Source organism: Gammaproteobacteria bacterium (assembly GCA_028819075.1).
In the GTDB taxonomy this organism is placed as follows: Bacteria; Gemmatimonadota; Gemmatimonadetes; order Longimicrobiales; family Gaopeijiaceae; genus BD2-11.
In genome coordinates, this window is record JAPPMM010000031.1 from 1 (window position 1) to 57,671 (window position 57,671).

A 57,671-nucleotide genomic window follows, 5' to 3' on the forward strand; every position below is an offset into this window, starting at 1 on the left:
CAGATCGTGCAGTCCATCGAACGAGAGGAATCGAACGATGGCACGCACGAGAAAATGCCGCCGGAGCTACGGCGCCGGCGAGTGGGGCCGGAACAGGGTCCGGATCTTCCCGGACCCGAAGACCGGCAACTTCCAGATTGAGTGGCGCGAGAACGGGCGAAGGCTCACCCGGTCGCTCGGACACCGCGACTGGGCGAGGGCGAAACGGCAGGCGGACGAATTCGCCGCCGGGTTCGCCGGACCCGAGATCGGGGGCAAGGCGGAAGCCGAGCCCGAGCCGCTCACGCTGGAGAAGCTCTTTGACATCTACGGTGAGGAGGTCACGCCCACCAAGGGCGAGTGCTCCCGGCAATACGACCGGGGTGCATTGGCGATGTTCCTCCGGTTCTTCGGGAAGGACCGGAAGCCCGCAACGCTTTCCCAGCGCGACTGGGACCGGTTCATCCGGGCGAGGCGGGCGGGCAGGGTCGGACCGAGCGGGAGACCCGTTTCCAACAGGACGGTCGAACGAGACCTGCGGTTCCTGCTCGCGGTCCTCAACTGGGCCGCACGGTCGCGGAACGAGGCGGGAAGGCTTCTCCTCGACTCCAACCCTCTGAAGGGCTTGAGGGTGCCCAGGGAGAAGAACCCAACCCGGGTGATTCTCTCTCAAGCGGAGTACGAGGCGCTGCTCCGGGTGTCCGCCCAGATCGATTGGCGCTTTCGCGTGGCGCTCGTGCTCGCGCACGAAACGGGCCACCGAATCGGCGCAATCCGCCACCTGAGGTGGTGCGACATCGACACGGGAGCCGGGGTGATTTGGTGGCGTGCGGAGCACGATAAGACAGGGTTCGAGCATCGGACACCCGTGACCGACGAGGCGCTAAGAGTGCTGGAAGAGGCGCGGAAGGCGAACCCCGGGAACGGCGACGCTCCCGTGCTGCCCGCGCGCAGGGACTCCGCGGGGAGCGTGAGCCACGCGGCGGCGCGCGACTGGTGGAAAAAGGCCGAAGCGCTCGCCGGGCTGGAGCGCATGCGCGGCAGGGGCTGGCATTCGCTGAGGCGCAAGTTCGCCTCGGACCTGATGGACCAGCCGCTGAAGGTGCTCTGCGAACTGGGAGGCTGGAGGACGGCACAGACGGTGCTCCAGTGTTACCAGAGACCCGACGAGGACCGGCTCAAGAAGGCGCTCGCGGCGCGGCGGATCCACCCTTCCGCCAGTTAGCGGGAGTCAATCGGCGGGACCCGGGCCGCCAAATCGTGTAACTTCAACCGGGGCAAGCGGAATCAATTCCGAAACGTTCTGCCAAAATGGCAGACGGGAGGATGATCTGAACAGGGAGCCCGGCGGGCCCGACCTGCTGATCCGCAACGTTCACGTCGCCACCATGGCGGACACGGGCGAGGCGTACGGCGTGGTGCGCGATGGCCTGGTGGCGGTCGCCGGTGGGCGGATCACCTGGGTCGGGGCCGCGCGCGGGGCCCCCCGCGAGTTGGCTGCGGACACCTCCCGCACCCTGGATGGACGAGGTGGCTGGCTCACCCCCGGGCTCATCGACTGCCATACCCACCTCGTCTTCGCGGGAACGCGCGCGGACGAGTTCGAGATGCGCCTGCGGGGCATGAGCTACAAGGAGATCGCGCTGGCCGGCGGCGGCATCCGCTCCACCGTGGCGGCGACCCGCGCAGCTACGGAAGAGCAGCTATGCGATGCATCCTCCTGGAGACTTGAAACTCTTGCAGCGCATGGTGTTACCACGGTTGAGATAAAGTCCGGTTACGGGCTGGATGTCGACACCGAACTGAGGATGCTGCGGGCCGCCCGCACCCTGGGTGAACGCCTCGATGTACGCGTGTCCCGCACCCTCCTCGCCGCGCACGCGCTCCCGTCCGAATACCAGGATCGCCGCGACGCCTACCTCGACCTGGTGTGCGGGACGATGATTCCCCGCGCGGCCGCCGATCGGCTCGCCCACGCCGTGGACGCGTTCTGCGAGGGCATCGGGTTCACCGTGGCGGAGTGCGCGCGCGTCTTCGATGCGGCGGCGGCCCACGGGCTCCCGGTGCGTCTGCACGCCGACCAGCTCTCGCCGTTCGGGGGGGCCGAACTCGCCGCCCGCTACCGCGCCCGCTCGGCCGACCACCTGGAGTACGCGACGGAGGCGGGGTGCCGCGCAATGGCTGCCGCCGGGACCACCGCGGTCCTCCTCCCGGGGGCGTATTACACTCTGGGCGAGTCCCGCCGGCCGCCCGTGGATGCAATGCGGCGTCACAGCGTGCCGATCGCGGTCGCGACCGACCTCAACCCCGGTTCGTCCCCCGTCACATCGCCTTTGCTCGCGATGAACATGGCCTGCGTCCTCTTCGGCCTGACGCCCGAGGAAGCGCTCGCCGGGATGACGCGCCAGGCCGCGCCGGTGCTGGGCCTGCAGGGGGAGGTGGGCGTAGTATCGCCGGGCGCGTGCGCGGATCTGGCGCTCTGGGACGTGGACCATCCCTCGGAGCTGAGCTACTGGATCGGCGCCAACCCCTGCCGGGCCGTGGTCCGGGGCGGCGAGGTGTTCCACGGCGACTTGCTCCACGGTACCCGATGAATCCGACGCTCTCGAACGAGGAACGCGCGGTCCTGGACGGCGAGCGCGGCCCCGCTCCGAAGTTGGCGATGCGCATCGTGGTGCGAATGGCGCGCATCCTCGGGGCGCGTGAGCTGGTGCCCGTGGCCTCCGCCCACATCGACGGCTGCCTCTACCACGGCGACGGGGGCGTCGAATTCGCCGAGCAGCTCGTTGCCCTGGGCGGGAAGGTGGCCGTGCCCACCACGCTGAACGTCGGTGCCCTCGACCTGCTCAACCCGCGCCGGGTGCGCTCCGCCGGCCATCGCCGGGAGATGGCGCTCCGGCAGATGCGGGCCTACGAGGCCCTGGGCTGCCGCCCCACCTGGACCTGCGCGCCCTACCAGGCGGGACATCGACCCGAGGGCGGACAGGACGTCGCCTGGGGCGAGAGCAACGCCGTGGTCTTCGCCAACTCGGTGCTCGGCGCGCGCACCAACCGCTATGGCGACTTCATGGACATCTGCTGCGCGCTGGCGGGCCGCGCGCCCCGCACCGGCCTGCACCTGGAGGAGAACCGGCGGGCCACCGTCGTGGTGGACACCGGCGCGATCAACCCGGCGCTCAAGGAGCGCGACGTGTTCTACCCGGTGCTGGGCACCTGGCTCGGCGCCACCGTCGACGAACGGGTCGCGGTCGTGACCGGACTGCCCGAGACGGCGACCGAGGACCAGCTGAAAGCCATGGGGGCGGCTTCCGCGTCATCCGGCGCGGTCGGGCTCTTCCACGTGGAGGGCGTCACCCCGGAGGCCCCGAACCTCGCAGCGGCGCTCGGTGGCCGGGCGCCCGAGGCCGTCCTCACGCCCGACGCGCGCGAACTGCGGCGGGTGCGGGACGCGCTCAGCACCACCGGCACGGCGCAACTCGACGCCGTCGCGCTCGGCAGCCCGCACTTCTCCCGCGACGAGTTCTCGCTTCTCGAGGCGCTGCTTCCCCGCGAGCCCTTCAGGATTCCCTTCTACGTCTGCACGGGAAGGGCGGAGTACGAGCGGCTGGAAACCAGCGGACGCCTGCGTCGATTCGAGGAGGCCGGGGTCGAGATCGTGGCCGACACCTGCGTCGTGGTCGCGCCCATCCTGCCCGCCCGTGGCAGCGTGCTGATGACGAACTCCGGCAAGTTCGCGCACTACACCCCCGCCACCACTGGCTACGATGTGGTCTACGGGAGCCTGGAAGACTGCGTGCGCTCCGCCGCAACCGGGCGCGTCACCCGCGACGAGGGCCTGTGGAGCTGAGCGGCGCGCCCGTGCACGCGGGCGAGGGCAGGGGCCCGCTGCTTGTGCTCCGGCGTCCCCTCAGCTTCTGGGGAGGCGTGGATCCCGAGACGGGGCGCGTGTCCGACCCCCGGCATCCGCAATACGGCGAACCGTTGGGTGGCCGCATCCTGGTCATGGAGCGCGCGATCGGCTCCAGCTCCTCCAGCGCCATCATGCTTGAGCTGCTGCGCAACGATGTCGCCCCGGCCGCCATCGTCCTCGGCTCCACCGACGCGATCCTGGTGCTGGGGGTCCTGGTCGCCGAGGAACTCGGCTACCCGAGCATCCCGCTCGTTGATGTGGGCAGGGATGGCTTCAAGCGGATCCGGGACGGCAAGGGAGGACATGGGCAGGTGCGAGCGCTAGCGCGGACGGCCATCCTGAGGGTGGCCTAGTCTTAGCCAAGCTAGACTAGACTAATCAAGGGCGGGACCGGTGGGGCTCCCGGTGCTACGGCAGCCCGTACCTCTCCAGGTATTGCAGGTCGAACTCGTCCATGCGCACCACGTAGACCACGCCTTCGCCGAACGCCACCACGCGGCGCTCCATCGGCAGTTCAATGGTCGCCGTGCGCGTCCCGGAGCCGTCGAAGAGATCGTATGCGGGGGCATTGCCCGCCGCGGTATGGCGGCGCACCCAGGCGCGGCCCGCCGGGTCGACGGGGATGCGCTGGAAGAACGCCGGCTTGCTGTCGGGCCACTGGTAGCTGTCCAGGTCGTCGTTGCCCGGGGCCCCGCCGCGGCCCGCGCGTATGTTCATCACGCCGTTGACCCCGGTGGCCTGGATGGTCATGCCGCCGCCCGTCTCGGCCTGGGCGTCGCGCCACTCCTCCATCTCGGCCCTTCCGATGCCCACCGGCGAATACGCGTACGCCGGCCCGCGCGTGACCTCGCCGTCAGGCGCGAACCACTCCACCCAGAACTCCCCGGATCCGGGGACCGAGCGGGCGGTCACCACCCGGCCATCCGCCGCCACGCCCCACGCGTCGGCGGGCGACAGCGGAATCGGCGAGATCGACACGTTCTGGTTGCCCGCTCCGCCCGAGGTGCGGCGGGTGCGGTCGGTCAGCTTGACGCTCGCCAGCGTGTCAACCGCCTCCGTCTCCAGGTCGTAGCGGAGAACCTGCGAGGAGTCGGCCACCTCTCCCCCCGCGCTCATCCCGAAGCCCTGGAAGTAGATGCCTCCGCTCGCGTCCACGCCCTGCGGAATCGCGAGCATGATCGGCGCCCCCATCCGGAACGCACCCAGCATGTAGGGCCGCGTGTCGCCGAAGCTCAGGTCCGCGCCCATCTCGGTCAGGCGCCCGTTGCCGAGGTCCACCAGGAGGGACCTGTCGCCCGGCAGCGGCCAAACCGCGTCCGGCTGGCGGTATTCCGCGGGTCCCTCGCCCACTTGGCCGACGGTGACGGTGGTCCCGGCCTCCATATCGACCATCAGCAGCGTCTGCCCCAGCGGATCCGCCACCAGCACCCGACCGTCCGGCAGCTCGCGCACGGTCTGGATCACGGCGAACTCGTGTTCGAGCGCCGCCTGTGCCGGACCGAGGCCGGTGCGATCTTCTTCGGTGCCCGCGCTGCCACAGGCCGCGGCGGCGATCAGCGCAAGGGCTGCGCCGACTCCCCGCAGCGCGAGCCGGGTCGGATATCGGAAACGGATGCGTTCGGCCTTGTCGTTCATGGTCTCGAAGTACCTCCGTGAGCAGGTCGGGAGAACGCGGTCGGGCTCGCCCGCAACAGGGTGCCACGAGTCGGTGCCGGCGTCTGGAAGCCGACGCAGCCCGCAGTCGGCTCGTCCATGGGACTCGAACCGTGTCCGCGTGGTTGCACGGGCCGGGACCAAGATGAGCAGTGGCCGTGGACTCGTCCACCCGAGGCGAGGCGCGTGATCCATCGGATGCCATGTGCCTTACATCCGGGGACCCGATGACTTCGCGGAAATGCGCTGCCTGATCCCCGCGCGCGCTCAGGGGTAGACGAAGCCGGCAGGTTGCGGCCAGCTTTGCGGCACCGGGTGTCTCCATGTTCGGGGATTCCGCCCGGGGCCGGTCCCCTCGTCGCGGTGGCGGGGGAGCGCGACCCCAACGGCATCCCGTCCCTTTCACGCCGCGACGAAGAGGCTACGACTCACCCATGAGGCGCATCGCACGGTTTGCGTGGGTCCTGCTTCGTCTGCTGCCGTTCCTGATCGCGTTCCTGCGCGACCGCCGGCGCTGGATCGTGGTCGGGCGCCCCGCGCGCCGAGGGCCGGGACACCACGAGCGCCGCGCCGCCCGCCTGGTCGGGACCATCGCTGCCCTCGGACCCGCCTTCATCAAGCTGGGGCAGATGTTCGCCTCGCGCGCCGACATCCTTCCCGAGCCCTATCTCACCGCCGTGGGCACGCTCCGCGACCAGGTGCCGCCCGCTTCCCCGGACGCGATCGTGGGCGTGATCGAGAAAGAGCTCGGCGCGAGGCTCCCGGACCTCTTCGAGAGCTTCGACCGCGAACCCATCGCCGCGGCCAGCCTAGGACAGGTGCACCGGGCCCGGCTCGACGGACGCGACGTGGCGGTAAAGGTCCTCCGTCCGCGCGTGGAGCAGCGGGTCGCGCTGGACGTGGATACCGCGTTCCGGATCGTCTTCTGGCTGAACGTCCTGTTTCCCAACCATCACATGCGGGCGCTGGCCAACGTGATCCGCGAATTCTCGGTGAAGGTGCGGGAGGAGATGGATCTGCGGGTGGAAGCCGAGAACACCCGGCGCTTCCGGCGCGCCTTCGCCCGGGACCGCGCCGTCAGGGCGCCGCGCGTCTTCGACGACATGACCACCCGGCACGTGATGGTGATGCAGTACATGGAGGGCATCCGCATCGATCGCCTGGGAGACCGCGTGCGCCGGGGACGCCCTTCGGCGAGCCTGCTCATGGAAAGGCTGTCCTCCGTATACCTGCGCATGATGATGATGGACGGCTTCCTGCACGCCGATCCTCATCCGGGGAACCTGCTGGTGGCGGAGGACGGATCGCTCGTGGTGCTCGACTGGGGCGCCGTCATCGAGGTGCCGCGCTGGACCCGCCAGAGCCTGCTCGGCCTTTCGATGGCCGTGGTGCGGGAGGACATCGACGGCGCCATCGGCGCCATGTACCGGCTGGGGATGATCGGCCCGGAGGTGTCGCGCGGGGAGATCCGCGAGGCGGCGGCGGAGATCGTGCGGGTGGTGGAGGGAGCGCGCAAGGACGGACAGGCCGGCCGACGGCGCGTTCAGGAGAGCGTGCGCGAGGTGCTGGACACCTTCTACACCTGGCCCCTCATGCTCCCGCGCGAGCTCGTCTACCTGTTCCGCACGCTGGTGCTGCTCGAGGGCATCGGAGCCGCCTACGACGCGCGCTTCGACTCCTTCGCCGTCTTCCGCAGGGTGGTGGGCGCGCACCGGGGCGAGATCCTGCGCACCGCGGGCCGGGAACCGGTCGCCATCGCGAAGGACGTGTGGTCCGAGACCAGCGGGCTGGTGCGTTCCGCGCGCGCGCTGCTGGTGCGGGCCGAGCGCGAGAACCTGCGGGTGCGGGTACATCCGCGCGACATCCAGGGCATCGAACGCTCCCTCACGCTGCTGGGCCGACGGCTGCTGCTGTCGATCTTCGCCGCCTCCACCGCCATCATCTCCGCCATCATCTACATCTCGCTCGACAACGTCTGGGTGCTGGCCGCCGGGCTGCTTGCCGCGCTGGTGCTGTTCCTGGTCGTGCTGGTGGTCCCCGCGCACCTGCTTGACAACCCGTTGCGCCACGCGCGCGGGCTGGGGTCGCGTCGATGGCAGCCGTAGCGGGCCGGGCGCAAGCCCCGGAGCGCGAGATGGCGCGCTCGCTCGCTGAGGGGTGCGGCGCGGGTGAGCGGGCGGCGCTGGCGCGGGCCATTTCGGTGGTGGAGGACCGCCGCCCGGGCTTCCGCGAACTGCTGGCACAGGTGACCGGGCACGGCCGCCGGGCCCACCGGACGGGGATCACCGGGCCGCCCGGGGCGGGGAAGTCGACCCTGGCGGCGGCGCTCGCCCGGGTTTGGCGCGACGCGCGCGAGGAGGTGGCGATCGTGGCGGTGGATCCCACTTCGCCCTACTCAGGGGGCGCGCTGCTGGGAGACCGCGTGCGCATGGCGCCGCTCCGGCTCGACCGGGGCGTCTTCATCCGCTCGATGGCGACGCGCGGGGCGGGCGGCGGCCTGGCCGAGGCGGTGCACGACGTGATCGACCTCATGGAGGGGAGCGGATTCGGCCGCATCCTTCTGGAAACGGTGGGGGTCGGCCAGACCGAGCTGGGGGTGGCGGAAGCGGCCGACACCGTGGTGGTGGTGCTCACGCCCGAATCGGGCGACGAAGTGCAGGCCATGAAGGCCGGGCTTGCCGAGGTGGCCGACATCTTCGTGGTGAACAAGGCCGACCGCCCGGAGGCTCGCGCGCTCGTGGGGCGGCTGCGCGATGCGGTCGGGCTGGGTCGCGGCCGGGGTGGCGGGGCCCGCGGCGCCGACGTGCTCGCGGAGGAGGCCAACGCGCGTGGATGGAACGCCCCCGTGCTCACTGCGGTCGCCACCGCGGGCGAAGGGATCATCGCGTTGGCGGACGCCATAGAGGACCACCGCCGCAGCCTCGCGGAATCGGGGGCGCTGGAGGCGCGCCGCATCGCCCGCGCGGAGGCGCGCATCCGGGCGGAAGTGCGCGCCGCTCTGGAGGCACACCTGGGCCGGGTTGCGGGGGGCGGCGGCTTCGCGGACGCGGCGCGGATGGTGGCCGGCGGGCGGGAGACGGTGTACGAAGCGGCTCAACGCCTGCTCGGCGGAGGAGGTATCCTGTCCCAGGACCTGGAGTCATGATCACGACACACCGCAGGATTCGCGTCCTGGTGGCGAAACCGGGACTGGACGGCCACGACCGTGGGGCGCGCGTCATCGTGAGCGCCTTCCGCGACGCGGGCTTCGAGGTGGTCTACACCGGTCTTCATCAGACGCCGGAGGCCATCGTCGAGGCCGCCCTGCAGGAGGACGCGGACGTGGTGGCGCTGTCGATTCTCTCGGGCGCCCACATGACCCTCCTGCCCCGGGTGAAGGCACTCCTCGACGAGGCGGGGCTGGGCGACGTTCTGGTGACCGGAGGCGGCATCATCCCGGACGAGGATGCGGAGGCGCTCCACTCCGCGGGCATCGGCCGGCTCTTCGGGCCGGGCACGCGCACCGGGGACGCGGTCGCCTACATCCGCACCTGGTTCGCTTCGTCGGGGCGGGCAGCCACGTGAGCCCGCGCAGCGCGGGATCGACTCGTACCGCGAAGGCCGGGCGCCCGTCCGCGGGGGACCCCGCCGTCCCCCGGGTGCGCCGGCTCGCCGAGGAGCTCGAGGAGCTGCGGGCGCGCCTGCGGCTGGGAGGCGGGACGAAGCGGATCGAGCGCGAGCACGCCCGGGGCAAGTGGACGGCCCGCGAACGGGTCGCCGCGCTGCTCGACCCCGGCGAGACCTTCGTCGAGATCGGCCTGCTGGTGGCGCACGACCTCTACGACGGGCGGGCGCCCGCCGCCGGGGTGGTCACCGGCGTGGGCCGGATCCATGGGCGCGAGGTGGTCGTGGTCGCCAACGACGCGACCGTCAAGGCGGGGGCCTGGTGGCCCGAGACCATCGCCAAGATCCTGCGCGCGCAGGAGATCGCCATGCGCTGCCGCATCCCCATCGTCTATCTCGTGGACTCGGCGGGGGTCAACCTGCCGTACCAGGGAGGCGTCTTCCCCGGGAAGTACGGGGCGGCGCGCATCTTCTACTACAACTCGCTCATGCGCCGCTACCTGGGCATCCCCCAGATCGCCGCGGTCATGGGCCCCTGCATTGCGGGCGGCGCCTACCTGCCCGCGCTCTCGGACGTGATCGTCATGGTCGAGGGCACCAGCTTCATGGGGCTCGGGGGTCCCAACCTCGTCAAGGGCGCCATCGGGCAGACGGTCGAGGCGGAGGAACTGGGGGGCGCGCGCATGCATACGTCGGTCAGCGGGGTCGCCCATTACCTCGCGAAGGACGATCCGGCCTGCATCGAGAAGATCCGCGTGCTGATCGAAGCCCTGCCGCGCGGCGACGGCTCCGGGGCCGTGTCCGGACAGGCGTTGCGCCCGGACGCCACCGGCTCCGCCGGATCGCGGCACGGGCGCGCGTCTGCCCGCATCGGCCCGGCCCGCCCCGCGGAGGACCTCTACGAGCTCCTCCCCGACGATCACCGGCATCCCTACGACATGCCGGGGGTGCTGCGCTGCATCCTGGACGAGCCGGGGCTGGTGGAGTATCAGCCTGAATACGCCCCGGAGATGATGTGCGGAACCGGCGCCATCGACGGGATGCAGATCGCGGTCATCGCCAACGCGCGCGGAATGGTGCGCGATGCGGAGGGTGGGCCGCCCCGGTTCGGAGGCATCGTCTATACGAAAAGCGCGGAAAAGGTCGCCGGCTTCATCGAGACCATGAATCGCCGCCGCAGGCCGCTGCTCTTCGTGCAGGACGTGTCGGGCTTCATGGTGGGGCCGAAGGCGGAGCGCTCGGGCATCATCCGCGCGGGCGCGCACTTCGTGGAGGCGATGGCGAGCGCGACGGTGCCCAAGCTGGTGCTGACCCTCAACCACGCCTCCGGGGCGGGCTACTACGCGATGGCGGGCCAGGGCTTCGATCCGGACTTCATCCTTTCCCTTCCGACGGGGAGGATGGGGGTGATGGAGGGCGAGAGCGCGGTCATGGCGCTCTTCAGCCGGCAGCTCGAGGAGCTGCGCGAGCGCGGCGAAGTGCCGGACGAGGACTTGCGCACGCGCATGGACGAGGTGCGGGAGGACTACGACCGTCAGCTGGATGCCCGCTTCGCCGGCGCCCGCGGCTTCGTCGACGAAGTCGTGCTGCCCGAGGAACTGCGCGGAGCACTGGCGCTGCTGCTGCGGGCGGCGCTCAACAACCCGGGGCCGCACCTGGGAGCGTTCCACCTGCCGCCGGGCGTGTCGTGAGGGAGAGAGGTGGCGGCGCGCGCACGGTGCGCGTCGCGGGCGCCGGCGGATTCTGGGGCGACGACCTCGATGCGCCGGTACGGCAGGTTGAAGAGGGACCGATCGACTACCTGGTCATGGACTACCTGGCCGAGGTGACCATGTCGATTCTGCACAAGCAGCGCGCCCGCGACCCGGAGGCGGGATACGCGCGCGACTTCGTCTCGCTGATGGAGCGCATCCTGCCGGCGTGCCTGGAGCGCGGCATCCGGGTGGTCGCCAACGCCGGCGGGGTCAATCCCGGAGGATGCGCCGGCGAGGTGGCGCGGGCGGCCCGGCGCGCGCGGGTGGGCGGCCGCCTGCGGCTGGGGATCGTGACCGGCGACGACCTCATGCCCCGGCTGGACCAGCTGCTCGCCGCCGGCCACGAGTTGCGCAACATTGAGACCGGCGAGCCGCTGGCGGGCATCCGCGAGCGGGTGACGGGGGCGAACGTCTACCTGGGCGCCTTCCCGATCGCTCAGGCGCTGGGGCGGGGCGCCCACGTGGTGGTTACGGGTCGCTGCGTGGACGCGGCGCTCACGCTGGCGCCCCTGCTGCACGAGTTCGGCTGGGCGGCGGACGACCACGACCGTCTGGCCGCCGGGGTGGTGGCGGGGCACGTCAACGAATGCGGCGCCCAGTGCACCGGCGGGAACGCCATGCCGGAGTGGTGGAGCATCCCCGACCTCGACCGGGTCGGCTTCCCCATCATCGAGGCCGAGCCCTCCGGCGACTTCGTGGTCACCAAGCACGACGGGTCCGGGGGGCGCGTGAGCCCCGCCACCGTCACCGAGCAGATCGTGTACGAGATCGGCGACCCGGCCGCCTATCCCACCCCGGACGTGGTCGCGGACTTCACCACCGTCCACCTGAGCGGGGCGGGGAAGGACCGAGTGCGGGTGACGGGTGCGCGTGGGCGCCCGCCCACCGGCTGGCTCAAGGCTTCCATCGTGTACGCGGGCGGGTGGCGGGCGGTCGGCACGCTCGTGTACGCCTGGCCGGATGCGGCCGCCAAGGCGCGCGCGGCCGCCCGCGTCCTGCGGGCCCGCCTGGACCGGCTGGGGCTCCGCTTCGACGAGGTGCGCACCGACCTCGTGGGTTGGGATTCGACGCACGGGCCGCTGGCGGGCCCGCCGCCGCCGGATCTGCCCGAAGTGCAGTTGCGGGTCGCCGTGCGCGGCAGCGAGCGCGCCCCGGTGGAGCGCTTCACCCGCGAGGTCGCCCCGCTGGTGCTGACCGGCCCGCCCTCCGTCACCGGCTTCGGGGAGGGGCGCCCGCGCGTGCGCGAGGTCGCCGCCTTCTGGCCCGCGTTGGTGCCGCGCGACGCGGTGGAGCCCTTCGTACGCGTGGAGACGCGCGAGGCATGATCGTCGCTCGCCGGGCATGCAACGGGGGATTCGTCCCACGGCGATGGCGGCCCGGACTCCAGAGGACCGCTGACCGTTTCCCTTCCGCGTCCGGGGCTGCAATCTTGTCTGGGGCGCTCGCATGCCGGACCGGAGCAAGCGGGCGCGAAGCCCCCGGGAGGCCCTGACCATGGCGGCCGTCAAACTGGTCGAACTCGCGCACGCGCGCTCGGGCGACAAGGGCGATGTGGTCAACATCGGTGTGGTCGCCTATGATCCCGAACACTATCCGCTGCTCGTCCAGGCGCTGACCGCCGGACGGGTACAGGAGCACTTCGGCGACATGGTCAAAGGGAAGGTGGTGCGCTACGAGCTTCCCAACCTGCACGCCCTCAACTTCGTGCTGCCCGGGGCGCTCGGCGGCGGGGGAACCGTGTCGCTGATGATGGACGCGCAGGGCAAGGTGTTTTCGACTGCGCTGCTGCGCATGGATGTGGAAGTGCCGGACGAGGTCGCGGGACGCGTGCGGGGGCGGGGCAGGATCCCGCAGTCGCCTGACCCAAATGGGGAGGACACGCACGGATGAGCGCTGAAGAGCGGTTGCTGCACCGAGTCGAGAACCGGGTGTTGACGCTGACCCTCAACCGCCCGCACAAACGCAACGCGCTCGACTCGCACACGGTGCAGGCGCTGAAGGCGGCGCTCGTTCAGGCGCGCAGCGACTCGGCCGTGCGTGTCGTGCTTCTGAGGGGGGCCGGACCCGACTTCTGCGCCGGCGCAGACCTGGTGGAGATGGACCGCATCACCAGCATGGGACCGGAGAAGATCCATGCCGACGCGCTGCGAATGGGCGATCTCTTCGTCCAGATGCGCGACCTGACCAAGCCGCTGGTCGCGGCGGTTCACGGCCGGGCTCTCGGCGGCGGATGCGGCCTCGCAACCGCCTGCGATGTCGTCCTTGTCCGCGAGGATGCGGAATTGGGCTACCCGGAAGTGCACCTGGGCTTCGTGCCCGCCCTGGTGATGACCGTGCTCCGGCGCAAGGTGCCGGAAGGACGCGTGTTCGAGTTGGCGACTCTCGGCGAACGCTTCTCCGCAGCCGATGCCCTGGCTTGGGGAATCGCGACCCGGGTGATCTCCGCGAACGACTTCGAGGAATCGGTCATGGCCTACGCCAAGGAACTGGCCCGGCGGGCTCCCTCCTCCGTCGCCCTTTCCAAGACGCTGCTCTACGACCTCGACAGTGTGGGCTTCAAGGATGGCATCGCGCGGGCTGCCCAGATCAACGTTGCCGCCCGCCTGACGCACACCTGCCGGGAAGGGGTGCGCAGATTCCTCGAGCGCAAGAAGCGGGACTGACCGTGCTGTTCATCTTTGCGAGCCGCTCACGTCCACGGGAGGACCGCTATCTGCACGCGCGCGTCGCGCTGATGTGCGTGGGCGCCGGGCTTGGACTCGCGGGAATGCTGCTCGACATCGGCTGGCTGATCTGGATCGCGCTCGCCGCCCTGCTGGCCGGCCTCGCGTTGCGCCACCTGCGCGCCCGCGGCCGGGACGACCCGTCCGACTCCGGTCCTCAGGCCTCGGCCCCGTAGGGCAGCATCGAGGGCGCCGCAAGCAGCAGGGCCACCAGTGCGGCCCGCTCCGGCATGCGCTCCAGAACCACGTGTTCGTGGCTGGCGTGCGCGCCCGCTCCCACCGCGCCCAGACCATCGAGGGTGGGCGTGTACAGGCTCGTGGTGTTGCCGTCCGATCCCCCGCCGGAGGACGACTCCTCCATCTCCAGCCCCAGTTGTGCCCCGGCCTCCCGCGCCAGGTCCCAGAGCCGGCGGTTGCCCGGGGTTTGCTCCATGGGAGGACGGTCCATCTCCCCCCGGATCTCGACCGAAGCCCCCGACGCCGTGGCCTCGATGGCGCGGATGGCCCGTTCGACCCTGCGCGCGTCGGCCAGGGTGGGCACGCGGACATCCACCTCGGCGCTCGCCTCCGGCGCGATCACGTTGGGGCGAATCCCGCCCTCGACCGTCCCCACGTTGACGTTCACGCCGCGGACGGGATCGTTGAGGGCGTGCAGCTTCCGGATTACGTGCGCGAGTTCCAGGATCGCGCTCACCCCCTTCTCCGGTTCAAGCCCCGCGTGCGCCGCCACGCCGGTAACGTGGACGGTGAAGTCCCCACCCCCCTTTCGGGTGGTCTTGAGCTTCCCGTTCTCGCCCAGGGACGGTTCGAGCACCAGCGCGCGGTCCGCCCGCATCGCGAGCCGCACGATATGCTCCCTGGAATCCGGGCTGCCGATCTCCTCGTCGGAGTTGTAGATGAAGACCGGCGTGACCTCGGGGTCGCCGACACAGTGCCTGAGAGCCTCCACGGCGAAGACGCCCTGAACCAGGCCCGCCTTCATGTCGAAGGTGCCGGGTCCGTACAGGCGCCCGCGGTCCATCCGCATGGGCATCTCCTCGAGGGTACCCACAGGCCAGATGGTATCCGTGTGCCCGAGGATGAGCTGGTAGGGGGCCGGATGGCGGCGCTCCCAGGGAGAGGCGTAAAGGATGCCGCCGGTCGTCCGTCCCGCGAGGATGCGGGAGCGGTACCCGATGTCGGCCAGCGCCTCGCGCAGGCGGGCCTGCACGGGTCGTTGCGAGGCGGCCAGCATGGAGGGCGACTCGAGTTCGACCAGCCGCTCCAGCAGGTCGCGCATCCGGTCACGGCGCGCGTGCAGGTAGTCGAGCACCCGCGCGCCCGTGCCTTTCTCCCAGGGTGATTCGGTCATCTCTCGGCCATTCCGCATTGCCTCGCTTCCGGTCTCCCGCCCAAACCTCAATATAACGCCGTTGAAACCGCTGGCAGGTTGGTTCCGGGCATGTATGTTTACGCCGCGACCGGGCAGGTGCCCGGAAGGCGCACCTGAGAAAGGAACAGGTGGCCTGACCCGTAGTCCGGGTGCCGACCCGGGAACAGGAGGAACCCGACACGTGTCTCCAACCCCGATGCGCGCGCTCTGCGTCCTGGTGCCTCTGCTGGCCGCCTGCGGGGGCGATGGCGGAGCACCGGTCTCCGCCGACGAGGGCACGTTCGTGATCCAGGACGCCACCATCGTCGACGGCACCGGCCGCGGCGGATTCACCGGATCGGTGCGCGTCGTTGGAGGCACGATCGCCGAGGTGACGCCCCACGGGGCCGGCGAAACTCCGTCTCCTTCCGACGGCGACCACGTCTACGATGCCGCCGGACTGGTGCTCGCCCCGGGTTTCGTCGACACCCACAGCCACCACGACGGCGGCCTCCTGATCGAGTTGACCGCGCTGGCCGCCGTAAGCCAGGGCATCACGACCATCGTGGTCGGGCAGGACGGAGGATCGCCGTTCCCGATCGCCGACTTCTTCGCCGCGCTGGAAGCGGCCCCCGCGGCGGTGAACGTGGCCTCGTACGCTGGACACGGAACGCTCCGCCGTCAGGTCATGGGTAGCGACTTCCGCCGCGAAGCGACCGAGCACGAGGTCGCGGCCATGCAGGCGCTCCTTGAGACAGAACTCGGCAGCGGTGCGCTCGGCCTCTCGACCGGACTCGAGTACGACCCCGGGATCTACTCGACCACGGACGAAGTCGTCGCGCTCGCCGGGACGGCGGCGGCCCACGGCGGCCGCTACATCTCGCACATGCGAAGCGAGGACCGGGGCCTGCGCGAAGCCATCGAGGAGACCATCGAAATCGCGGGGCGCGCCCGCCTGCCCGTGCAGATCTCGCACTTCAAGCTGGCCGCTCGGAGCCTCTGGGGACAGGCGGCAGAGATCCTGGCACGGCTCGATGCGGCGCGCGCCGAGGGTCTCGACCTAACGGCGGACGTCTATCCCTACGAGTACTGGCAGTCCACCATGACCGTCCTGTTCCCGGAGCGCGATTTCACGGACCGCGAGGCCGCGCGTTTCGCTCTGGAAGAGCTGGTCGCTCCCGAGGGGATGCTGATCGGGCGTTTCGAGCCCGATCCCGCCCTCGAAGGCAGGACCCTGGCCGACATTTCGCAGGAGCGAGGCACCGATCCCGTCACCACCTACCTCGATCTCATCGCCGAATCGCAGGCGGCGCGCGCCGAGGGCAGAGACGGAGGCGAGAGCATCGTCGCGACCAGCATGACCGTCGACGACATCGCCGCGCTGATGGCCTGGCCGCATGCCAACGTCGCGTCCGACGGCGGGCTGCGCGGCGCCCACCCTCGCGGGTTCGGCACCTACCCGAGGGTGCTCGGGCAATACGTGCGCTCGGAAGGTCGGCTCACCCTGGAGGAGGCCATCCACAAGATGACGGGGCTGGCGGCGGCGCACATGGGGTTCTCCGGCCGGGGCACGCTGGAAGTGGGCGCTGCCGCCGACCTCGTGCTCTTCAGCCCCGAGACCGTCATCGACCGCGCGACGACCGCGGAGCCCCACCTGACGTCGATCGGGATCGAGCGCGTATGGGTCGGAGGAACGGTCGTCTACGAGGACGGGGCTGTCACGGGAGCGCAACCGGGCGTGGTGCTGCGCCGCGAACAGCCCTGATCTCTTCCTAGCGCCGCACCCGCACCACGTCCCGCAACCGCTGGCGCACCTCATCGGCGACTCCGGCCTCCTCCAGCCGGCTCCACAGCCTCGCGATGGTGTTCGCGTCCACCCAGCCGGGCACGGAGGTCTGCCAGGCCTGAGCCGCGCGGAAGGCGTCCACGGCCTCGACCGTCTCGCGATCGTAGAGGAGCGCGTCCGTCGTTTCCATGGAAGGCGGCGGCGAGCCCGGCCGGTAGTATCCCAGCGCGTGCAGCATGACCTTTAGCTGCAGCACGTCGCGGCCGGCGAACTGCTGGAGGCTGCGGAAGCCGAGCGTCTCCGAGATGGTGTCGTAGATGCGCCGCACCTCCCTTATCGGTTCGGGGTGCTCGCACACGTTGATGTCGGTGGTCACCCCGTCCTGGCGGCGCGACATGCCGGGACGCGGGTCCGCGACCAGCACCGCGGCCGACTGGGTGCGGCCGTGGCGGCCGTCCCCGCCCAGCACCTGCCCGGCGTAGAGGGCCTCGATCAGCCGGTCCGCCAGGTGGCGCCCCGACCCCTCCGTTCTCTCGAACGCGACCGCGACCGAGTCCACCACGGCGGTGCTCACCAGCGCGTTGCCCTGCGCGGCGTAGTTGAGGCCCTTGCGCTCCCAGACCCAGTCACCCCTGTCTTCGGCGCCGTACTGGCCGGAGCCGGTCCACTGGGCCGACCGCCCCTGCATGTCGATCACGCCCACCTGCCTGCGTTCCCGCCCCTCGTCCGCCGCCACCACGCGGTCCATGGCCTCCTGGGGGGCCACGCCCTGCTCCAGAAGGTCGAGCAGATCGTGGCCGTACTCGAGCCGGGTCCCGCCCTGGGTAGCCACCGCCCCCACCCCTGGCCGCACCCACGGGACGGCGTTGCCCACGCACGCCACGCGCGTGGTGACCGCCACCCCGGACTCGCCGGTCACCGGGTCGATGCCGACGATCGAGAAGGTGTTGAACACAAGGTCCGCGCCCCAGCCCGCCGGCTCCTGGGCCGTCGCGGGCGCGGCGACGGTGAGCAGGAGGGGGACGACGAGCGCGGCGATGGCGCTTCGGGACAACGAGGGCGATCGGGACATGGCTACCTCCATCCTGGGCGCCAGGGGCTGCCGCGACCTGCCGGGACGGAACTGCGCCCACGCGGGCCGCGCGAGAGTCGGATCCCCGCCAACATGGCACGCCATCCCCGGGAGTCGCCACCGCCCGGACAATCGCGGCTTCCCGGATTCGGGGCCATGGCCGACACCGCCGCCTCTCGCCAAGTTTCCATACGCGCCACGGCCGACGGCCTCCGCGCCGCGGCCGCAATCCGCATCTCGACCCAATGCCCGATCACTGCCACGCCGGAGCGCCCACCATGCGCCGAACCGCACCGATCGCCGCGCTGCTTCTCCTGCCCGCCGCCCTGGACGCGCAGAGCCGTCGGCCCAACTTCGCGCAGCCGACCCTCCCGCCTCCGAGCATCGTCGAGTATCAGCCGCGCTCCACCCTCGTCGTCCGGGAGAACCCGGTGCCGCGGGCGAAGTACCCGGTGGTGGACCTGCACGGGCATCCCCCGTCACTCGCCGACCGTGCCACCATCGAGCGGGTGGTGGCGGCGATGGACGAGCTGAACCTCCAGGTCATCGTGCAGGCGCGCGGCAGCTCCGGCAGCCGCCTCACCCGTCAGATCGAGGCCGTGCGCGCCGCCGGGCACGCCGACCGCTTCGTGTTCTTCACCACGCTCGATCTGCGCAACGTGGGTCCCGGGTCGGGCGCCCGCATCGCGGCCCAACTGGAAGAGGACGTGCGCGCGGGCGCGGTGGGCATCGGCGAGATCGGCAAGCAGTTCGGGCTAACCACCCGCAAGGCCGACGGCACCCGCCTCCAGCTTGACGATCCCGAACTCGACATCGTCTGGGAGACCGCTGCCCGCCTCGGGATTCCGGTCTTCATCCACACCGCCGACCCCGCGGAGTTCTTCCAGCCCCTCGACTACGAGAACGAACGCTGGCTCGAGCTGGCCATCTTCCCCAACCGCCGCTTCTTCGACAGCGAGCGGTTCCCCTCCTTCGAGGAGCTGATGGCGGAGCGCGACCGGATGCTGGCGAAGCATCCCAATACGACCTGGGTGCTGGCGCACATGGGATGGCACACGCAGGATCTCGGCCGCCTGGGCGAGCTCTTCGACCGCTTCCCCAACGTCCACGGCGAGGTCGGCGCCGTGCTCTACGACCTGGGACGGCAGCCCCGCTTCGCGCGCGAGTTCTTCGTCCGGTACCAGGACCGCATCCTCTTCGGCAAGGATTCCTTCCAGCCTGACGAGTATCCCTACTACTGGCGCGTCTTCGAGACCGAGGACGAGTACTTCGACTACTACCGGAACTACCACGCCTTCTGGAAGCTCTACGGCATGGGCCTTCCGGACGAGGTGCTGCGCAAGGTGTACTACGCGAACGCGCTGCGGATCATCCCGAACATGCCCGAGGCAGGCTTCCCCCGGTAGGGAGTCAGTTACTCCGGAGGCATCACGTCGCTGGCCACGGGCTCAAGGCGCACCACCGCCGTGAGGTCCTCCTGGTGCTCAAGGGCGAGATAGATGAGCCCGTCGGGACCCTCACGCACATCGCGGATGCGCCCCAGTTCGCCCGGGAGCAGGATCTCGACGCCAAGCGCATCGGTTCCTTCGAGGATGACCCGGCCAAGCTGCTCGCCGACCATGCCGCCGACGAAGGCGCTGCCCTTCCACCAGGGGAACGCGTCCCCGCGGTAGATCATCATGCCGGAGATGCCGATGGATGGCGTCCACACGAAGCGCGGGGACTCCACACCCTCCCCGGAGGCGTCAAGCGTGTACGCCGTGCCGTCGTAGTTGATGCCGTGGGAGACCACGGGCCAGCCGTAGTCTCCGCCGCTCACGATCAGGTTGAGCTCGTCGCCGCCCCGGGGCCCGTGCTCGTTCGACCAGACGTTCCCGGTGCCCGGGTCCACCGCGAGGCCCTGCAGGTTGCGATGCCCGTAGCTCCAGATTTCGGGTAGCGCGTCGCCGTTCCCCACGAAGGGGTTGTCATCGGGCACGCGGCCATCGTCGTGCAGGCGCACGATGGTGCCCATGTGGTTGGTCACGTCCAGCGCCGGGTGTTCGGCCATCATGTCGGGCTCGAACATGCGGTCGCCCACCGTCAGGTACAGGTAGCCGTCCAGTCCGAAGGCCATCCGCCCGGAGAAGTGGTTGTTGTTGTCGTGCCAGGCGTTGGACTCGAAGATCTCCTCGACGTCGGTGACCCGGCCATCGTCCCAGCGCCCCCTGACCACCGTCGTGGTACCCTCCGACCCGTCCTCGTTGGGCTTGCCGTAGCTCAGGTAGAGCCACCGGTTCTCGGCGAAATCGGTGTGGGGCAGGATGTCCATGAAGCCACCCTGGCCCTCATCCCGGTAGACCTCCGGCCAACCCGCCACCGGCTCCGGCTGGAGCACGCCGTCGCGCACCACGCGCAGGCGACCCGGACGCTCCACGATGAGCATCTCGCCGCCGGGCAGCCACGCCATGGACCAGGGGTGGTCGAGGCCATCGGCGACGGTGACCACGCGGAAGTCGTGACGGGCGGAGGAGTGGACCCCGTCGGCGGCCGCGGCGGCGCCTGCGGCGTCCTGCGCTTCGCCGCCGCCCATGGCGCTCTCTCCGGAATCCTGTCCGCAAGCGACAACGCACACGGCGGCGGCCACCCCTGCGCTCAACAGCATTCGAGTCCGGATGGTTCGATGGTGCATGGCCTCTCCTCGGTCGATAGCCGTCCTCCTCTGGCCCGCCCGGACAGCGAATCCGGGCGCGCGCAAGGGCATTCAGTATAGACACTGCCCTCGGGCCAGGCACCGCTTGCCGCCTTTCCGAGCGGCGGTTCGCGCGGACCCCGGCGCTCCACGATCGTGACCAGCGGCTCACGGCGACCTGCCGAATCGTCCCCTCCCGCCATGGAGGCGCCCGGGTTCCAGCCCGATCTTTCGGGTCCATGGCGAGCCCGGCAGCACTCCCGGCGACACGGTTTCCGGTCCCGGACGGCGAGGAAGCGGACCGCATCGCCCTCGACGCCCTCAAGCGCCACTTCGGCTACCCGGGGTTCAGGCCCGGGCAGGACGTGCTGGTGCGCGCGGTGCTCCAGGGCCACGACGCCCTCGGCATCCTCCCGACCGGGGGAGGGAAGAGCGTGTGCTATCAGGTGCCCGCCGCCGTGCTCCCCCACGCTACCATCGTGGTCAGCCCCCTGGTCTCCCTCATGGCCGACCAGGCGATGCGCTGCCGCGAAGCCGACATCCCCGCCGCGTTTCTCAACTCCACTCTTTCCTCGCAGGAGCGCGACCAGGTGGAGGCGCAGCTCGTCGATGGCGCGTTACGCGTGGTATTCGTCGCCCCGGAACGCTTCGAGAGCCGTTCGTTCCGCACCATGCTGCCGCGCCTGAAGGTGAGCCTGCTCGCGGTCGACGAAGCCCACTGCATTTCCGAGTGGGGCCACGACTTCCGTCCCGCCTACCTGCGCCTCGACCGTTTGCGCGGGATGTTCGAGGCTCCAATGATCGCGCTCACCGCCACCGCCACCCCGCGCACCCGGCGGGAGATCGTGACCCGGTTGCGGCTCGCCGACCCGGTCACCGTGGTGGGAGGCTTCGACCGGCCCAACCTGGTGTGGGGGGTCGAGCGGGCCCGGTCGTGGAAGGAGAAACGGCAGAGGCTGAGGGTCCTGGTGCGCAACCGCCCCGGCGTCACGCTCATCTACGCGAGCAGCCGCAAGGGGGTCGAGCGCGTCCGCGACGACCTGGCCGCCCTCGGCCACACCACCGAAGCCTACCACGCCGGGCTGCCGGCGGCCGAGCGGGCCCGCGTGCAGGACGCCTTCATGGCCGGCGACGCCCCCCTGGTGGCCGCCACCAACGCCTTCGGCATGGGGGTCGACAAGAGCGACGTGCGCCTGGTCATCCACCACGAGCTCCCGCGCACCATGGAGGCGTACTACCAGGAAGCCGGCCGGGCCGGCCGCGACGGAGACACCGCGCACTGCCTGGCGCTCTGGTCCAGGGGCGACCGCGCGGGCCAGATGACCTTCATCGACCACAGCTACCCGCCCCCGCGCGCGGTGCGCCGCTTCTGGCGCGATCTCCGCCGCCGGGCCGCAGGGCAAACGCGGCTGAAGCTTCCGGTCGACGAGCTTCGCGCCCGCGGCGGCACCCCGCTGACCCCATCCAACGTGGGCGCCCTGGCCCGCGCGCTGGCCGCCTGCCGGGTGGTGAACCTGCGCGAGGATCCTCCCGAGCAGCCCGGCGACATCCTCCACGTCGACCTGCGCCCCCACGTCCGCCGACTCCCGCTGGGAAGGCTGCGCGAGCGGCGCAGCGCCGAGGTGGCCAAACTGGCCGCCGTGGAGCGCTATGCGCGGACGCGCGGTTGCCGCCGCGCCCGCATTCTCGGCTACTTCGGGGACGCCCTCGACAAGGCCAACTGCGGCACCTGCGACAACTGCCAGCGGCAGTGATGGCCGGCACACGCTCGCGGCATCGCCAAGGATCCGGTCCAAGGCTTGTAATACGACGGTAATACGAGGAGCGGTCGGGCCGATCCGTGGGACGATGGAGCCAACTCCGGTGGCGAACTCCGGCCGCCGTCTCGTACCTTGACGCGTCCGGGCCCACCGCCCGCGCCCCCGCACAGGCGTAAGGTGTGGTCACGCCCTCCGTCACCTCCTCCGCTACTGGGAGTCCCCATCGCATGAGCACCTCCCGGTCCCTCACCGCCGCCGCGATCCTCCTCGCGCACGGCTTCTTCATCGCCTGCGCCCCACCGGAGGAGCCGCCCCGCGCTCACTGGACCGACGTCACCGACAGCACCGAGGTCCGGCTCATCCGCGACTCGGAGTCGCTCTGCGAGGACTGCATCACGGTCCACCAGGTACTGATCGTCGGCGACACGATCGGCGAGGGCTATCTGCGCGAAGCGTTCCACATGGTGCGCGACAGCGCCGGCAACTACTGGTTCGGGCAATACGACGCGGTGAAGCTCTTCGACGCGGCCGGCACCTTCGTGGGCGAAGTCGGGCGCGCGGGCCAGGGGCCACTGGAGTGGAGCAACGCCCTGCCCGTCCACACGGACGCCAGTGGCCGCGTCCACATCTTCGATACCGGGGGCAACCTTCGCCACAGCGTGATCGGTCCGGATTTCAATCTTCTCGAGGAAAACAGATTCCCCGGCGGCAGGGACGTCCGTGCCCTCGACGATGGGGCGCGCTGGGTGGTCAACACATGGTATCCGGAAGGGGCAGCTCGTGGCGAGCCTCTTGTCATCCTGGACGGTGAGGAGATAGTACGGTCCCTTGGAGGGGTGAGCGATCTCGCGAATGATCGCAGTGCGTCGACCCAGCCCTGGAGGATCATCGCCACGGATTCCGCCGATCGAATCTTCTCGGCACCGTGGAGTCGCGGCTACGAAATCGAGGTTTGGAGCGAGGCTGGCCGGCGAATCACGGGCTTCCTAGATCCCGAGTTCAACGACCCACCATTCGATTCGGATGCTCCGCAGTCCGCGGACAATCCTCCCTCAAGCACGTTGCGAGCCCTTCGTCTCCACTCCGATGACCGGCTGTGGGTCCTGAGCTGGAAGCTCCGGGACGACTGGCTCGACATGATGGAAGAACGCCGCGGCCCGGACGGGCGACTCACCCTCGAAATGAAACCGGGCCTCGCTACCATGGATCGGTTCGACGGTCAGATCGCCGTCATCGACCTGACCACGGCTACGGTCATCGCCCGCACCAGAATGGAGGGAGTGATCGTCGTCGACTTCCTGGGCGACAACGCTCTTTGGGCGGGGGAGTATGCGGGCGCCGGTCACCTCCGCGTCGGCATCTGGGAAATCGGCTTCAGCCCCTGAGCGGGGCGCCCGTGCCGCAGTCACCCGGCCCACGCCACGTCCTCCCTCTCCGCATCCACTACCGAGGATTCCCACCGCATGAGCACTTCCCGGTCCCTCGCCGCCATTGCGATCCTCCTGGCCGCCGGCATCGTCGGCTGCGCCCCACCCAACGAGGCGCCCCGCGCGCACTGGACCGAGGTCACGGACAGCACCGAAGTCCGGCTCATCCGCGAGGCTGAATCCCTCTGCGACGACTGCATCACGCTCGAACGCATGCTGGTCATGGGAGACACGATCGGCGAGGGATACTTGCGGGGTGCCTTCCATCTCGTGCGAGACAGCGCCGGCAACTACTGGTTCGGTCAGTACGAAGCGGTGAAGGTCTTCGATGCGGCCGGCAACTTCGTGGGTGAAGTCGGACGAGCCGGGGAGGGTCCGCTCGAGTGGGAAAACGCAATGCCGGTGCACACGGACCGCGAGGGTCGCATACACATCTTCGACAGCGGGAACTATCGCCACAGCGTCGTAGGCCCGGACTTCACCCTGATCGAAGACCATTCGCTTCCTGACCATGTAGCGGACGTTGGTCCATTGGGAGACGGGGGGCGGTGGGTGGTCAACATGTGGCATCCGACCCCCGACGCCATCGGTTCGCCGCTCCACATTGTCGAGGACGGGGAGATCAAACGGTCGTTTGGCGGGTTTGTCGATCCCGAGAATCCGAGGGCGCAAACCGCCTCCTGGAGAGCCTTCACCACCGATTCCGCTCATCGAATCTTCTCCGCGCCGCTGAACGGCGCCTACAGCATAGAGGTCTGGGATGAGGACGGCCGCCGGGTCACGGGCTTCCTGGTTCCCGGGTTCAACGATCCGCCCTGGGATCCGGATGCTCCTGAATCTGCGGATAATCCTCCCGCCAGCACGATACGGGCGCTGCGAGTCGATTCCGAAGACCGCTTGTGGGTCCTGACCTGGCGGCGACGGGATGACTGGCTGGACATGATGGAGGAACGCCCGGGACCGGGTGGACGCGTCCGACTCGAGATGAAGCCCGAATACGAGGCGATCGACAGACACTACGGTCAGATCGACGTCATCGACCTGGCCACGGCGACGGTGATCGCCCGCACCAGGATGGAGGGAGTTGTCCTGGTCGACTTCCTCGGAGAAGATGAACTATGGTCGGGAGAGTTCTTCGGGCCGGGCCATCTGCGTGCCGGCATCTGGGAGATCGGCTTCAACCCCTGAGCAGGCCGCCCTTTGCCCGCACCCTATCGACGCCCGCGGTGTACCATTCCGCATGCCCATGCGGCCTCCTCCACCCGGAGGGAGGCCTTCATTGCGCTTTTGGCAAACATCCAATAACATAAAGATATAAAATGACTTATCATGTTGTACATGATGTAACACATGATATAGGATCGAAGTGATGGAACCCTACCTCGGTCCTGATCACGCCCGTCTGCGCAAAGGGGTTCGAGCCTTCGCGCTGGAACACATCGCGCCCGTCGCGGCCGAGATCGACCGCACCCAGACCTTCCCCTGGGAGAACGTGCGCGCGATGGGCGAGATGGGGCTCCTGGGCGTGCCCATTCCCGAAGAATACGGGGGGATGGGACGCGACTACCTGAGCTACATCCTCGTCGTCGAGGAGTTGGCGCGGCATGACGCCAGCCACGCCATCACGGTGTCGGCGCACACGACGCTGGGCGCGAGCCCGATCCTGACGTTCGGGACCGAGGCGCAGAAGCGGAGATACCTGCCCCTGCTCGCCAGCGGCCGCGTGCTGGGAGGCTTCGGGCTCACCGAGCCGGCGGCGGGATCGGACTCGGCGGGCACACGCACGCGCGCGGTCCGCGAGGGAGACGGCTACCGCATCAACGGCTCCAAGATCTTCATCACGCACGCCGGCGTCGGGGAGATCTTCACCATCACCGCGCTTACCAATCCGGCGCGGGGCACCCGCGGCATCACCAGCTTCATCGTCACCAAGCCGACGTGCGACCTGGAGACGGCGCGCCGCCTGGGGGTGGGGCATTCGGCGGAACTCGATTTCACCCGGGGCGTACGGGCCGGCGGCAAGGAAGACAAGATGGGGTGGCGGGCTTCGGATACCCGCGAGCTGGTGCTGGACAACGTCTTCGTACCGGCCGGGAACCGGCTCGGGGCCGAAGGCGAGGGCTTCGTCAACTTCATGCGCACCCTCGATGCGGGGCGCATTGGAATCGCCGCCCTGGCTCTCGGCATCGCCGAGGGAGCTTTTGACGCCGCGCTGGAGTATACGTTGCAACGGAAACGTTACGGGCACAGGATTTACGACTATCAGGCGGTCCAATTCCGCTTGTCCGACATGGCCACGGGGATCCAGGCCGCCAGGCATCTGACGTATCACGCGGCCTGGCTCAAGGATCAGGGACGCCCCTTCTCCAAGGAAGCCTCCATGGCGAAGCTGTTCGCCTCGGAGCTGTCGATGCGCGCCACCACGGAGGCGGTCGAGCTTCTGGGAGGTGCCGGGTACACGAACGACTACCCGGTGGAACGGATGTTTCGCGACGCGAAAGTGTGCGAGATCGGAGAGGGCACGAGCGAGATTCAGCGCTTGCTGATCGCTCGCCACCTGGTGCGCGAGGTCGGCGGAGGCGGAATGGCTGCAGAGCTGAAGGCGGGGTAGGGAGGCCCTCGGGCGGTCCCGGGCCCCGCGACTCGCGGAGAAACCAGGGATTTGAGGAGACAGATCATCATCAGCGCGTCCTCGCGCGAGACGCGGGTGGCGCTACTGGAAGACAAGAGACTCGTAGAATTGATGCTGGACCGCCCGGACCAGGGACGGTTGGTGGGTGACGTGTTTCTGGGACGGGTAGAGGCGGTGCTTCCCGGCATTCAGGCGGCCTTCGTCGACATCGGCGTCGAGAAGGCGGGCTTTCTGCACGTCTCGGATGTGGTTCACCAGGACGGTGAACCGTCGGAGAACGGCCGCGACGGCCAGAACACGCCGATCCAGAAACTGCTCAACAAGGGCGACCGGGTCACCGTGCAGGTCACCAAGGAGCCAATCGGCACCAAGGGGCCGCGCCTGACCGCCCAGGTCTCGCTGGCCGGCCGCTTCCTCGTCTACATGCCGTTCTCGTCGCGCGTCGGCGTGAGCCGCAAGATCGAGGACCGCAAGCAGCGGTCGCGGCTGCGTGCCCTTGCCCGCAGGGTGGTGCCGGCCGATTCCGGCGGGGTGATCGTGCGCACGGTGGGGGAGGAGGCGACCGAGAAGCGGTTCGCGCGCGAGTTTGAGACCCTCCGGGGGAGCTGGCTGGAGATCCAGCGGACGGCGAAGGCCGCTGCCGAGCCTGGGGTCGTGCGCCGCGAAGCGCGTCTGATCAGCGGCGTCATCCGGGATCTGTTCAGCGACAAGTTCGACTCGCTGACGGTGGATTCGCCCGTCATCTTTCGCGAGATCGAGGGTTACGTGCAGGGCGTGGCTCCCGATTTGCTGGACCGGCTGAAGCTGTACCGGGGAGAGGAGCCGCTCTTCGACGTTCACGGCATCGAGGAGGAGATCCACCGCTCGTTCCGGCGCAAGGTGGGGCTCAAATCCGGCGGCCATCTGGTGATCGAGCCGACCGAGGCGCTGGTATCGATCGATGTGAACACCGGGCGCTTCGCCGGCAGGAAGAAGAACGATCCCGCCTCGCTCATCCTGAAGACCAACCTGGAGGCGGCGCGCGAGATCGCCCGCCAGCTCCGGCTGCGCGACGTCGGTGGAATCGTGGTCGTGGACTTCATCGACATGGACACGCAGAAGGACCGCGACAAGGTGTTGCACGAACTCCGCACCCACCTGGGGCGCGACCGTGCCCGCACCCGCGCGTTCGCCGTCTCCGAGCTCGGGCTGATCGAGATGACCCGCCAGCGCGTGCGGCCGTCGATCTTCACCTCGATCACGGACCCGTGCACCCATTGCGGAGGGCTGGGCCGCGTCTTCGCGCCCGACACCGTGATGCGCCGGGTGGAGCGCAGCCTCAAGCGCGCTGCCGCGGCGAAGAGCGAGCGCAGTCTCACGGTGCGCATCCACCCCGAGGTGGCGCTGCACGTGCTCGACTCGGAGCCGGACTTTCGCAACCGGGTGTCGAGCGCCACCGGCCTGGAGATCAGCCTGCGCGACGATCCTCTGCTGGGCGAAGACGAGTTCCGCCTGCTCTCGGGCCGGGCCCAGGTGGATGTGACCGGGAAGTACGCGACGGTCTAGGTGCGTGCCGGGTGCCCTTGACCTGACCGGGCGACTCTGTAGCTTTTTCGGGCTGCGGAGCCTTGTGCCGCAGTCCCCGTGTCCGGGATCTCCATCTACGTGAAGAGGCAGGCATGTACGCGGTGTTCGAGAGCGGCGGAAAGCAGTTCAGGGCCGAGCCGGGTCTCCGGCTGCGGGTCCCGGCGCTTGCTGCCGAGGAGGGCTCGACGGTCACCTTCGATCGCGTGCTGATGACGGGTGGAGGGGATGGCGAACCGGAGGTCGGTACGCCCACGGTCGAAGGCGCTGCGGTGCGGGCCGAGGTGCTGGCGCACGGCAAGGACCGGAAGCTCATCATCTTCAAGCGCAAGCGCCGGAAGGGATACCGCAAGAAGCAGGGTCATCGCCAGAAGTTCACCGAAGTGCGCATCGACGAGATCGTCACGTAGCAGTCCGAGCCGGGAAGGAACCCGAGATGGCACACAAGAAAGGCGTCGGCTCAAGCCGAAACGGACGCGACTCGAAGCCGAAGTTCCTGGGCGTCAAGCGCTACGGCGGACAGCCCGTAACCGCGGGCAGCATCCTCGTGCGCCAGCGCGGCACCCGCTTCCATCCCGGCACCAACGTCGGCAGGGGGGGCGACGACACCCTGTTCGCCCTGGTCGACGGCGTGGTGAAGTTCGAGCGGCGCCGGAACCGCCAGTTCGTTTCGGTAAGCCCGAACTAGCGCGCCCGATTGGAGGGTGGGTCCGGCCATCCGGGTCGGCGTCCTCCCTGAGCCTCGCGCGCCGACGCGATGATGCGCCAGATGATGTCGCGCGCCATCTCCGGGTCCACGCCCAGTTCGCGCGCCCGCACGGCGGCCTGACGCACCATCCGCGCTTCGCGCGCCGGGTCGAGGACCGGAAGGCCCAGTTCCTTCTTCACCCGCCCGATCTCGATGGCGAGTTTGCGGCGTTCCCCCATCAGCTCGATGAGCCGGTCGGTCACCTCGCTCATCACTTCCCGCATGCGAGCCAGCCGCTCCTGAGGCGCGCCCGCCGCTCCCTTGGGGTCAGTCATGGGTTCCCGATGAGCCTCGCGGGTTGAGGAAGGCCTCGGTGTGATCCCGGTCCTGCGGCCGGGTGGCGAGGCTCACCCCCACCAGCACCGGGATGTGGACCATGAGCCCCAGTATTCCCTCGTGCAGGTCCAGGGGACGCAGTTCCATCCCCAGATACCCCGTGGTGAAGAAGAAGACCGCGGTCGCCGAGCCCGCGACCAGACCGGCCACGATGCCCGGGGTGGTGGCGCGTCGCCAGAAGAGCGCCGCGCAAATGGGAGGCGCGAACTGGCATATGATGCCGTAGGCGGTCAGCAGCAGCACGACCAGCGAGGAATCTTCGTCCAGCGCGAACCAGTACGCGACCACCCCCACCACCAGGACCAGCACCTGCATCAGACGGCGCTGGCCGGCATCGCTTAGCCGGCGGAAGGGGCCGATGCCGTCCTCCACCGTCACGGATGCCGCGGCGTGCAGGAGCGCGTCCCCGGTCGACATGGACGCCGAGAGGGCGCCCGCGCAGAAGAGGCCCACGACCAGCACCGGCAGCTCGGAGCGCAGGATGAGGAAGGGGAGGATGAAGTCGGCGTTGGGGGGGGACTCCGGCAGCAGCACGCCGGCGAAGCCGATCAGGAAGACCGGGATCAGGAAGAGCTGGAAGGTGGGGAAGAGGACCACTGTGCGGCGGAGCGTGCGGTCGTCGCGCGCGGTGAAGGCCTTCATGAAGAGGTGGGGCCACATCATGAGCCCGATCGCGCTCACGAGGATGGCGCTCGAGTAGCCGCCCCAGCTCCAGGGATCGCCCGCGGCGGTCAAGCCCGGAACGGAGAGCATCTCCGGACGCTCGGCCAGGATGCGTTCGAACATCTCTCCCACCCCCCCGTACAGCCGGAAGGGCAGGTAGATGCCGAGCGACCAGGCGATCGCGACCATGAAGATGCCCTGGAAGGTGTTGGTCCATCCCACCGCGGCCACCCCGCTGGTCAGGACGTAGAGGGCCACGATGCCGTAGGCGATCGCCGCGCCCACGGCCAGCGGCACATGGCCGTCGGTGACCGCCTCGATGACGATCCCCGCCCCCTGCATCTGCAGGGTGACGTAGGGTACGAAGGCCGCCACCGAAAGCGCCGCCATTAGCGCGGACAGGAAGCGCGAAGGGAAGCGTCCGACCAGCAACTGCGCCTGGGTGACGTAGCCGAAGCGCCGCCCGAGTGCGGCCGCGTGCGGCCCTATGAAGTACCAGGGCGCGATTCCGAGGGCGCCGTAGGAGAGGATGTAGAAGGCCGCGGCGCCGCGGGAGTAGGCCCAGCCCGGCCCGCCCAGGAATGCGAAGGCGGAGAACACGGTCGCCCCGGTGACGAAGTACATGACGAGCAGGCCGAAGCGGCGGTCTCCGGCCACATAGCCGGTCACGCTCCGGGAGGCGCGCCGGCCCGCCATCAGCCCGATGCCGAGCGTCACCGCCAGGTAGACCAGGATCAGGCCCGCGATCAGCTGCCAGCGCTCCATCTACCCGGCACCTCCGGCCCGCGAGTCCTGTCCCGGCCGGCCTCGGGCGTCTCCCGCCGGCCCGCCAGCGCGGTTCCGTTCCTCCGAGCGGTCCAGCACGAAGAGCACCACCGCCCCGAACCCCACCCAGAGCCCGATCGCGGCCATGTTGAATGGGAGGCCCAGCAGCAGCGGCAGAGGACGGTTGAAGGGGACGAAGCCCGGCCATGTGACGAAGACCAGGAAGAGCACGAAGTAGATCGTGGTCGCGGCGCGCACCAGCTTCACCCGGTTCATCGTCCGCGGAACTCCGGGCGGCGCTTCTCGACGAAGGCACGCACGCCCTCGCGGCCGTCGTGGCTCGCGAAGGCGGCGAGGAAGAGCTCCTTTTCCAGCGCCAGTCCCTCGGCCAGCGGGGTCTCGGCGGCGGCCCGGAGCGACTCCTTGACCAGCCCGAGCGCGAACGGGCTCCAGCGCGCCATGCGTCCCGCCAGCTCCCGGGCCCGCTCGAGGTGCTCGCCCTCGTCGGCGAGGATCTCCACCAGGCCGATGCGGTGGGCCTCGGCGGCGTCGACCACGTCGCCGCTCAGGGCGATGCGGGCCGCTTGTCCCGGCCCCACCAGCCGCGCCAGTCGCTGGGTGCCGCCGGCCCCCGGAATCAGCCCCAGCCGGATCTCGAACTGGCCGAAGCGGGCGCTCGGGTCGGCCACGCGCACGTCGCAGGCGAGCGCCAACTCGACCCCGCCCCCCAGGCAGAAGCCGTGGATGGCGGCGATGAGGGGCTTCGGGAAGGCGGCAACGGCGTCGTACACGCGCCGGCGCCGGTAGACCTCCCGCTGCTCGCCGGCGGTGCGCCCCGCGAACTCGGAGACGTCGGCGCCCGCCGCGAAGGCTTTCTCGCCGGTCCCGCACAGGATGGCGACCCGCACCGCGTCGTCATCGGCGAGCCGGTCCATCGCCTGCGCGATCTCGCGCCGCACCACCGCGTTGAGGGCGTTCAGCTTGTCGGGCCGGTTGATGCGCACGGTCCCGACGGAGCCCTCGCGCTCGACCACGATGGTCTCGTAGCTCGGTCCGCCCGCCGAGGCCGTCAGCGTCCCGCGTTTGCCGTCAGCGTCCGTCCGGCTGTTGCCGGTCCCCCTGGCCGTCACCGTTTCTCCTTGTCCCAGCGGTAGAAGCCTTCTCCCGACTTCCTCCCGAGCTTCCCCTCTTCCACCATGCGTCGCAAGATGGCGGGAGGTCGGTAGCGCTCGCCGCCCAGCTTCTCGTGCAGATACTCGGCGATCGCCAGCCGAACGTCGAGCCCCACCAGGTCGGTGAGCCGGAGCGGGCCCATGGGGTGGCGGTAACCCAGTTCCATGGCCTTGTCGATGGCGGCGGGATCGGCCACGCCCTCCTCAACCATGCGCATGGCTTCCAGCCCCAGGGCCACCCCGAGCCGGGAGGAGGCGAAGCCGGGGGCGTCGCGGACGACGATGGGCTCCTTGCCCAGCCCGCGCGCGAATGCCACGCCGGCGTCCAGGGCGGCCTCGTCGGTGCGGCTGCCGCGCACGACCTCCACCAGCGCCATCAGGTGCACCGGGTTGAAGAAGTGCAGCCCCAGGAAGTGGCCCGGCTCGGCCAGCACCTCGGCGATCGCGTCGATGCTGAGGGAAGAGGTGTTGGTCGCGAGCAGCGCCGATGGGCGAGCGGCGGCTTCCACATCGCGGAAGAGGCTCCGTTTCAGCTCCATGCGCTCGGGCGCGGCCTCCACCACCAGGTCGGCCTCCGCGCAGGCGGTCGCCAACGAGGGCGCGAGCGCGATTCGGTCGAGGGCGGCTGTTCGGCCTTCTTCGCTCACCTTTCCGAGGGACACGCCCTTGTCCAGATTCGCGCGCATCCGCGCGAGGCCGCGGTCGGCCGCCCCCGCGTCGGGGTCGTGAAAGGTGACCCGGTGCCCGGCCATGGCCGCCACCTGGGCGATGCCGTGGCCCATGACCCCGGCGCCCAGGACGGTGACGCGCTCGATCCGGTTGGCCGTGGCGTGCCGGCTGTCCACGGGCCGGCTAGTCCGCGCTGACCACGGTGGCGATCCCCTGGCCGACCCCGATGCACATCGTGGCGAGCCCGACCCCGCTCCCGCGCTTCACCATCTCGTGCGCCAGCGTGCACAGGATGCGCGCCCCCGAGCAGCCCACCGGGTGCCCGAGCGCGATCGCGCCCCCGTTCACGTTGACCCGCTCCGGGTCGAGACCCAGCAGGCTCAGGCAGGGGATGGCTTGCGCGGCAAAGGCCTCGTTGACTTCGGCCAGCTCGACGTCCCCGGGACCGATGCCGGCGCGCCGGAACGCCCGTTGGGTGGCGGGCACGGGCCCGATCCCCATGCGCTGGGGCTCCACTCCGGCCACCGCGCTCGCGCGGATGCGGACCATCGGGGCGAGTCCCAGGCTGCGTGCCCGCTCCTCCTCCATCACCAGAAGCGCGGCGGCGCCGTCGTTGATGCCCGACGAGTTGCCCGCGGTGACGGTCCCGTCCTTCGCGAAGACGGGCCCGAGCCGGGCCAGCGACTCGGGGGTCACGCCGGCGCGCGGATGTTCGTCGGTGTCGACCACAACGGGCCCGCCTTTCCGCCTCGGCACCTCCACCGGGACCAGCTCGTCCCGGAAGCGGCCGCCGGCGATGGCACGCTGGGCGTGCGCCTGGCTCTCGGCCGCGAAGGCGTCCTGCTCCTCTCGCGTTACCCCGAATTCCGTCGCCACCACCTCGGCGGTCTGCCCGAGCCCGATGGTCCATTCGGAGGTGAAGGCGGGGTTCGGAAAGCGCCACCCCAGCACGGTATCGGCGACGGTTGGCGTTCCGCGCGCGTACCCGGCGGTCGGCTTCAGCATGACCCAGGGGGCCCGGCTCATGCTCTCCACGCCGCCGGCGATGAACACGTCGCCCTCGCCGGCCGCGACGGCATGGAAGGCGCTGTCGACCGCTTGCAGCCCCGAGCCGCACAGCCGGTTGACCGTCTGGCCGGGCACCGTGACCGGCAGCCCCGCGCGCAGCAGCCCCATGCGGGCGACGTTGCGGTTGTCCTCGCCGGCCTGGTTGGTGCACCCGAAGATCACGTCGTCGATGCCGGCCGGGTCAAGGCCGTTTCGGTCGACGAGGGCGCGGATCACCCCGGCCGCCAGGTCGTCCGGGCGCACCGCGGCGAGCGCGCCGCCGTGTCGGCCGATGGGGGTGCGCACGGCGTCGACGATGACCGCCCGCCTCATTGGTCCAGCACCCTCATCGGCCGGCCGCCCTCATTCGACCTGGGCCCTCATCCGTCCAGCGCCACCCAGACGCTCTTCACCTGGGTGTACTTGTCCAGCGCGGCCTGGTATCCGAGGTCGCGACCAAAGCCGCTCTGCTTGTATCCGCCGAAGGGGGATCCCGAGTCGTACTGGTTGTACGTGTTGATCCACACGGTGCCGGCCTTGATCTCGCGGGCAATGCGGTGCGCCCGGCCCACGTCGCGGGTCCAGATCCCGGCCGCCAGCCCGTAGATGGTCTGGTTGGCCTTCTCGATGGCGTCGGCGGTATCCGAGAACGGGATGACCGCCGCCACCGGCCCGAAGATCTCTTCCTGCGCGATGCGCATGTCGGGGGTGACGTCCGCGAAGATGGTCGCCTGCACGAAGTTGCCCTTTTCGTCGACCGTGGCGGCCTCGCCCCCCGTCACCAAGCGGGCGCCGTCCGCCTTGCCGGCCTCGATGTAGCCGAGCACCACGTCCCGCTGCCTGCGGCTCACGATCGCGCCCATGCGCGTCTTCGGGCCCATCGGGTCGCCCACAGCCATCTTGTCCGCGCGCGCCGCAAGCCCGTCCAGGAACTCCTCGTAGACCGACTCCTGCACCAGGATGCGCGACCCCGCCGCGCACACCTCGCCCTTTCCGTAGAAGATGCCGGTGTTGGCGCCACGCACCGCGCTCCCCAGGTCGGCGTCCGCGAAGACGATGTTGGGCGACTTGCCGCCCAGCTCCAGGGAGACCTTCTTCAGCGTCTCCGCCGCCTCCCGCATGATCGTCTTGCCGACCTCGGTCGAGCCCGTAAATGCGATGGCGTCCACTCCGGGATGGCGCACCATGGCCGCTCCGGCTCGCGTGCCGCGCCCCGGGACGACGTTCAGGATGCCGGGCGGAAAGCCCGCCTCCGCCGCCAGCTCGCCCAGCAGCAGGGCGGTGAGGGGCGTTTCCATGGCCGGCTTCAGCACGACCGCGTTGCCGCACGCCAGCGCCGGCGCAACCTTCCAGGCGGCGAGCGATAGCGGGAAATTCCACGGCACGATGCACCCTACCACTCCCACGGGCTCGCGCAGGGTGTAGTTCAGAAACGGTCCCTTCACAGGGATGGTCTCGCCCTGGATCTTGTCGGCCAGCCCCGCGAAGTAGCGGAAGTTCTCGACCACGCTGGGCACGTCGACGTAGCGCGATTCGAAGATGGGCTTGCCGTTGTCGCGGGTCTCCGTTTCCGCGATGAGCTGGGCGTCGCGCTCGATCAGGTCCGCCAGCCGCCAGAGCAGGCGCGAGCGCTTGTGGGTGTCGGTGCGGCGCCAGGCCTTCGACGCGAGCGCGGCGTGCGCCGACTCCACCGCCCTCGCCACATCCTCCCCGGTTGCCTCTGCGACCTCGGCGAGCACCTCGCCGGTCGCGGGATTGGTGGTCGCGAAGGTGGCCCCGGAAGCAGACGCCACCATCTCGTTGTCGATCCAGAGACCGCGTGTGGGCACGCCGCTCATCCCGCTATTTGCCCTGGAAGGCGGCGCGGCGCTTCTCGACGTAGGCGGCGATTCCCTCCGTGGCGTCGTCGCTCTGGAAGAGCTGCTGCTGGAGCTCGCGCTCGACGGCCAGGCCGGTCTCGAAGGGGATTTCGGCGCCCGTCTGGACGGATCTCTTGATGAGGCCCACGGCCTTGGAGGCCTTGGCCGGCGGGGTGAACTGGCCTGCGAACTCCAGGACCTTGTCCATGAAGTCGTCACCCGACTCGGCCTCGATTACGCGATTGATGATGCCGTGGTCGAGGGCCTCGGCGAAGCCGAAGAGCTGGCCCGTGGTCATCATCTCGATGGAGCGTGATTTGCCGACCAGCCTCGCGAGCCGCTGGGTGCCGCCGGTGCCGGGCAACACGCCCAGGTTGATCTCGGGAAGCCCGATGCGGGAACCGCCCGCGCGGGCCACCCGCAGGTCGCAGGCCATCGCGATCTCGAGCCCGCCGCCCACGGTGTGCCCGTTGAGCGCGCCGATGGTGAGCTTCGGGGTGTGCTCGAGTCGGTTCAGGGTCTCATTCGCGTGCAGGCAGAAGAAGTATTTGAAGGTCGGCGTGACCTCGTTCAGCATCCCGATGCTCGCGCCGGCGCTGAAGAACTTGTCGCCCTTGCCGGTGAGCACGATGACGTGCGCGTCCTCGTCCATGCGCGCGCGAAGGATGCAGGCGTCCAGCTGCTGCATCATCTGGTAGGTGTAGGTGTTCGCCGGGGGATCGTCGAGGGTCAGGATGCAGACGCCGTCCTGGACGTCGTAGTGGACCAGGGTCTGGTCGGTCATGCGGTTTTCTCCGTGGTGATGGCTGCGTTGGCTTCTCGAATCGGCGCACAATTATAGTGCCACGGCTCCGGCCCGGGGACCCGCAAGAGGGGGCGGATCCGATCCGGGCTCGGAGCCTGCCGGCAGACCAAAACCCTTCAGTTCGACGGACCGATGGGGCGGCCGGGCGTCCAGGGAGCGCCCGCGGCGGCCAGCGCCTCCTCCAGTTCGGCCAGCGCCCCCTCGATGATGCCCGCGAGGTCCTGCTCGACCGCGCCCAGGTCTCCCTCGGCGATCTCGATGTTGCGCCGCTGGGTGGCGGTCGGGTTCTGGCGGGTCTGCCAGTGCCCGCCTTGGACGTTGCCCACCCGGTTGGCGACCGACGGCACGCTGGGCTCGTTGAGGGAGCCGCGCAGCTGGTCCCCCTGGAGCCGCAGGCGGATGCCGGCGAATTCCTGCTCGACTTCGTCGATGCGGCCGAACAGATCCGCTCCCGCGGCGGGCGTGCGCAGCAGGGCGGCGCGCATGTAGCCGATGCGCTCCGACTGGCGCCCGAGTTCGGAGCTGGCCACCCCGATGCGCCGCTGCAGTTCGCTCACGCGGTGCTGAAAGGCCGCCACCGCCACGAAGTCGGTGCCCGGAGGCGCGTTCGGCACCGGCTTCACCCGGAAGCTCTGCGCCCCGCCCACCTCCTCCACGCCTTCCGCCGTGACGAGCACCAGTTGCGCCGAGTAGTCGCCGGGAGGCGCCAGCGGCCCGGCCGGAGCGGACGCCCACGGCGGGACGAACGCCGGGGTGGTCAGGTTGATGGGGTTGGGTGCAGGTCTGCGCAGGTCCCAGGTGATGCGATGCAGTCCCGCACGCGCGGGGCCCTCGACCCAGCGCACCGGGTCGCCGCTCGCGTCCGACACGCGCACCAGCGCCCGCGGTCCGCTCTCGGCGGCTTCAGCGCGCAGCGTCTCGTATCCGGGGAAGGGCACGTCGGTGGCCAGTTCGCGCATCGCACGCTCCTCCTCCTCGCGCCGGTCCTCGGCCGTCGAAGGCACCTCCGAGAGGAAGTAGGTGAGCGTGGCCCCGAAGGGCGGGTTGGGCGCCGAGTAGGCGTCGGTCCCGAGCGTCGGGCGCCCGGGGGCCTGGTTGGGAACGCTGGGGATGTACCACCAGGCGTCCCGCACCGGCCACACGCCTGCGCCACCCTCCGCGGCCAGCGCCCCACCCGCGATCTCGCGCAGCGCGGAATAGTCGTCCAGCACGTAGAAGCCCCGCCCGAACGTGGCGCCCACGACATCGCCGTCCCGCCGCTGCAGCTTGAGGTCCCGGAAAGAGATGGTGGGCGCGCCCGGAAGGCGGTGCCAGTTCTCGCCCCCGTTGGGGGAGAAGTAGAGCCCCCACTCCGCCCCGAGGAAGAGCAGGTCCTCGTTCTCGTGGTCCTGCTGGATCGCCCACGCGATGGTTCCGTCCTCCAGATCTCCGGAGATGGACGACCAGCTCTCGCCGTTGTCGTCGCTTCTGAAGATGTAGGGCGCGAAGTCGCCGATCTTGTGCGCGTCCGCGACCGCGAACACCGTCGCGGCATCGTGCTGGCTGGCCTCGACATCGTTGATGAAGGAGCGCTCGGGGACCCCCGGAAGCTCCGCGGTCCGGCTCCAGTTGCCGCCCCCGTCCGGACTGAAGTGGATCAGCCCGTCGTCGGTGCCGACGTACAGGGCATCCTCCTGGACCGGGCTCTCGCTGATGGAAGTGATGGTGGCGTACATCGACATCGCGCCGTTGTCATGGAGCGCGTCGAGTTCCCACACCCGGCCCATGAAGGGCAGCTCGTAGCGATTGGTGTTGGTGGTCAGGTCGCCGCTGATCGCCGTCCACGAGTCGCCCCGGTCCTCGCTTCTCCAGACCTGTTGCGACGCGAAGTACAGCCGGTTCGTGGAGTGCGGGCTCACCAGAATCGGGGAATCCCAGTTCCAGCGCTCGGGCGGATCCCCGACTTCGGGCTGGGGCTGGATCTGGATGGCCTCTTCGCTCCGGCGATCGACGCGGTACAGGTTCCCCACCTGCGTCATCAGGTAGAGGATGTCCGGGTCCGAGGGATCGAACTGCACCCCGTAGCCGTCGGCTCCCATCGGGAAATACCAGTCGGAGTTGCGCACGCCTTCAACGGTGGTGGTGCGCGAGGGCCCCCACAGCGTTCCCAGGTCCTGCGCCCCGCCCAGGATCTCGGAAAAGGGCTCGCGGTTGGAGACGGCGACCTTGTAGAACTGCGAGATGGGCATGTTGGGGAAGTGGCGCCAGGTCTCCCCTTCGTCGAAGGTCTCGTAGAGCCCGGCGTCCGTCCCCGCCAGCATGTGCCGGGTGTCCTCGGGGTCGAACCACAGGGCGTGGTTGTCTGAGTGCTTCTGGCGGCCGTCTCCCAGGGTCGCGAAGGTGGCTCCGCCGTCGCGCGTGATCTGGTAGAACACGTCCATCTGGATCACCAGGTCCGCATCCGTCGGCGAGGCTTCGATTTCCTGGTAGTAGTGCGGTCCGGTACCCCCGGAGATGTAGGAGTTGCGCTTCTCCCAGCTCTCGCCCTGGTCGGTGGAGCGGTAGAAGCCGCGCTCTTCGTCGTTTGCTTCGATGGTCGCATAGACGATGTCGGGGTCGGCCGGCGTGACCGCGAGCCCGATCTTGCCCATGTCGCCGGAGGGAAGGCCGCGCGTCACCTCGCGCCAGCTCTCGCCCCCGTCGGTTGACTTGTGGATGCCCGACGACGGGCCGCCCGCCATGTAGCCCCACACGTGGCGCCGGCGCTGGAAGGCCGCGGCGTACACCACGTCCGGGTTGCCGGGTGCGAACTCGATGTCGGTGACGCCGGTGTGTTCGTCGAGGGCGAGGACCTGCTGCCAACTGTTGCCGCCATCGGTGGTCCGGTAGACGCCGCGCTCGCCGCCGGCCGACCAGAGCGGTCCCTCCGCGGCGACCAGCACGGTGTTCCCGTCGTCGGGGTGAATGAGGATCTTGCCGATGTGCTCGCTGTCCGCGAGTCCCATCTGCTCCCAGCTGCCGCCCCCGTCACGGCTGCGGTAGACGCCCGAGCCCCACGCCACGTGGCGCCCGCTCACGTTCTCTCCGGTGCCCGCCCACACCACCTCCGGATTGGCGGGGTCGAGCGCCAGGTCGCCGATGGAGTAGGACGGCTGGTCGTCGAACACGGGCGTCCAGGTAACGCCCGCGTTGGTGGTCTTCCACACGCCGCCCGAACCGACCGCCACATACCACACGGACGGGTCGGCGGGGTTCACTTCGATGTCGGCGATGCGGCCCCCGGCAACCGCCGGGCCGATCTCCCGTAGAGTCAGATCGGAAAGCGCGTCCGCGACGGAGACCTGGGCGCGTCCCGGCAGGGGGAGTGCGCAGGTCAGTAGCGCGAAGGCGGTGAGCGGGCGTCGGACGGATCGGGCAATGGCGGGCATGGCTGATATCGTGAGCGTAAGGAATCGGGATGTCGGCAAGGACAACGGGAGCAGCGACCGGAAGAGGCGCTGCCGGCCACGACCGGGGATTCGCAACACCCGGCACCATGCCGGAGCCGGGTCCGGCGGGCAAGTGCCGGCTCTCGCGGTGCACGCGCGGATTCGTCCATGGGCTGCTAGCTTTCCGGAACGGCGCGCGGGCACCGGGGAATTACAGGAGACCGTGGAGGAGCGCCGTATTCGCAGGCCAGCAATCGGAGGAGGGCCGACACTGGTGAAGACGTCAATGCGTGTCATGGCCGGCGGGATCTTCGTCGCCGCCGGGGCGAGTCTGGGATTCGTCGGCGAGGTCCCGCAGGAGCCCGGTGGCCGCGCGCCGGTGGTGGTTGTGCCCGTCACCGGCGTGATCGAGCTCGGTCTGGCGCCGTCCATCGAGCGGGCCATCCGCGAAGCGGAGGAGGAAGGCGCCGCGGCGCTGGTGCTGGACATCGACACTCCCGGAGGTCGCGTGGACGCCGCCGAACGCATCGGCGACGCCATCGCGGACGCCGGCATTCCGGTGTACGCGTACGTAAACCGCCGGGCCCTGTCCGCCGGCGCGCTGATCTCCCTCGCCACCGACGGGATCCTCATGCGTCCCGGATCGGTGATCGGCGCCGCGACCCCGGTGGACGGCTCTGGAGAGAGGGCCAGCGAGAAGATCGTCTCGGCGATGCGGAGCGAGATGCGCGCGCTGGCCGAGGCCGCGGAACTCGATCCGGCGGTCGCCGAGGCCATGGTCGACGAAGCCATCGCCATTCCCGGCGTGGTGGAGGAGGGGCAGCTGCTCACGCTGACGACCGAGGAGGCCGTCGCCATCGGCTACGCGCGCGCGGTCGACGACCTCGATGCGGTGCTCGAGGTCGCGGGCGCAGCCCAGGCCCCAATCCGCAGGCACGAGATCAACTGGTCCGAGCGCCTGGTGCGCTTCCTCTCCCACCCGACCGTCGCCCCGTTCCTGCTCTCCCTGGGGTTCCTGGGGATCATCATCGAAATCCGCACCCCCGGGCTCGGCGCCCCTGGGTTGGTCGGGGTCCTCTGCCTGTCGGCGTACTTCGGCTCGCACGTCATCGTCGGGCTGGCCGCCTGGACCGATCTTCTCCTCGTGGGAGGCGGCGTCGGGCTCCTCGCGGTGGAGGCCCTCCTGATTCCCGGGTTCGGCATCCTCGGCGTGCTCGGCATCGCCGCCATTGTGGGCGGCGTGTTCATGAGCATGCTCGGCGGTTTGCCCACGGCTGCCGACTTCTCGCAGGCAAGCACCGTGGTCTCGCTCAGCCTGGTCATCATCCTGGTAACTTCCTGGGCCCTGCTGCGACGGCTCCCGCGCAGCCGCCACATCGCGCGCTCCGGCCTCCTGCTCCAGGATGCCACCGACCGCGAGCACGGCTTCGAGTCCGCAGAGCGGCGGGAGGATCTGGTGGGGTCCGAGGGCGTGGCCCTCACCGATCTGCGCCCCGCCGGGACCGGCCAGTTCGGCGACGAGCGGGTGGATGTCGTCGCCGACTCGGAGTTCATCTCCGAGGGAGACGCCATCCGGGTGCTGAGCGCCGAAGGCTATCGGTGCGTGGTCAGACCCGTGAAGAAGAGATCCTCGTCCGCCGAGCAGCGCGAATCCTGAAACTCAAACCTCCCCTGTTCCCACACGGATGACATTCCATGGAAGCCATCGCCGCTCTGTTTTTCCCCGTACTGATCATCGTTCTGATCCTCATGGTGCTGTGGGCTGTGCCCGTGCGCCTGTGGATCGAGGCCATCTCCGCCGGCGTGCGGCTGGGCATCACCTACCTCATCGGCATGCGCCTGCGCAAGGTGCCCCCGCCCGCAGTGGTGCGGCCCCTCATCTGGGCCACCAAGGCCGGGCTCTTCATCCGCATCGCGGACCTCGAGGCGCACTACCTCGCCGGCGGGCGGGTGGACCGAGTGGTGACGGCGCTCATCAGCGCCGACAAGGCGAACATCGAACTGTCGTTCAACCAGGCCGCGGCGATCGACCTGGCGGGCCGTGACGTCTTCGAGGCGGTTCAGGTCTCGGTGAACCCCAAGGTCATCACCACGCCCCGGGTGGCGGCTATGGCGCGCGACGGCATCCAATTGATCGCGGTCGCGCGCGTGACCGTGCGCGCCAACATCAACCGCCTGGTCGGGGGTGCGGGCGAGGAGACCATCGTTGCTCGTGTCGGCGAAGGCATCGTCTCCAGCATCGGTTCTTCGGACACGCACCAGGCGGTGCTCGAGAACCCGGACAGCATCTCCAAGGCGGTGCTGGCCAAGGGGCTCGACTCCGGGACCGCCTTCGAGATCCTCTCCATCGACATCGCGGACGTCGACGTGGGCAAGAACATCGGCGCCGAGCTGCAGACCGACCAGGCAGAGGCCGACAAGCGCGTTGCCCAGGCGCGGGCGGAGGAGCGGCGCGCAATGGCGGTCGCTTCCGAGCAGGAGAACGTCGCCAAGGTGCAGGAGATGCGCGCCAACCTGGTGGAGGCCGAGGCCCAGGTGCCGCTGGCCATGGCGGACGCCTTCCGGGACGGCAACCTTGGAGTGATGGATTACATCCGGTACCGTAACGTGCAGGCGGACACCGCGATGCGGAACTCCATCGCAGGCGAGGACGAGTCCTCGTCGGGCGAGCCCCTGGCGTAGAGAGACGGGCGGCGGATGAGCACCGGCCTTCTTCTCTTCCTGATCTTCATGGCGCTGTCCATCATCGACAGCGTCGCGCGGGCGCGCCGCAGCCAGCAGCAGAAACAGGTGCTTCCCCCGGAAGACGAGGGCGATGAGGAGTGGCGTGCGGAGCCGTCGTCGGCTCAGGCGGAGGGCGGCGAGACACGGAGGAAGGAGCCGGCCGAAGCGCTGGGCGAGCTTGTGGGCCTGGAGAAGCTCATGGGCCCGGGATACCTCGAGAAGCTGATGGGGCCCGGTATTACGGGTGTAATACAGGATGAGGAGGACATCCCGGAAGAACCTGCGGAAGTGCCGCCGTCGAGGTCGGATGAGCGGCGGCGGCCCTCGCTGGACCGCGACGAGCGCAGGACGATCGCGCGCGAGCGGCGGACCTCGGACCAGGAGCGCCGGAGGTCCGAGGCCGAAAGGCGAGCGCGGGTCGACCGGGCGCCGGACACCGCCAAGGGACGGCGGCCGCGCGTTGAACGGGAACCCTCTGAACGCGACCGTCGCCTGTCCAGACGGGACGAGAGCAGAGGTCGCCCGGCCCGCGCGCCCCGTGAGGCAGTGCCCCTGCGGGACTCGGCCGCGGGGGAACGGCGTCGCCTCCAGCCAGCCGCCGCCGCGCCGGGCACCGGACGCGGCAGACGTCCGCGCACCCGCATCTACAGGGAACTCTTCGGGACCGGCGGCCGCGATTCGCTGCGGCGGGCGTTCGTGCTCAAGGAGATCCTGGACGCTCCTTCCTCGGAACGTCCGGCGGATCGTCGCGAGACGAGCTAGCTTGGCTTAGCTAAAGCTGGCTACATCTCCCCGCGCGCCATGCGCCGCAGCACCGTGTGCAGGATCCCCGCGTTCCGGTAGTACTCCACGTCCACCGCGGAGTCCAGCCGCGCGATCGCCTCGAAAGCCACGGTCGAGCCGTCCTCACGTTCGGCCGTAACCGCGAGCAGCTCGTGCACGTCGACACCGTCTGCGACGCCCGAGATGCGGAACGTCTCGCGACCCGTGAGTCCGAGTGCCTTGACGCCCTCCCCGTCCTTGAACTGCAGGGGAAGCACGCCCATGCCCACCAGGTTCGAGCGGTGGATGCGCTCGTAGCTCTCGGCGATCACCGCGCGCACGCCGAGCAGGCTGGTCCCCTTGGCGGCCCAGTCGCGTGAACTGCCGGTTCCGTACTCCTTGCCGGCCAGCACCACCAGCGGCGTCCCCTCGTCCCGATACCGCATCGCGGCGTCGTAGATCGACATCACTTCGCCCGTGGGATGATGCACCGTGTATCCGCCCTCGGTGTCGTCCAGCAGCAGGTTGCGGATGCGCACGTTGGCGAAGGTGCCACGCATCATCACTTCGTGGTTGCCGCGCCGGGCACCGAAGGTGTTGAACTCCCACGGCTTGACCCCGATGTCCTGCAGGAACCGGCCCGCGGAGCCGTCGCGCGGGATGGCTCCCGCCGGCGAGATGTGGTCGGTGGTGGTGGTGTCGCCGAGCACCGCCAGCACCCGGGCTCGCTCGACGTCGGCGAAGGGCTCCGCCTCCGTGCTCATCCCCTGGAAGAAAGGGGGCAGGCGGATGTAGGTCGAAGCCGGATTCCAGTCGTAGAGCCCCCCGGAGTCCGCCTGCGCCAGCGACTTCCACAGGTCGTCGCCCTCGAAGACCTCCGCGTAACGGCTCTCGTACATCTCCGGCCGGAGCGCGCTCTGAACGGTGTCGCGGATTTCCTCCGGCGCCGGCCAGACATCGGCAAGGAAGACGGGTTCGCCGTCGGTCCCGGTGCCCAGCGGCTCCTCGGCGAAGTCGATGTCGATGCGGCCCGCGAGCGCGAACGCGACCACCAGGATCGGAGACGCCAGGTAGTTGCCCCGGATCTGCTGGTGGATGCGCGCCTCGAAGTTGCGGTTGCCGCTCAGGGCCGAGGTCACCACCAGCCCCTGGTTCTCGACGGCCGAGATGATGGGGTCCGGGAGGGGGCCGCTGTTGCCGATGCAGGTGGTGCAGCCGTACCCCACCACGTTGAAGCCCAGAGCGTCCAGGTGGCGGGTGAGGTCGGCGGCGTCCAGATAGTCGCTCACCACCTTCGACCCGGGCGCCATGCTGGTCTTGACCCAGTGGGGCACGGCGAGGCCGCGCGCCACCGCGTTCCGGGCCAGGAGCCCGGCGCCCACCATCACCGACGGGTTGGAGGTGTTGGTGCAGCTCGTGATGGCCGCGATGACCAGGGTGCCGTCCGTAATCTCGGCGGTTCCGGTTTCAAGTTCGACCTCGACCCTGCGCCGGTCCCCGTTCGCGGAAGCCATCGCGCCGCCCGCCGCGGAGCCGCCGTTGGCCTGCGGGAGCGGGATGCCCGGACGCAGCCCCGGGAGGTCCCGGCGGAAGCTCGAACGGAGGCCGGTGAGGGCGATGCGGTCCTGCGGCCGCTTCGGCCCCGCCACCGAAGGCTCCACCGTGGAGAGGTCGATCTCGAGGCGCGCCGTGTACTCGGGATCGGGGGTCTCGTCGGTGCGGAAGAGCCCCTGCGCCTTGTTGTAGCGCTCGACCCGCTCGACCACCGAGGAGGGACGCCCGGTGCCGCGCAGGTATTCGAGGGTACCGTCATCCACGGGGAAGAAGCCGATGGTGGCCCCGTACTCGGGCGACATGTTGGCGATGGTGGCGCGGTCGGCCAGCGAAAGGGTCGATAGCCCAGACCCGAAGTACTCGACGAAGCGGGCCACCACCCCGTACGCGCGCAGCTTCTCGGTCACGGCGAGCACCAGGTCGGTGGCGGTCGCGCCCTCCTGCAGCGCACCGGTGAACCTCACCCCAACCACCTCCGGCAGAAGCATGTAGTACGGCTGCCCCAGCAGGACGGCCTCGGCCTCGATGCCGCCGACCCCCCAGCCCACGACCCCCAGCCCGTTGATCATGGTGGTGTGCGAGTCCGTGCCCACGAGCGTGTCGGGGCAGGCGACCCAGACGTCGCCGTGTCGGCGGCGCTCCACCACGGACGCGAGGTACTCCAGGTTGACCTGGTGCACGATTCCCGTGCCGGGCGGCACCACGCGGAAGTTGCGGAAGGCGTCCTGCGCCCAGCGCAGCAGCGCGTAACGTTCCCAGTTGCGCTCCATCTCGCGCTCGACGTTCCTGCGGTACGCCGTGTCCGACCCGAAGTAATCCACCTGCACCGAGTGGTCGATGACGAGGTCGGCGGGCACCACCGGGTTGATGCGCTCCGGGTCGCCCCCCATGGCCGCGATCCCGGATCGCATGGCGGCGAGGTCCACCACGGCGGGCACGCCCGTGAAGTCCTGCAGCACCACCCGGGTGGGCAGGAAGGGCACGTTGGCGCCGGCGTTGGTCGGGCTCCACGCGGCCACCGCGCGCACGTCCTCCTCGCTCACGTAGCCCCCGCCGGCGTGGCGGAGGGCGTTCTCGAGCAGGATGCGGATGGAGAAGGGAAGGCGGTCGAGGGAGGCGAGGCCCTGTTCCTCGAGGGCGTGGAGCCGATAGAAGGAGGTCGCGCCCTCGCTCAGGCTCAGGGTGGCGAGCGAGCCGAAGGCGTTGGTGGTCGGTGATTTCACGTATCTGTCCCTGGGTCTTGGAAGCCGGCGCACCGTCGCGCAAGGCGACGCGATTCGTCTGCTCCAAGATAACATCCCGCAGTTCCGCGCTACATTGAAGGATCTTCCTTCGCCTGTGGACCCCATGCGCCAACTCGTCCTCGAGCGCCACGACCAATGACTGATTCCGAGCTTGCCCGCGCAGCGGCGGTTCGTCGTGGTCATCGGCCTGCGCCCCCTGGGACCGACCACCTCGTCTACGCGGTTCCCGACCTGGTCGCCGGAGTGAGTGACCTCAAGGCGCGTCTCGGCGCACGGCAGACGCCCGGCGGCAGCCACCCGGGACTCGGAACCCGCAACTCCCTGCTGCGCATCGGCGACCGCGTCTACCTGGAGGTCGTGGGTCCGGACCCGGAGCAACCGGCCCCGCCCGGCGGCCTCTGGTTCACCGGCGGCCCGGCGCCGCTGCCGGCGCTGGTCACGTGGGCGGTCCGTTCCGCCGATCTTGACGGCCTGGCCGCCGGCCCGTGCGGCCACCTCCTGGGTCCCGTGCGGTCCATGTCCCGCACCAGGCCCGGCGGCGAACGCATCGCCTGGACGCTCACGATGCCCGGAAGGCCGCTTCCCCGGCAGGGCATCATCCCCTTCTTCATCGACTGGGGCGACACCCCGCATCCCTGCTTCGACCTCCCCGACCGGGGAGTACGCCTCGTCCGGCTGATTGGGCGCCATCCCGATCCGGATTTGGTGCGCGGCGAGTTGGATCGGCTCGGTGTCGAGCTCGCGGTGGCTGCGGGGCGGCCGGGGCTGGTTGCCGTGCTCGAGACGCCGGCCGGCGACCGGATCATACTCTGACGCCCGCGCTGCCCGGCGTGCCACCCACCAAGCGTCCGGTCGGAACGGAGTGGTCCAGCGCAACGCTCTGACGCTTCCCCGCTTCAGCCTCCCTCTTCGATTTGGCCTACCCGTCAAGCCTGGCCTCTTTTCCGACCGCGCCCCGCCTGGTCGGCTACCTGGATAGTCGCGGTATTATCACGATAATATACCGTAAATATCATACGACAACGTAGCCCGGCTCGCCCCTTACGGCCTCCTCCGGTTGGCAAGACACCGCTTTCGCCCTTGCGCTCAGGCGCATAGATACCCTTTTTGTCGAGAGCATGATGCGCAGAAATCGCGATATCATCGTGGATAGACGACAAACCGGGGTCGTATTATCACGATTCTGCCTGAGGGAAACAGCGGTTCCTGCCGTGACACGATGTCACACATCGTGGCGAGAGAGACCTTCCGCTTCCGGAGCCCGCCGACGATGTTCGGCGTTGCGCGACATGGGCGAATCGAGGAATTCCGGACATCCTGCCGCCCATTCATCCGCCTGTCCGCCTTACTCGCGGCCTTGGCCTTGGCCAACGGATGCGGGGACGGCGACAGCCCCATCGCGCCGCCCCCCGACCCACCTCGCCCCGCGACGGTGGCGGTAAACCCGGCCACGGCTGAACTCTCGGCGCTGGGTACGACCGTTCAATTGAGCGCGGAAGTGCGCGACCAGAACGGCCAGGTGATGGCCGGGGCCGTCGTCGCATGGTCCAGCGGGAATGCCTCCGTCGCGACCGTGGACGCCGCGGGCCTGGTGACGGCGATAGCCAACGGCACAACCACGGTGACGGCGACTTCCGGATCCGCCTCGGGAAGCGCTACCGTGACGGTGGAGCAATCGGTGCGCGCCGTGACGGTCTCTCCCGCCGCCGACACGCTGCTGGCTGTCGGGGATACGGTACGTCTCGCCGGGGAAGCGAGGGACGCGAATGGACACGCCGTGGCCGGGGCCGAGTTCTCGTGGGCATCCAGCGACACGCTGGTCGCGATGGTGGACGCGACGGGCCTGGTGACGGCGATGGGCAACGGAACGGCGACGGTGACGGCGACCTCGGGGTCCGCGTCGGAGAGCGCGACCGTGACGGTGGAGCAGCAGGTGCACGGCGTGACGGTCTCTCCGGCCGCCGACACGCTGCCGGCTCTCGGGGACACGCTACGTCTCACGGCGGAGGCCAGAGACGGGAACGGACACGTTGTTGCCGGGGCGGAGTTCTCGTGGGCGTCCAGCGACACGCTGGTGGCGATGGTGGACGCGGCCGGCCTGGTGACGGCGGTCGCCAACGGGACGGCCACAATCACCGCGAGTTCGGGATCCGCCTCGGGAACCGCGACCGTAACGGTGGAGCAGGGGGCGCGCGCCGTGACGGTCTCTCCGGCCGCCGATACGCTGCTGGCTCTCGGCGATACAGTCCGCCTCGCAGCGGAGGCGAGAGACGGGAACGGGCGTGCCGTGGCCGGGGCGGAGTTCTCGTGGGAGTCCAGCGACACGCTGGTGGCGATGGTGGACGCGACGGGCCTGGTGACGGCGACGGCCAACGGAACGGCGACCCTGACGGCGACCTCGGGATCCGCGTCGGGAAGCGCCACGGTGACGGTGGAGCAGCGGGTGCGTGCCGTGACGGTTTCTCCCGCCGCCGACACGCTGCTGGCGCTCGGAGATACGGTACGTCTCGCAACGGAGGCCAGGGACGGGAACGGACATCTTGTTGCCGGGGCGGAGTTCTCGTGGGAGTCCGGCGACACGTTGGTGGCGATGGTGGACGCGACGGGTCTGGTGAGGGCGGCGGCCAACGGAAAGGCGACCGTGACAGCGACCTCCGAAGGGTTGTCTGACAGCGCGTGGATTGTCGTAGAGCAGGCGGTTGCGGCGGTGCGGTCGTGGCCGGAGTCGATCGGGTTGCAGGTCGGAGACACCGCACATCTTGAAGCAGTGGCGCTGGACGCGAGGGACAACCAAGTGCCCGGCGTGGAGTTCTCGTGGGCATCCAGCGACATGACGGTCACGACGGTGGACGCGGCCGGGCTCATCCGCGCGGTCGGAGTGGGTGTGGCGACGGTCACCGCCGCCGCGGGAGATTGGCGTGGGTCGTCCCGGGTGGTGGTGCAGTCGAACGATCCCGCGGATCACCACGCCATGCTGATCGCAGGTTTGTCGGAACGCCCGTTCGCTGGCATGACCGTGGGTGGAAACGAGGGATCCACCAACACCGTCGGCACGTTGCGGCTGGGACTCCACAGTGATGTGCTCCCGGTGATTGTACGCCGGCGCGCCGGGCGCCTGTCCGTGCTCATGGCCGGCTCGCGGCTCGGCAGGGGCCGGGTGGTCGCTTATTCCGGACAGGACTTCCTTTCGTCGGGAGACCAAGCGACGCTTCTCGGCAAGGCCAGCGCGGATCGGCTTCTGGCCAACGCGGTTCGCTGGGCCGGATGGAAGACAGGTCCCGAGCCGCTTCGGATCCTGGCGGACAACCAGCGGATCGCGGACGCGCTTGGGGCACAAGGGTTGAATGGGGTCACCGTTGTTGGGACACGGAGACGTGGCGGCCACGAACGCGACTGGAGCGCGACCGCGCTGGCCGACGCGGATGTCGCCGTGGTTCAAACAAACGAATGGGGCGCTGCCCATCTTGTCGATGACTTCGTCGCGCCGCTGAGGGCGTTTGTCGAGCGCGGAGGCGGACTGGTCATCGCTGGCTCGGCGGTGCATTGGAGCGTGTGGATCGAACATTACCACGGACCGTTCACGGCCGATGCCCTCCTGCGCGGTACCGGCATCGCCTGGAACGAAGACTCCATCGACGAGATTGCATCCGCCACCACCCGACTCGATGGGCGCGCCCTGAATCCCGCGGCCTTATGGGAGACCTACGTTGGCGGAGGTCGAATTGCGCGGGATCGGATGGCGCTGTTGCCGGGTCTGTTCGCCGCAGCTCTCGAGCTCGGTCGCACGGAGGAGCTGGACGCGGCCCTTGTCCGCCTGGTTGGCGAGACGCCCCGCTTGCCGGTCTCGAGCTCGGTAGCCCAGGCTCGCCTCGCTGCAGAAGTCGCTGAGACGCTCGGCGCGCACGAGTGGCCCAGGCCGCATCCGTGGGCGGCAGTGTTTCCCGGCCTCCCCGCGAGGCGCGCGCGGCGTGTCGACGGTGCCGTGACCGTAGATGCCACCTGGAGCGAGTTTCCGGCCGATGCTCGCCGGGACGAGCGCCACCTCCCCCTCGGATTCTACGCTCCGCCGGGTGCGCTCGTAACGATTGATGTCCCGGCGGGCCACGCAACAGGAGAACTACGAGTCGCGGTGGGCCAATCGCATGACCATCTGGGGGAAAGCTATACGGCGCAGACTGTCTGGCGGCGCGCGCCCTGGCTCCGTCGCGAGTTCCCACTGCTTGACAGACAGACCGGGGTTACGAACGCCTACGGCGGCTCGATCGCGCTCGTCATCCCGGCCGACTACACGGGCACCATCCCGGTCACCGTCCGGGGCGCCATCCCCATGGCCGTATACACGGCCGGGGAGTCGAACACGGCCGAATGGTTCGCGGCTCTGGACGCGGGAGCGCCGCAGGCCGTCATCCAACAACGCGGCGGCATCCGGCTCGTGATCTCAGCGGAGAGGGCACGCGGCATCACCGATCCCCGAGAGGTCTCCGCGTTCTGGGACGGCTTCCGGCGTCGCCACGCGGAGCTTGCAGGGGGGCCGCCCCGGGCGTATGAGAGTACTTGGATCTTCGATCCGCAGGTCGGGTGGGGCTACGCCAACGCGCGGCGGCTGGGCATCAACTATCCGCTTCACGGTGAGGTCTGGGTGCTGTTGCCGGGGACTTCGCAGGGCAGGGCGTACATCGCCTCACTCCGCCGTCTGGGGCCGCAGCCCCATGTCCGGCCACCATCCAGGGGCTATTCCCCAAGCGCGCACGGCGTCGATTGGTGGCTCTTCGGGCACGAACTCGGGCACCAGTGGCAGACCGCGGACTGGACAGGGCACGGGATCACCGAGGTCGGAGTGAACCTGTTCACGATGTACACGCTGAACCACCACGTCTACCGTGGCGGCGACTTCAATGTCTCCACCGAGCATAGCAGCCATCCCTGTGCGGCTCCGCTGAACAGTGCCGCGCTCGCCCGCCAGAGGTGGTCCACTGCCGACAACTGCGAACGTCTGGCGCTGTACCGTCAGCTTATCGGCGAGTTCGGATGGGACGCCATGAAAGCGGTCTTCCACAGCTACTATGATCCGGCGTATCCGCGTTCGACGTACGGTGGCTCACTCGACGGCTTCGCGATCCGGCTCAGCGCCATCGTCGAGCGCGACCTGGTGGCGTTTTTCCGGCGATGGGAGTATCCGCTGTCCGGGTCCGCCTCAGCGACCATCCGCTCCTTTGGATTCGAGGGGTGGCTGCCGCCGGGCTGGTAGGGTTCACACGGCGCGGGGCTCCGCCCGGGAGAGGGCCATGAGAACACCGCTCGCCGGCCCAAACCCATTTGCGGGCGACGTACTACCGGGTAGCTTATACCGCTCCATCCTGCCGGGATGGCGGAACAGGTAGACGCGAAGGTCTCAAAAACCTTTGCCCGTTGGGGCGTGTGGGTTCGAGTCCCACTCCCGGCACTCACGCACGGACCGGGGGAAGCGCCGCATGCGTGCTGACATCGCAACGCGGCTCAAGCGCGGGCGCACGGCCCTCGCCACCACTCTGCTGGGCTGGCTCGTGGAGGTCCTCGGCCGCACCTGGCGCATCGAGATCGCGGAGGGCCGCGAGCACCTGGACGCGCTCTCCGCGGGGGGGCCGCCCGCCGTCCTCGCCTTCTGGCACGACCGCGTCATCCCCGGAGCGTATTTCACGGGCGCCCGCCTGGCCCGGGGAAAGGGCGTGGACGTCACCGCCCTCACCAGCCGGTCGGGAGACGGCGAGCTGGTGGCGCGCATCATGCGGCGATGGGGCGCGCGCATTGTTCGCGGTTCTTCGAGCGCGGGCGGGCGCGAGGCGATGTGGGCGCTTCGCTCGGTCGTCCGGCGCCACGGTTCCAGTCCCATCCTGGTTCCGGACGGCCCCCGAGGCCCCGCACGACGCCTGAAACGGGGGATACTCGTACTCGCACGCCTGTCCGGCGCACCCATCCTGGCCATGGGCCTCGCCTCCGACCGCCACTGGCGCCTTGGCTCCTGGGACCGGATGACCATCCCCAAACCATTTGCCCGGGTCCGCGTATGCGTGCGCCGCTTCGAAGTCGACCACCAAACCGGGGATGGCCCGAACCACGACTCCGATCGTGACGATCGGCATCGGCTCGAGTCCCTGCTCAACGAGGTGACCCGCCGCGCCGACGAAGTCGCGGCGCTCGGCGCGTAGGCCCGCAAGCGCTCGTGCGCGCCCCCGATCCCTTGCCATCGGCTGCGCAATCGTAGATGCTTTCCACGCACTTGGATGCTGCGCACGCGGTACATGCTTCGCGTGCCCGCGGGCGTGTATCCTCCCACAGGCTGGAGAGCCCTCCCGAAAACCATGCCCGGATCCTCCGAGACCCCTTCCCGGGCCGAACGCGGACTGGCGCAGGTGGCGCGCGCCGGCCGCACCGTGCTGCAGCACTCCGGCGAGATCGCGATCCTGTTGCGCGACATCGTCGCTGCGCTCGTCGGCCTCCGGGTCTCGCTGCGGTCGATCCTGCGGCAGATGTACGTGATGGGCGTGCAGAGCCTCCCCATCGTGATCCTGACGGCCGTTCTCGCCGGCATCGTCACGAGCCAGCAGGGCGGCTACCAGTTCACCGGGGCCATTCCCCTGTACGTACTGGGCAGCATCGTCACCGAGTCGGTGGTTCTGGAGATGGGACCGGTCCTGACGGCGATCGTGCTGGTAGGGCGGGTGGGCGCCCGCATCACCGCGGAACTCGGGACCATGAAGGTCTCCGAGCAGATCGACGCCTTCTACAGCGTAGGGCGGGATCCGGTGTCGATTCTGGCTGCTCCCAGGGTGGTCGCGGGCATCGTCGTGGTCCCCATCCTGGTTGCGGTCGCGAATCTGGTGGGCATCCTGGCCGGCATGGTCTCGGCCCAGCTCACCGTGGGGCTCGGGCCCAACAGCTTCCTGTACGGGGCGCGTCTCTACTGGCAGTCCTGGGATCTCTTCTACTCCCTCACGAAGGCGCTCGTCTTCGGTTTCACCATCCCCGTCGTCGCCATCCACATGGGATTGCGGACGGAGGGAGGAGCCGAAGGAGTCGGCAAGACGACGACGCAGGCGGTCATGTTCATGACGCTGGCGGTTCTGATCATGGACGCCCTCTTCCCACCCCTCCTGCTCGACTAGGGCGCGATGCAGACCCGCCCCGTCATCCGGTATCGCGGAGTGCACAAGGCGTTCGACCTGCCCGTCCTGGAGGGCATCGACCTGGACATCTTCCCGGGAGAGATGTTCGGCCTCTTCGGCGCCTCCGGTGCCGGAAAGAGCGTCCTGCTCAAGACCACCATCGGGCTGATCGTGCCCGACCGGGGCGACGTGGAGGTGGACGGCAGGTCGGTCTTCTTCGGGGATCGCAGGGACGTGCGGAAGATCCGCGACAAGGTCGGGTACGTGTTTCAGCATGCGGCGCTCTTCGATTCGCTGAACGTCTTTGAGAACGTGGAGACGGGACTGCCTCTCAGGCGCCTTCGGGCCATGGACGGTGTGCGCATCGCGCGCCTGGTGTGGGAGGCGCTGGAACGGGTTCTCCTGGACCCGCGTGAAGTGATGACCAAACTTCCCGCCGAGCTTTCCGGCGGGATGAAGAAGCGGGTGGGGATCGCGCGCGCCATCGTGGGAGGGCCGGACATCCTCCTCTGGGATGAACCGACCACCGGGCTGGACCCGGTCAACACCGCGGGAGTGCAGCGCCAGATCCGGCGTCTCTCCCGCGAACTGGACGTGACTTCGGTCATCGTGACCCACGACATCGAGGGAGGGCTGGAGATGTGTAACCGGGTGGCGATGCTGGAGGGCAGGCGGCTCCGGTTCCTCGGAAGCCCCACGGCCTTCCGGGCAAGCGGCGATCCGATCGTGAGAGCATTCGTGGACAGAACCGCTGCCGAGGCCGCGGTAGACCTGGTGGCAACGACATGAACGAAGCGGAAACGGACTACCGGACGAGCTCCGGGCCCTCGGACGCGGAACTCAGGCACGCCGTCCCGCCGCGGGCGCTCATGAGCGAGGCGCGCGTCGGCATCTTCATCGTCGCAGGAGTGCTGGCTACGCTGATCGCCCTCTTCATGCTGACCGATCCGTCCATGTTCCGGGGGCGCTATTCGGTCATGGCCGTGGTGGAGAACGCGGGCGGACTGCGAAGATCCGATCCCGTGCAGATGCGCGGCGTCAACATCGGGCGGGTGATGAGCTTCGTCATGGTGCCCGCGGGGGTGAGCATCGAGCTCGAAATCGAAGGGGAATACGAGATTCCCGGCGACTCCCAGGTGCGGCTGGTGGGCATCGGTTTGATGGGAGGTCGCACCGTGGAGATCGTGCCCGGAAACTCCGCCGTCATGGCGGAGGGCGGCGACGTCCTGCAGGGGACAGTGAGTTCGGACGTCTTCGGCATCGTATCGGAAATCGGCGACGACGCCGAAGACATGATCCAGCGCATGGCGGCCCTGCTGAACGAGCCCACGGTGGCGTCGTTTCAGGCCAGCGCGCAGGAACTGGAGTCCGTGCTCACGGACTTTGCGGTCATCGTCCGCGAGCAGAGGAACGAGATCAGCCAACTGGTCGAGTCGATCAACGAAGCCGCTCGCTCGGTGAGCAGCACGACGTCGTCAACGGCACCCGCGCTCGAGAGCGCCGCGATGCGGGCGGATTCCGCGCTCGCGGCGGTCAACCGGAATCTCGAAATCCTCGATCCGGCGCTCGCCGACCTGCGCGCCATCCTCGGACGCATGGAGCGCGGGGAGGGTACCCTGGGGAGGCTGTCCCACGACGAGTCGCTCTACGACAACCTTACCGCGGGCGCATCGAGTCTCCAGCTGCTGCTGGACGACATCCGCGAGAATCCCGGCAGGTACATCAGCCTCTCGATCTTCTGACGGCCTGAGGTTTGGGCCGTCTACCAGCCCGGCGCCAGGGTGAAGCCCCAGTGCCAGCCCTTGTCGGGCCGCTGGAACGGGTAGGCGTAGTAGCTTTCCAGGATCAGGAACCCGAGCAGGTTGGCCCGCGCCGAGACGCCGGTGCTGAAGACGGGAACCCGATCCGTCGTCTGTCTGTCAAAGCGCAGATCCACGGTCCCGAAGTCGTCCCACGCCAGCCCCACGTCGGCGAAGGTGACCAGCTCGATGGGCAGGAACGGCAGGTTGAGCAGGCCGAACTGGCTCACGCCGGTGATCGGAACCCGGAATTCAAAGTTGAACACCTGGATGCGCTGGCCGAACAGCTGCCGGTAGCGCTCGGCTTCCGGGCAGATCTCCCCCCCGCAGCCGGTGAAGTCGAAGCTCTCTCTCGCGTAGCCGCGGATGAGGCTCTCGTATCCCAGGAAGATCTGGCGCAGCCCGGACTGGGTCTCGTCGGGGGTGATGCCGTAGCGCCCGTAGTGCATCGCCCTGAAGGCGACGGTTAGCTCGCGCATCGGGTTGAAGTACCGGCGGTAGTCGGCGGTAAGGGTATGGAAGTCGGCGGTACCCACCGTGTTCTCGTACTCGAAGCGGTACCTGGACCCCCGCACCGGAGAGGTGAAGGCGGAATAGGAGTTGTCGCCCACCAGCGCGATCGATGCGTGGAACATGTTGAGGGGCGGCTGCGGATCCTCCAGCTCGCGGACGCGCCGATCCATCAAACGCCCGAGCGGGTCGTAGAACAGGTACTCCTCTTCCAGGTCGAAGGAGTAGCGGGTCATGCCGAATCGGGTCTCGATCCGCTGCGTGGTGGAGAAGGGGTACGCCAGCATTCCGATCGCCTGGTCGATGTAGATCCGCTCCCGCAGGGCCCGCATGGCGGGCATGCCGTTCGGCGAACGTTCGAAACTCGCCCACACCAGCTGATAGGGTATTCGTCCTCCCGAGACGCCCCAGTTCCAGCGCCGTTTCATGTTCTGGTACAGGAACTGTCCGCCCACATCCTTGAAGGTGCCCTGGGCCTGGACGGCGACCCCCAGAGTGCGGTCTCCAAGCATGTCGCTGAAGAACGCCGCGGCTCCGCCCTGCAGGTTGTTGCCGTAGATGTCGCCGGCTCCGATGCCGATCATCGGCTGACCCACGTAGTCGAGCTTCAGGCCGGGGTCGTAGGTGGATGCCTCTTCGGAGACGTACGTCCCCGTGGGAGGCAGCCCGGTGAGCGGATCGGCCAGGTAGTTCGCGACCCGGCTGCGCACGAGCGGATCCGCGGGTGGAATCAGACGGCCCTCGGGGACTTCCGTTCCCTCGCGCGCCAGCTCCTGGGCCGCGCCCGCTTCCTGGGAGGAGAGCGAGTAGATGTGGAACTCGAATTCATCGAAGACCGAGAACACCAGGGTGCCGGTCTGCGAGGCGACGCTCATGGCCGGCGAACCGCTCGTGATGCCGCTGACCGCGGTCGCGATGTTGGTCACACGATAGATCTCGCCGGTGGGAAGGTTCACGCGGTAGATGTCGCTGAAGCCGTCCTGGTCGGAGATGAAGTAGAGGCCCTGGCCGTCCGGAGTGAACTGCGGGTTGAGGTGCTTGACGTTGTCGAACAGGTCGAGCGTACGGATCTCGCGGGTCTCCATGTCGAGAAGCGCGATGCGCGGCCGGCTGTAGACGAGGTCGGTGAAGTTCGTTTCGGGTCCCCGGTCGGAGACGAAGGCGAGCATGGAGCCGTCGGGTGAGAACGCCGGCTGCATGTCCCCGTGCTTGTCGTTGGTGAGGCGGGTGATCTGTTCCGTCTCGATGTCGAGCATGAACAGGTCGGCGATGCCCCCCGACTGTCCCGCGAACACGATCGAACCGCCGTCCGGAGACCAGGCGGGGTTGGAGATGGCCCCGATGTTGGCCTTCTCGACCTCGAAGCGCTGCTCCACGTCGGAGTTGTCGACATCCACGATGACGAGCTGGTTGTCTCCGTCGGCGATCGCCACGAAGGCGAACAGCTGCCCGTCCGGAGACCAGGAACCCGAGGAGTCGAGAAAGCGGAGCGCGTCCATGTGCGCATCCGAGGCGGCGCTCGACAGTCTGCGGATGATTCTCCCGGTGCGTGCGTCGGCCATGAACAGGTCGACCGAGAAGAGGTCCCTCTCGGAGATGAAGGCCACGTAACGGCCATCGGGGCTGACCGAGGGCGCCACGTTCTGGCTCCCGCCCCCCGTGGAAGGAGCGAGCAGCAGGGCACCCACTTCGCCAGGCGCCGAGCGGCCGGCCATGAGCGGCCGGTACTCGCTCTCGATCGCCTGGTGCCAGTCCGCGGATACCGAGTCCTGGGTCTTGCCCAGCACGCTCACGATGGCGTTCTCCCACCCCACCCGGAGCGAGCGGCGGTACAGCTCGGTTACGGCCTCATCGCCATAGGTGCCGCCGACGTAGGTCCAGAAAGCCTGACCGAAGCGGTAGGGGAAGAAGCGCCGTTCCCGGGTCATCTGCTCGAGCGTGGGCACGTCGTCGCGCAGGAGGGCATCGCGCAGCCACATGCCGGTAAGGGGATCTTCGCGTCCGACCGAGAGGTATTCGGCCATCCCCTCCACCACCCACAGCGGCAACTGGGCCATGCCGCGCAGCCCGCCTCCGCTCCGCGACTGGGCGATGTTGTACTGGAAGGCGTGCACCAGCTCGTGGCCGAGCACGTGGTCGGTGTCGTAGTAGGTGCCCGCCAGCGGCATGATGACGCGATTCTTCAGCGACTCGGTCACGCCGCCGGTGCCCTCGCTGATGAAGCCCGCAAGGGTGTTGGTCTGCTGGAAGTCGGGATGATCGGCGTACAGGATGACCGGCTTGGGCCGCTCGAACTCGTGCTGGAAGGTGCGCGCCAGACGCTCGTACCAGCGCTCCGACATGCGGGCGGCGTCCTCGATCGCGACCGCGGCCTCGTTGTAGTAGTGGATGTCGAAGTGGGGGGTCTTCATGACCCGGAAATCGAAGGAGTCGTACTGCACCTTGTTTCGCCCGAAGTACTGGGCTTCGATCGGTTCGGGCAGGAGCAGGCCCGTCAGTATGGCGACGGCCGGCAGGATCCCGGCGCACAGGCTCCGGCGGACGGCGGACGAGGAGGAGGATGTCATGGCCTGACCTTGGC

The 57,671-nt window shown here is 69.3% G+C and carries 45 protein-coding genes and 1 tRNA gene; 31 read left to right on the plus strand and 15 right to left on the minus strand.

The features are described from left to right. Window positions 1–37: 37 nt before the first annotated feature. From OXU32_07485 to OXU32_07500, 4 genes are all read left to right on the plus strand, one after another. Entirely contained in the window at window positions 38–1,204 is a 1,167-nt protein-coding gene (locus tag OXU32_07485) for a tyrosine-type recombinase/integrase (protein MDE0073808.1), read from the plus strand. A 163-nt stretch (window positions 1,205–1,367) separates the two neighbouring features. Beyond that, the gene (gene hutI, locus OXU32_07490) at window positions 1,368–2,573 is read left to right on the plus strand and encodes an imidazolonepropionase (GenBank protein MDE0073809.1); all 1,206 of its coding nucleotides are present in this window, start codon (window positions 1,368–1,370) and stop codon (window positions 2,571–2,573) included. Next, window positions 2,570–3,826: an aconitase X catalytic domain-containing protein gene (locus tag OXU32_07495; GenBank protein MDE0073810.1), complete on the plus strand. Its 1,257-nt coding sequence runs from the start codon at window positions 2,570–2,572 to the stop codon at window positions 3,824–3,826. The genes hutI and OXU32_07495 overlap by 4 nt, the downstream gene beginning before the upstream one ends. Then, on the plus strand, window positions 3,817–4,242 hold the full coding sequence (locus OXU32_07500; GenBank protein MDE0073811.1) for a DUF126 domain-containing protein: 426 nt from the start codon (window positions 3,817–3,819) through the stop codon (window positions 4,240–4,242). Before OXU32_07495 ends, OXU32_07500 begins: the two co-directional genes overlap by 10 nt. A 55-nt stretch (window positions 4,243–4,297) precedes the next feature. Here OXU32_07500 and OXU32_07505 read toward each other — a convergent pair whose 3' ends face one another. After that, the gene (locus tag OXU32_07505) at window positions 4,298–5,524 is read right to left on the minus strand and encodes a hypothetical protein (protein ID MDE0073812.1); all 1,227 of its coding nucleotides are present in this window, start codon (window positions 5,522–5,524) and stop codon (window positions 4,298–4,300) included. A gap of 452 nt (window positions 5,525–5,976) precedes the next feature. Here OXU32_07505 and OXU32_07510 point away from each other — a divergent pair, with 452 nt between their 5' ends. From OXU32_07510 to OXU32_07545, 8 genes are all read left to right on the plus strand, one after another. Continuing rightward, window positions 5,977–7,647: an AarF/UbiB family protein gene (locus OXU32_07510; protein ID MDE0073813.1), complete on the plus strand. Its 1,671-nt coding sequence runs from the start codon at window positions 5,977–5,979 to the stop codon at window positions 7,645–7,647. A gap of 29 nt (window positions 7,648–7,676) precedes the next feature. Beyond that, window positions 7,677–8,687: a methylmalonyl Co-A mutase-associated GTPase MeaB gene (gene meaB, locus OXU32_07515; protein MDE0073814.1), complete on the plus strand. Its 1,011-nt coding sequence runs from the start codon at window positions 7,677–7,679 to the stop codon at window positions 8,685–8,687. Beyond that, window positions 8,684–9,106 carry a cobalamin B12-binding domain-containing protein gene (locus tag OXU32_07520; GenBank protein MDE0073815.1) on the plus strand — a complete coding sequence of 141 codons (423 nt, stop codon included), beginning with the start codon at window positions 8,684–8,686 and terminating at the stop codon, window positions 9,104–9,106. Before meaB ends, OXU32_07520 begins: the two co-directional genes overlap by 4 nt. Then, window positions 9,103–10,836: an acyl-CoA carboxylase subunit beta gene (locus OXU32_07525; GenBank protein ID MDE0073816.1), complete on the plus strand. Its 1,734-nt coding sequence runs from the start codon at window positions 9,103–9,105 to the stop codon at window positions 10,834–10,836. Before OXU32_07520 ends, OXU32_07525 begins: the two co-directional genes overlap by 4 nt. Beyond that, complete coding sequence (locus OXU32_07530; protein MDE0073817.1) at window positions 10,833–12,224, plus strand: DUF1446 domain-containing protein; 1,392 nt, start codon at window positions 10,833–10,835, stop codon at window positions 12,222–12,224. The genes OXU32_07525 and OXU32_07530 overlap by 4 nt, the downstream gene beginning before the upstream one ends. A gap of 169 nt (window positions 12,225–12,393) precedes the next feature. After that, window positions 12,394–12,789, plus strand: coding sequence for a hypothetical protein (locus OXU32_07535; protein ID MDE0073818.1), 396 nt, complete (start codon window positions 12,394–12,396; stop codon window positions 12,787–12,789). Beyond that, the gene (locus OXU32_07540; protein ID MDE0073819.1) at window positions 12,786–13,562 is read left to right on the plus strand and encodes an enoyl-CoA hydratase/isomerase family protein; all 777 of its coding nucleotides are present in this window, start codon (window positions 12,786–12,788) and stop codon (window positions 13,560–13,562) included. Before OXU32_07535 ends, OXU32_07540 begins: the two co-directional genes overlap by 4 nt. Window positions 13,563–13,564: 2 nt before the next feature. Continuing rightward, the gene (locus OXU32_07545; GenBank protein MDE0073820.1) at window positions 13,565–13,798 is read left to right on the plus strand and encodes a hypothetical protein; all 234 of its coding nucleotides are present in this window, start codon (window positions 13,565–13,567) and stop codon (window positions 13,796–13,798) included. Here the strand turns inward: OXU32_07545 and OXU32_07550 are convergent. Further along, window positions 13,780–14,973 carry a M20 family metallopeptidase gene (locus OXU32_07550; GenBank protein ID MDE0073821.1) on the minus strand — a complete coding sequence of 398 codons (1,194 nt, stop codon included), beginning with the start codon at window positions 14,971–14,973 and terminating at the stop codon, window positions 13,780–13,782. The two genes, OXU32_07545 and OXU32_07550, sit on opposite strands and share 19 nt — an antisense overlap. Before the next feature lie 202 nt (window positions 14,974–15,175). Here OXU32_07550 and OXU32_07555 point away from each other — a divergent pair, with 202 nt between their 5' ends. Continuing rightward, window positions 15,176–16,738 carry a D-aminoacylase gene (locus tag OXU32_07555; protein ID MDE0073822.1) on the plus strand — a complete coding sequence of 521 codons (1,563 nt, stop codon included), beginning with the start codon at window positions 15,176–15,178 and terminating at the stop codon, window positions 16,736–16,738. Window positions 16,739–16,745: 7 nt separating this feature from the next. On the opposite strand, the gene OXU32_07560 is transcribed toward OXU32_07555, so the two are convergent. Next, window positions 16,746–17,831, minus strand: coding sequence for a DUF1028 domain-containing protein (locus OXU32_07560; GenBank protein ID MDE0073823.1), 1,086 nt, complete (start codon window positions 17,829–17,831; stop codon window positions 16,746–16,748). Window positions 17,832–18,109: 278 nt separating this feature from the next. Between OXU32_07560 and OXU32_07565 the strand changes: the two genes are divergently transcribed. Then, a complete protein-coding gene (locus OXU32_07565; protein ID MDE0073824.1) occupies window positions 18,110–19,237 on the plus strand; it encodes an amidohydrolase family protein in 1,128 nt (375 codons plus the stop codon). 8 nt (window positions 19,238–19,245) lie between these two features. Here OXU32_07565 and OXU32_07570 read toward each other — a convergent pair whose 3' ends face one another. Then, window positions 19,246–20,502: a PQQ-dependent sugar dehydrogenase gene (locus OXU32_07570; GenBank protein ID MDE0073825.1), complete on the minus strand. Its 1,257-nt coding sequence runs from the start codon at window positions 20,500–20,502 to the stop codon at window positions 19,246–19,248. Window positions 20,503–20,741: 239 nt separating this feature from the next. Between OXU32_07570 and OXU32_07575 the strand changes: the two genes are divergently transcribed. From OXU32_07575 to rpmA, 7 genes are all read left to right on the plus strand, one after another. After that, complete coding sequence (locus OXU32_07575; GenBank protein ID MDE0073826.1) at window positions 20,742–22,256, plus strand: ATP-dependent DNA helicase; 1,515 nt, start codon at window positions 20,742–20,744, stop codon at window positions 22,254–22,256. Between the two features lie 233 nt (window positions 22,257–22,489). Continuing rightward, a complete protein-coding gene (locus OXU32_07580) occupies window positions 22,490–23,647 on the plus strand; it encodes a hypothetical protein (protein MDE0073827.1) in 1,158 nt (385 codons plus the stop codon). Window positions 23,648–23,725: 78 nt separating this feature from the next. Beyond that, window positions 23,726–24,877, plus strand: coding sequence for a hypothetical protein (locus OXU32_07585; GenBank protein ID MDE0073828.1), 1,152 nt, complete (start codon window positions 23,726–23,728; stop codon window positions 24,875–24,877). 181 nt (window positions 24,878–25,058) lie between these two features. Then, on the plus strand, window positions 25,059–26,300 hold the full coding sequence (locus tag OXU32_07590; GenBank protein ID MDE0073829.1) for an acyl-CoA dehydrogenase family protein: 1,242 nt from the start codon (window positions 25,059–25,061) through the stop codon (window positions 26,298–26,300). Between the two features lie 51 nt (window positions 26,301–26,351). After that, entirely contained in the window at window positions 26,352–27,866 is a 1,515-nt protein-coding gene (locus OXU32_07595; protein ID MDE0073830.1) for an Rne/Rng family ribonuclease, read from the plus strand. Window positions 27,867–27,979: 113 nt separating this feature from the next. After that, window positions 27,980–28,294 (plus strand): 50S ribosomal protein L21, encoded by a 315-nt coding sequence (rplU, locus tag OXU32_07600; protein MDE0073831.1) that lies wholly within the window; start codon window positions 27,980–27,982, stop codon window positions 28,292–28,294. Between the two features lie 26 nt (window positions 28,295–28,320). Beyond that, window positions 28,321–28,572, plus strand: coding sequence for a 50S ribosomal protein L27 (gene rpmA / locus OXU32_07605; GenBank protein MDE0073832.1), 252 nt, complete (start codon window positions 28,321–28,323; stop codon window positions 28,570–28,572). Here the strand turns inward: rpmA and OXU32_07610 are convergent. The 9 genes from OXU32_07610 to OXU32_07650 all read right to left on the minus strand — a co-directional run bounded on the left by OXU32_07610 (window position 28,569) and on the right by OXU32_07650 (window position 39,355). After that, window positions 28,569–28,907, minus strand: a complete 339-nt coding sequence (locus OXU32_07610) for a chorismate mutase (GenBank protein ID MDE0073833.1) — start codon at window positions 28,905–28,907, stop codon at window positions 28,569–28,571. The genes rpmA and OXU32_07610 overlap by 4 nt on opposite strands. After that, the gene (locus tag OXU32_07615) at window positions 28,900–30,396 is read right to left on the minus strand and encodes a sodium:solute symporter family protein (protein ID MDE0073834.1); all 1,497 of its coding nucleotides are present in this window, start codon (window positions 30,394–30,396) and stop codon (window positions 28,900–28,902) included. The genes OXU32_07610 and OXU32_07615 overlap by 8 nt, the downstream gene beginning before the upstream one ends. Further along, window positions 30,397–30,672 carry a hypothetical protein gene (locus tag OXU32_07620; GenBank protein MDE0073835.1) on the minus strand — a complete coding sequence of 92 codons (276 nt, stop codon included), beginning with the start codon at window positions 30,670–30,672 and terminating at the stop codon, window positions 30,397–30,399. Continuing rightward, window positions 30,669–31,526 (minus strand): enoyl-CoA hydratase-related protein, encoded by an 858-nt coding sequence (locus tag OXU32_07625; GenBank protein MDE0073836.1) that lies wholly within the window; start codon window positions 31,524–31,526, stop codon window positions 30,669–30,671. The genes OXU32_07620 and OXU32_07625 overlap by 4 nt, the downstream gene beginning before the upstream one ends. Further along, window positions 31,523–32,350, minus strand: a complete 828-nt coding sequence (locus OXU32_07630) for a 3-hydroxyacyl-CoA dehydrogenase family protein (protein ID MDE0073837.1) — start codon at window positions 32,348–32,350, stop codon at window positions 31,523–31,525. Before OXU32_07630 ends, OXU32_07625 begins: the two co-directional genes overlap by 4 nt. A 70-nt stretch (window positions 32,351–32,420) precedes the next feature. Continuing rightward, window positions 32,421–33,617, minus strand: coding sequence for a thiolase family protein (locus tag OXU32_07635; protein MDE0073838.1), 1,197 nt, complete (start codon window positions 33,615–33,617; stop codon window positions 32,421–32,423). Window positions 33,618–33,664: 47 nt separating this feature from the next. After that, window positions 33,665–35,122 (minus strand): aldehyde dehydrogenase family protein, encoded by a 1,458-nt coding sequence (locus tag OXU32_07640; protein MDE0073839.1) that lies wholly within the window; start codon window positions 35,120–35,122, stop codon window positions 33,665–33,667. Window positions 35,123–35,126: 4 nt separating this feature from the next. After that, the gene (locus tag OXU32_07645) at window positions 35,127–35,927 is read right to left on the minus strand and encodes an enoyl-CoA hydratase/isomerase family protein (protein MDE0073840.1); all 801 of its coding nucleotides are present in this window, start codon (window positions 35,925–35,927) and stop codon (window positions 35,127–35,129) included. 137 nt (window positions 35,928–36,064) lie between these two features. Next, the gene (locus OXU32_07650) at window positions 36,065–39,355 is read right to left on the minus strand and encodes a glycosyl hydrolase (protein ID MDE0073841.1); all 3,291 of its coding nucleotides are present in this window, start codon (window positions 39,353–39,355) and stop codon (window positions 36,065–36,067) included. A gap of 274 nt (window positions 39,356–39,629) precedes the next feature. On the opposite strand from OXU32_07650, the gene OXU32_07655 reads away from it, so the two are divergent. The 3 genes from OXU32_07655 to OXU32_07665 are packed head-to-tail and all read left to right on the plus strand — an operon-like array spanning window position 39,630 to window position 42,841. After that, window positions 39,630–41,012, plus strand: a complete 1,383-nt coding sequence (locus OXU32_07655; protein ID MDE0073842.1) for a nodulation protein NfeD — start codon at window positions 39,630–39,632, stop codon at window positions 41,010–41,012. Between the two features lie 38 nt (window positions 41,013–41,050). Beyond that, complete coding sequence (gene floA, locus OXU32_07660; protein MDE0073843.1) at window positions 41,051–42,037, plus strand: flotillin-like protein FloA; 987 nt, start codon at window positions 41,051–41,053, stop codon at window positions 42,035–42,037. A 15-nt stretch (window positions 42,038–42,052) separates the two neighbouring features. Beyond that, complete coding sequence (locus OXU32_07665) at window positions 42,053–42,841, plus strand: hypothetical protein (protein MDE0073844.1); 789 nt, start codon at window positions 42,053–42,055, stop codon at window positions 42,839–42,841. 20 nt (window positions 42,842–42,861) lie between these two features. Here OXU32_07665 and acnA read toward each other — a convergent pair whose 3' ends face one another. Continuing rightward, the gene (gene acnA, locus OXU32_07670; GenBank protein MDE0073845.1) at window positions 42,862–45,618 is read right to left on the minus strand and encodes an aconitate hydratase AcnA; all 2,757 of its coding nucleotides are present in this window, start codon (window positions 45,616–45,618) and stop codon (window positions 42,862–42,864) included. 156 nt (window positions 45,619–45,774) lie between these two features. On the opposite strand from acnA, the gene OXU32_07675 reads away from it, so the two are divergent. The 7 genes from OXU32_07675 to OXU32_07705 all read left to right on the plus strand — a co-directional run bounded on the left by OXU32_07675 (window position 45,775) and on the right by OXU32_07705 (window position 54,523). Beyond that, window positions 45,775–46,452 carry a VOC family protein gene (locus OXU32_07675; protein MDE0073846.1) on the plus strand — a complete coding sequence of 226 codons (678 nt, stop codon included), beginning with the start codon at window positions 45,775–45,777 and terminating at the stop codon, window positions 46,450–46,452. A gap of 550 nt (window positions 46,453–47,002) precedes the next feature. Then, entirely contained in the window at window positions 47,003–50,887 is a 3,885-nt protein-coding gene (locus OXU32_07680) for an Ig-like domain-containing protein (GenBank protein MDE0073847.1), read from the plus strand. Window positions 50,888–50,998: 111 nt separating this feature from the next. Next, window positions 50,999–51,082: transfer RNA gene (locus OXU32_07685), tRNA-Leu, on the plus strand. A gap of 28 nt (window positions 51,083–51,110) precedes the next feature. After that, on the plus strand, window positions 51,111–51,824 hold the full coding sequence (locus tag OXU32_07690) for a lysophospholipid acyltransferase family protein (GenBank protein MDE0073848.1): 714 nt from the start codon (window positions 51,111–51,113) through the stop codon (window positions 51,822–51,824). A gap of 153 nt (window positions 51,825–51,977) precedes the next feature. Further along, a complete protein-coding gene (locus tag OXU32_07695) occupies window positions 51,978–52,781 on the plus strand; it encodes an ABC transporter permease (GenBank protein ID MDE0073849.1) in 804 nt (267 codons plus the stop codon). Window positions 52,782–52,787: 6 nt separating this feature from the next. Then, window positions 52,788–53,570, plus strand: coding sequence for an ATP-binding cassette domain-containing protein (locus tag OXU32_07700; protein MDE0073850.1), 783 nt, complete (start codon window positions 52,788–52,790; stop codon window positions 53,568–53,570). Further along, entirely contained in the window at window positions 53,567–54,523 is a 957-nt protein-coding gene (locus OXU32_07705; GenBank protein ID MDE0073851.1) for an MlaD family protein, read from the plus strand. Before OXU32_07700 ends, OXU32_07705 begins: the two co-directional genes overlap by 4 nt. A 20-nt stretch (window positions 54,524–54,543) precedes the next feature. Here OXU32_07705 and OXU32_07710 read toward each other — a convergent pair whose 3' ends face one another. Beyond that, window positions 54,544–57,657, minus strand: a complete 3,114-nt coding sequence (locus OXU32_07710) for a BamA/TamA family outer membrane protein (protein ID MDE0073852.1) — start codon at window positions 57,655–57,657, stop codon at window positions 54,544–54,546. Window positions 57,658–57,671 lie beyond the last annotated feature (14 nt).

Bases quoted from the DNA above. Each gene is read 5' to 3' on its own strand.
- OXU32_07485 (MDE0073808.1), top strand. From the start codon at position 38: ATGGCACGCACGAGAAAATGCCGCCGGAGCTACGGCGCCGGCGAGTGG.
- hutI (MDE0073809.1), top strand. From the start codon at position 1,368: ATGGCGGACACGGGCGAGGCGTACGGCGTGGTGCGCGATGGCCTGGTG.
- OXU32_07495 (MDE0073810.1), top strand. From the start codon at position 2,570: ATGAATCCGACGCTCTCGAACGAGGAACGCGCGGTCCTGGACGGCGAG.
- OXU32_07505 (MDE0073812.1), bottom strand. From the start codon at position 5,524: ATGAACGACAAGGCCGAACGCATCCGTTTCCGATATCCGACCCGGCTC.
- OXU32_07510 (MDE0073813.1), top strand. From the start codon at position 5,977: ATGAGGCGCATCGCACGGTTTGCGTGGGTCCTGCTTCGTCTGCTGCCG.
- meaB (MDE0073814.1), top strand. From the start codon at position 7,677: ATGGCGCGCTCGCTCGCTGAGGGGTGCGGCGCGGGTGAGCGGGCGGCG.
- OXU32_07520 (MDE0073815.1), top strand. From the start codon at position 8,684: ATGATCACGACACACCGCAGGATTCGCGTCCTGGTGGCGAAACCGGGA.
- OXU32_07535 (MDE0073818.1), top strand. From the start codon at position 12,394: ATGGCGGCCGTCAAACTGGTCGAACTCGCGCACGCGCGCTCGGGCGAC.
- OXU32_07540 (MDE0073819.1), top strand. From the start codon at position 12,786: ATGAGCGCTGAAGAGCGGTTGCTGCACCGAGTCGAGAACCGGGTGTTG.
- OXU32_07550 (MDE0073821.1), bottom strand. From the start codon at position 14,973: ATGACCGAATCACCCTGGGAGAAAGGCACGGGCGCGCGGGTGCTCGAC.
- OXU32_07560 (MDE0073823.1), bottom strand. From the start codon at position 17,831: ATGTCCCGATCGCCCTCGTTGTCCCGAAGCGCCATCGCCGCGCTCGTC.
- OXU32_07565 (MDE0073824.1), top strand. From the start codon at position 18,110: ATGCGCCGAACCGCACCGATCGCCGCGCTGCTTCTCCTGCCCGCCGCC.
- OXU32_07570 (MDE0073825.1), bottom strand. From the start codon at position 20,502: ATGCACCATCGAACCATCCGGACTCGAATGCTGTTGAGCGCAGGGGTG.
- OXU32_07575 (MDE0073826.1), top strand. From the start codon at position 20,742: ATGGCGAGCCCGGCAGCACTCCCGGCGACACGGTTTCCGGTCCCGGAC.
- OXU32_07580 (MDE0073827.1), top strand. From the start codon at position 22,490: ATGAGCACCTCCCGGTCCCTCACCGCCGCCGCGATCCTCCTCGCGCAC.
- OXU32_07585 (MDE0073828.1), top strand. From the start codon at position 23,726: ATGAGCACTTCCCGGTCCCTCGCCGCCATTGCGATCCTCCTGGCCGCC.
- OXU32_07590 (MDE0073829.1), top strand. From the start codon at position 25,059: ATGGAACCCTACCTCGGTCCTGATCACGCCCGTCTGCGCAAAGGGGTT.
- rplU (MDE0073831.1), top strand. From the start codon at position 27,980: ATGTACGCGGTGTTCGAGAGCGGCGGAAAGCAGTTCAGGGCCGAGCCG.
- rpmA (MDE0073832.1), top strand. From the start codon at position 28,321: ATGGCACACAAGAAAGGCGTCGGCTCAAGCCGAAACGGACGCGACTCG.
- OXU32_07610 (MDE0073833.1), bottom strand. From the start codon at position 28,907: ATGACTGACCCCAAGGGAGCGGCGGGCGCGCCTCAGGAGCGGCTGGCT.
- OXU32_07615 (MDE0073834.1), bottom strand. From the start codon at position 30,396: ATGGAGCGCTGGCAGCTGATCGCGGGCCTGATCCTGGTCTACCTGGCG.
- OXU32_07620 (MDE0073835.1), bottom strand. From the start codon at position 30,672: ATGAACCGGGTGAAGCTGGTGCGCGCCGCGACCACGATCTACTTCGTG.
- OXU32_07630 (MDE0073837.1), bottom strand. From the start codon at position 32,350: ATGGGCCACGGCATCGCCCAGGTGGCGGCCATGGCCGGGCACCGGGTC.
- OXU32_07635 (MDE0073838.1), bottom strand. From the start codon at position 33,617: ATGAGGCGGGCGGTCATCGTCGACGCCGTGCGCACCCCCATCGGCCGA.
- OXU32_07640 (MDE0073839.1), bottom strand. From the start codon at position 35,122: ATGAGCGGCGTGCCCACACGCGGTCTCTGGATCGACAACGAGATGGTG.
- OXU32_07645 (MDE0073840.1), bottom strand. From the start codon at position 35,927: ATGACCGACCAGACCCTGGTCCACTACGACGTCCAGGACGGCGTCTGC.
- OXU32_07650 (MDE0073841.1), bottom strand. From the start codon at position 39,355: ATGCCCGCCATTGCCCGATCCGTCCGACGCCCGCTCACCGCCTTCGCG.
- floA (MDE0073843.1), top strand. From the start codon at position 41,051: ATGGAAGCCATCGCCGCTCTGTTTTTCCCCGTACTGATCATCGTTCTG.
- OXU32_07665 (MDE0073844.1), top strand. From the start codon at position 42,053: ATGAGCACCGGCCTTCTTCTCTTCCTGATCTTCATGGCGCTGTCCATC.
- OXU32_07675 (MDE0073846.1), top strand. From the start codon at position 45,775: ATGACTGATTCCGAGCTTGCCCGCGCAGCGGCGGTTCGTCGTGGTCAT.
- OXU32_07690 (MDE0073848.1), top strand. From the start codon at position 51,111: ATGCGTGCTGACATCGCAACGCGGCTCAAGCGCGGGCGCACGGCCCTC.
- OXU32_07695 (MDE0073849.1), top strand. From the start codon at position 51,978: ATGCCCGGATCCTCCGAGACCCCTTCCCGGGCCGAACGCGGACTGGCG.
- OXU32_07700 (MDE0073850.1), top strand. From the start codon at position 52,788: ATGCAGACCCGCCCCGTCATCCGGTATCGCGGAGTGCACAAGGCGTTC.
- OXU32_07705 (MDE0073851.1), top strand. From the start codon at position 53,567: ATGAACGAAGCGGAAACGGACTACCGGACGAGCTCCGGGCCCTCGGAC.
- OXU32_07710 (MDE0073852.1), bottom strand. From the start codon at position 57,657: ATGACATCCTCCTCCTCGTCCGCCGTCCGCCGGAGCCTGTGCGCCGGG.